Source organism: Agathobaculum sp. LCP25S3_E8, assembly GCF_052117165.1.
Lineage (GTDB): Bacteria > Bacillota > Clostridia > Oscillospirales > Butyricicoccaceae > Agathobaculum.
The window spans coordinates 56,163-113,460 of sequence record NZ_JBQKJR010000001.1; the positions used below are offsets into that span (position 1 = coordinate 56,163).

56 protein-coding genes, 3 pseudogenes and 1 riboswitch (2 of these 60 only partly in view) are annotated in these 57,298 nt (G+C 52.5%); of the genes and pseudogenes, 9 read left to right on the top strand and 50 right to left on the bottom strand.

All coding sequences use genetic code 11. The features are described from left to right. The 21 genes and pseudogenes from ACTQ34_RS00320 to ACTQ34_RS00420 form a co-directional block, all read right to left on the bottom strand. Positions 1-214 carry the beginning of an antirestriction protein ArdA gene (locus ACTQ34_RS00320; RefSeq protein ID WP_441361973.1) on the bottom strand. It extends 281 nt beyond the left edge of the window, so only the first 214 of its 495 coding nucleotides appear in the window; its start codon is at positions 212-214; its stop codon lies beyond the left edge, outside the window. A gap of 65 nt (positions 215-279) precedes the next feature. Further along, positions 280-501 carry a hypothetical protein gene (locus tag ACTQ34_RS00325; RefSeq protein ID WP_441361974.1) on the bottom strand — a complete coding sequence of 74 codons (222 nt, stop codon included), beginning with the start codon at positions 499-501 and terminating at the stop codon, positions 280-282. A gap of 44 nt (positions 502-545) precedes the next feature. Then, positions 546-1,736, bottom strand: a complete 1,191-nt coding sequence (locus ACTQ34_RS00330) for a replication initiation factor domain-containing protein (protein WP_441361975.1) — start codon at positions 1,734-1,736, stop codon at positions 546-548. A gap of 300 nt (positions 1,737-2,036) precedes the next feature. After that, on the bottom strand, positions 2,037-2,342 hold the full coding sequence (locus ACTQ34_RS00335; RefSeq protein WP_441361976.1) for a type II toxin-antitoxin system RelE/ParE family toxin: 306 nt from the start codon (positions 2,340-2,342) through the stop codon (positions 2,037-2,039). After that, positions 2,339-2,641 carry a type II toxin-antitoxin system RelB/DinJ family antitoxin gene (locus ACTQ34_RS00340; protein ID WP_441361977.1) on the bottom strand — a complete coding sequence of 101 codons (303 nt, stop codon included), beginning with the start codon at positions 2,639-2,641 and terminating at the stop codon, positions 2,339-2,341. Before ACTQ34_RS00340 ends, ACTQ34_RS00335 begins: the two co-directional genes overlap by 4 nt. 3 nt (positions 2,642-2,644) lie before the next feature. Next, positions 2,645-4,054, bottom strand: coding sequence for an FtsK/SpoIIIE domain-containing protein (locus tag ACTQ34_RS00345; protein ID WP_441361978.1), 1,410 nt, complete (start codon positions 4,052-4,054; stop codon positions 2,645-2,647). Between the two features lie 5 nt (positions 4,055-4,059). After that, a complete protein-coding gene (locus ACTQ34_RS00350) occupies positions 4,060-4,464 on the bottom strand; it encodes a YdcP family protein (protein ID WP_441361979.1) in 405 nt (134 codons plus the stop codon). An 18-nt stretch (positions 4,465-4,482) separates the two neighbouring features. After that, positions 4,483-4,806 (bottom strand): YdcP family protein, encoded by a 324-nt coding sequence (locus ACTQ34_RS00355; RefSeq protein WP_441361980.1) that lies wholly within the window; start codon positions 4,804-4,806, stop codon positions 4,483-4,485. A 33-nt stretch (positions 4,807-4,839) separates the two neighbouring features. Continuing rightward, complete coding sequence (locus tag ACTQ34_RS00360; protein WP_441361981.1) at positions 4,840-5,904, bottom strand: DNA cytosine methyltransferase; 1,065 nt, start codon at positions 5,902-5,904, stop codon at positions 4,840-4,842. After that, positions 5,891-6,046: a hypothetical protein gene (locus ACTQ34_RS00365; RefSeq protein WP_441361982.1), complete on the bottom strand. Its 156-nt coding sequence runs from the start codon at positions 6,044-6,046 to the stop codon at positions 5,891-5,893. Before ACTQ34_RS00365 ends, ACTQ34_RS00360 begins: the two co-directional genes overlap by 14 nt. 226 nt (positions 6,047-6,272) lie before the next feature. Next, positions 6,273-6,419 (bottom strand): annotated as a pseudogene (locus tag ACTQ34_RS00370) (manganese catalase family protein); the annotation flags it as partial. 60 nt (positions 6,420-6,479) lie between these two features. Then, positions 6,480-8,033, bottom strand: a complete 1,554-nt coding sequence (locus ACTQ34_RS00375) for a recombinase family protein (protein ID WP_441361983.1) — start codon at positions 8,031-8,033, stop codon at positions 6,480-6,482. A gap of 652 nt (positions 8,034-8,685) precedes the next feature. Next, positions 8,686-8,922, bottom strand: coding sequence for a helix-turn-helix domain-containing protein (locus tag ACTQ34_RS00380; protein WP_441361984.1), 237 nt, complete (start codon positions 8,920-8,922; stop codon positions 8,686-8,688). 6 nt (positions 8,923-8,928) lie between these two features. Next, the gene (locus ACTQ34_RS00385) at positions 8,929-9,360 is read right to left on the bottom strand and encodes a sigma-70 family RNA polymerase sigma factor (protein ID WP_441361985.1); all 432 of its coding nucleotides are present in this window, start codon (positions 9,358-9,360) and stop codon (positions 8,929-8,931) included. A 620-nt stretch (positions 9,361-9,980) separates the two neighbouring features. Beyond that, positions 9,981-10,835, bottom strand: a complete 855-nt coding sequence (locus ACTQ34_RS00390) for an ABC transporter permease subunit (protein WP_441361986.1) — start codon at positions 10,833-10,835, stop codon at positions 9,981-9,983. Continuing rightward, entirely contained in the window at positions 10,828-11,742 is a 915-nt protein-coding gene (locus tag ACTQ34_RS00395) for an ATP-binding cassette domain-containing protein (RefSeq protein WP_441361987.1), read from the bottom strand. The genes ACTQ34_RS00390 and ACTQ34_RS00395 overlap by 8 nt, the downstream gene beginning before the upstream one ends. 181 nt (positions 11,743-11,923) lie before the next feature. Further along, a complete protein-coding gene (locus tag ACTQ34_RS00400) occupies positions 11,924-14,440 on the bottom strand; it encodes an ABC transporter permease (RefSeq protein ID WP_441361988.1) in 2,517 nt (838 codons plus the stop codon). A gap of 13 nt (positions 14,441-14,453) precedes the next feature. After that, entirely contained in the window at positions 14,454-15,119 is a 666-nt protein-coding gene (locus ACTQ34_RS00405) for an ABC transporter ATP-binding protein (RefSeq protein ID WP_441361989.1), read from the bottom strand. Between the two features lie 120 nt (positions 15,120-15,239). Next, a complete protein-coding gene (locus tag ACTQ34_RS00410; RefSeq protein ID WP_441361990.1) occupies positions 15,240-16,271 on the bottom strand; it encodes a sensor histidine kinase in 1,032 nt (343 codons plus the stop codon). Then, a complete protein-coding gene (locus tag ACTQ34_RS00415) occupies positions 16,268-16,951 on the bottom strand; it encodes a response regulator transcription factor (protein ID WP_441361991.1) in 684 nt (227 codons plus the stop codon). The genes ACTQ34_RS00410 and ACTQ34_RS00415 overlap by 4 nt, the downstream gene beginning before the upstream one ends. A 51-nt stretch (positions 16,952-17,002) precedes the next feature. Next, positions 17,003-17,182 carry a DNA-binding protein gene (locus ACTQ34_RS00420; protein WP_441361992.1) on the bottom strand — a complete coding sequence of 60 codons (180 nt, stop codon included), beginning with the start codon at positions 17,180-17,182 and terminating at the stop codon, positions 17,003-17,005. A gap of 146 nt (positions 17,183-17,328) precedes the next feature. On the opposite strand from ACTQ34_RS00420, the gene ACTQ34_RS00425 reads away from it, so the two are divergent. The 4 genes from ACTQ34_RS00425 to ACTQ34_RS00440 all read left to right on the top strand — a co-directional run bounded on the left by ACTQ34_RS00425 (position 17,329) and on the right by ACTQ34_RS00440 (position 19,938). Beyond that, on the top strand, positions 17,329-17,697 hold the full coding sequence (locus ACTQ34_RS00425; RefSeq protein WP_441361993.1) for a helix-turn-helix transcriptional regulator: 369 nt from the start codon (positions 17,329-17,331) through the stop codon (positions 17,695-17,697). A gap of 254 nt (positions 17,698-17,951) precedes the next feature. Further along, entirely contained in the window at positions 17,952-18,281 is a 330-nt protein-coding gene (locus ACTQ34_RS00430; RefSeq protein WP_441361994.1) for a plasmid mobilization protein, read from the top strand. Next, positions 18,242-19,570: a relaxase/mobilization nuclease domain-containing protein gene (locus ACTQ34_RS00435; RefSeq protein ID WP_441361995.1), complete on the top strand. Its 1,329-nt coding sequence runs from the start codon at positions 18,242-18,244 to the stop codon at positions 19,568-19,570. The genes ACTQ34_RS00430 and ACTQ34_RS00435 overlap by 40 nt, the downstream gene beginning before the upstream one ends. Continuing rightward, positions 19,567-19,938: a cysteine-rich VLP domain-containing protein gene (locus ACTQ34_RS00440; protein WP_441361996.1), complete on the top strand. Its 372-nt coding sequence runs from the start codon at positions 19,567-19,569 to the stop codon at positions 19,936-19,938. The genes ACTQ34_RS00435 and ACTQ34_RS00440 overlap by 4 nt, the downstream gene beginning before the upstream one ends. A gap of 36 nt (positions 19,939-19,974) precedes the next feature. Here the strand turns inward: ACTQ34_RS00440 and ACTQ34_RS00445 are convergent, their stop codons facing one another. Both ACTQ34_RS00445 and ACTQ34_RS00450 read right to left on the bottom strand, forming a co-directional pair. Beyond that, complete coding sequence (locus ACTQ34_RS00445) at positions 19,975-20,667, bottom strand: riboflavin kinase (protein ID WP_441361997.1); 693 nt, start codon at positions 20,665-20,667, stop codon at positions 19,975-19,977. Positions 20,668-20,676: 9 nt separating this feature from the next. Further along, positions 20,677-21,318, bottom strand: coding sequence for an ECF transporter S component (locus ACTQ34_RS00450; RefSeq protein ID WP_441361998.1), 642 nt, complete (start codon positions 21,316-21,318; stop codon positions 20,677-20,679). Positions 21,319-21,418: 100 nt separating this feature from the next. Further along, a riboswitch (FMN riboswitch) is annotated at positions 21,419-21,534 on the bottom strand. A gap of 323 nt (positions 21,535-21,857) precedes the next feature. Between ACTQ34_RS00450 and ACTQ34_RS00455 the strand changes: the two genes are divergently transcribed. Beyond that, positions 21,858-22,052, top strand: a complete 195-nt coding sequence (locus ACTQ34_RS00455) for a helix-turn-helix domain-containing protein (RefSeq protein WP_441361999.1) — start codon at positions 21,858-21,860, stop codon at positions 22,050-22,052. A 386-nt stretch (positions 22,053-22,438) separates the two neighbouring features. Next, a complete protein-coding gene (locus ACTQ34_RS00460; RefSeq protein WP_069988603.1) occupies positions 22,439-22,963 on the top strand; it encodes a hypothetical protein in 525 nt (174 codons plus the stop codon). 99 nt (positions 22,964-23,062) lie between these two features. Here the strand turns inward: ACTQ34_RS00460 and ACTQ34_RS00465 are convergent, their stop codons facing one another. The 19 genes and pseudogenes from ACTQ34_RS00465 to ACTQ34_RS00555 all read right to left on the bottom strand — a co-directional run bounded on the left by ACTQ34_RS00465 (position 23,063) and on the right by ACTQ34_RS00555 (position 46,549). Further along, positions 23,063-23,950: an HNH endonuclease signature motif containing protein gene (locus ACTQ34_RS00465; RefSeq protein WP_069988604.1), complete on the bottom strand. Its 888-nt coding sequence runs from the start codon at positions 23,948-23,950 to the stop codon at positions 23,063-23,065. 236 nt (positions 23,951-24,186) lie between these two features. Then, positions 24,187-24,390 carry a transposon-transfer assisting family protein gene (locus ACTQ34_RS00470; RefSeq protein ID WP_069988605.1) on the bottom strand — a complete coding sequence of 68 codons (204 nt, stop codon included), beginning with the start codon at positions 24,388-24,390 and terminating at the stop codon, positions 24,187-24,189. A gap of 2 nt (positions 24,391-24,392) precedes the next feature. Continuing rightward, on the bottom strand, positions 24,393-25,337 hold the full coding sequence (locus ACTQ34_RS00475; RefSeq protein ID WP_441362000.1) for a hypothetical protein: 945 nt from the start codon (positions 25,335-25,337) through the stop codon (positions 24,393-24,395). 4 nt (positions 25,338-25,341) lie between these two features. Next, positions 25,342-31,560 (bottom strand): annotated as a pseudogene (locus ACTQ34_RS00480) (YodL domain-containing protein); the annotation flags it as partial. Positions 31,561-31,710: 150 nt separating this feature from the next. After that, entirely contained in the window at positions 31,711-33,792 is a 2,082-nt protein-coding gene (locus tag ACTQ34_RS00485) for a DNA topoisomerase 3 (RefSeq protein ID WP_441362001.1), read from the bottom strand. Next, the gene (locus ACTQ34_RS00490) at positions 33,789-35,006 is read right to left on the bottom strand and encodes a CD1107 family mobile element protein (RefSeq protein ID WP_441362002.1); all 1,218 of its coding nucleotides are present in this window, start codon (positions 35,004-35,006) and stop codon (positions 33,789-33,791) included. Before ACTQ34_RS00490 ends, ACTQ34_RS00485 begins: the two co-directional genes overlap by 4 nt. Then, positions 34,996-35,247, bottom strand: coding sequence for a DUF4315 family protein (locus tag ACTQ34_RS00495; protein ID WP_325208224.1), 252 nt, complete (start codon positions 35,245-35,247; stop codon positions 34,996-34,998). The genes ACTQ34_RS00490 and ACTQ34_RS00495 overlap by 11 nt, the downstream gene beginning before the upstream one ends. A gap of 21 nt (positions 35,248-35,268) precedes the next feature. Beyond that, complete coding sequence (locus ACTQ34_RS00500; protein ID WP_441362093.1) at positions 35,269-37,245, bottom strand: C40 family peptidase; 1,977 nt, start codon at positions 37,243-37,245, stop codon at positions 35,269-35,271. A 67-nt stretch (positions 37,246-37,312) separates the two neighbouring features. Further along, positions 37,313-39,697, bottom strand: a complete 2,385-nt coding sequence (locus ACTQ34_RS00505; RefSeq protein ID WP_441362094.1) for a VirB4-like conjugal transfer ATPase, CD1110 family — start codon at positions 39,695-39,697, stop codon at positions 37,313-37,315. Then, on the bottom strand, positions 39,642-40,064 hold the full coding sequence (locus ACTQ34_RS00510; protein WP_441362003.1) for a PrgI family protein: 423 nt from the start codon (positions 40,062-40,064) through the stop codon (positions 39,642-39,644). Before ACTQ34_RS00510 ends, ACTQ34_RS00505 begins: the two co-directional genes overlap by 56 nt. Before the next feature lie 13 nt (positions 40,065-40,077). Beyond that, a complete protein-coding gene (locus tag ACTQ34_RS00515; RefSeq protein ID WP_441362095.1) occupies positions 40,078-40,620 on the bottom strand; it encodes an MT-A70 family methyltransferase in 543 nt (180 codons plus the stop codon). 30 nt (positions 40,621-40,650) lie between these two features. Next, a complete protein-coding gene (locus ACTQ34_RS00520; protein ID WP_441362004.1) occupies positions 40,651-41,514 on the bottom strand; it encodes a VirB6/TrbL-like conjugal transfer protein, CD1112 family in 864 nt (287 codons plus the stop codon). Between the two features lie 89 nt (positions 41,515-41,603). Next, entirely contained in the window at positions 41,604-41,819 is a 216-nt protein-coding gene (locus tag ACTQ34_RS00525) for a Maff2 family mobile element protein (RefSeq protein ID WP_117440504.1), read from the bottom strand. An 81-nt stretch (positions 41,820-41,900) separates the two neighbouring features. Then, on the bottom strand, positions 41,901-43,709 hold the full coding sequence (locus tag ACTQ34_RS00530; protein WP_441362005.1) for a VirD4-like conjugal transfer protein, CD1115 family: 1,809 nt from the start codon (positions 43,707-43,709) through the stop codon (positions 41,901-41,903). Continuing rightward, the gene (locus tag ACTQ34_RS00535) at positions 43,706-44,182 is read right to left on the bottom strand and encodes a PcfB family protein (protein WP_441362006.1); all 477 of its coding nucleotides are present in this window, start codon (positions 44,180-44,182) and stop codon (positions 43,706-43,708) included. The genes ACTQ34_RS00530 and ACTQ34_RS00535 overlap by 4 nt, the downstream gene beginning before the upstream one ends. A 93-nt stretch (positions 44,183-44,275) precedes the next feature. After that, on the bottom strand, positions 44,276-45,475 hold the full coding sequence (locus ACTQ34_RS00540; RefSeq protein WP_441362007.1) for a DUF6017 domain-containing protein: 1,200 nt from the start codon (positions 45,473-45,475) through the stop codon (positions 44,276-44,278). Positions 45,476-45,690: 215 nt separating this feature from the next. Next, positions 45,691-46,098 (bottom strand): annotated as a pseudogene (locus ACTQ34_RS00545) (manganese catalase family protein); the annotation flags it as partial. Continuing rightward, entirely contained in the window at positions 46,098-46,355 is a 258-nt protein-coding gene (locus ACTQ34_RS00550) for a spore coat protein CotJB (protein ID WP_297274786.1), read from the bottom strand. The gene ACTQ34_RS00550 and the pseudogene ACTQ34_RS00545, both read right to left, overlap by 1 nt. Beyond that, positions 46,352-46,549: a spore coat associated protein CotJA gene (locus ACTQ34_RS00555; protein WP_125116521.1), complete on the bottom strand. Its 198-nt coding sequence runs from the start codon at positions 46,547-46,549 to the stop codon at positions 46,352-46,354. Before ACTQ34_RS00555 ends, ACTQ34_RS00550 begins: the two co-directional genes overlap by 4 nt. A 126-nt stretch (positions 46,550-46,675) precedes the next feature. Here ACTQ34_RS00555 and ACTQ34_RS00560 point away from each other — a divergent pair, with 126 nt between their 5' ends. The 3 genes from ACTQ34_RS00560 to ACTQ34_RS00570 are packed head-to-tail and all read left to right on the top strand — an operon-like array spanning position 46,676 to position 48,226. Then, the gene (locus ACTQ34_RS00560; RefSeq protein ID WP_441362008.1) at positions 46,676-47,236 is read left to right on the top strand and encodes a TIGR01440 family protein; all 561 of its coding nucleotides are present in this window, start codon (positions 46,676-46,678) and stop codon (positions 47,234-47,236) included. A gap of 7 nt (positions 47,237-47,243) precedes the next feature. Then, positions 47,244-47,948, top strand: coding sequence for an HAD family hydrolase (locus tag ACTQ34_RS00565; protein WP_441362009.1), 705 nt, complete (start codon positions 47,244-47,246; stop codon positions 47,946-47,948). A 17-nt stretch (positions 47,949-47,965) separates the two neighbouring features. Further along, a complete protein-coding gene (locus ACTQ34_RS00570; RefSeq protein WP_373164424.1) occupies positions 47,966-48,226 on the top strand; it encodes a TIGR03905 family TSCPD domain-containing protein in 261 nt (86 codons plus the stop codon). A 44-nt stretch (positions 48,227-48,270) separates the two neighbouring features. On the opposite strand, the gene ACTQ34_RS00575 is transcribed toward ACTQ34_RS00570, so the two are convergent. The 8 genes from ACTQ34_RS00575 to ACTQ34_RS00610 all read right to left on the bottom strand — a co-directional run. Beyond that, positions 48,271-48,927 carry a 4'-phosphopantetheinyl transferase family protein gene (locus ACTQ34_RS00575; RefSeq protein WP_441362010.1) on the bottom strand — a complete coding sequence of 219 codons (657 nt, stop codon included), beginning with the start codon at positions 48,925-48,927 and terminating at the stop codon, positions 48,271-48,273. Positions 48,928-49,059: 132 nt separating this feature from the next. After that, the gene (locus tag ACTQ34_RS00580; protein WP_441362011.1) at positions 49,060-49,929 is read right to left on the bottom strand and encodes a 4Fe-4S binding protein; all 870 of its coding nucleotides are present in this window, start codon (positions 49,927-49,929) and stop codon (positions 49,060-49,062) included. After that, a complete protein-coding gene (locus ACTQ34_RS00585) occupies positions 49,922-50,068 on the bottom strand; it encodes a CD1871A family CXXC motif-containing protein (protein ID WP_441362012.1) in 147 nt (48 codons plus the stop codon). Before ACTQ34_RS00585 ends, ACTQ34_RS00580 begins: the two co-directional genes overlap by 8 nt. Further along, a complete protein-coding gene (locus ACTQ34_RS00590; protein ID WP_441362013.1) occupies positions 50,065-50,676 on the bottom strand; it encodes a TlpA family protein disulfide reductase in 612 nt (203 codons plus the stop codon). The genes ACTQ34_RS00585 and ACTQ34_RS00590 overlap by 4 nt, the downstream gene beginning before the upstream one ends. A gap of 220 nt (positions 50,677-50,896) precedes the next feature. Then, positions 50,897-53,530, bottom strand: a complete 2,634-nt coding sequence (gene ppdK / locus ACTQ34_RS00595; protein WP_441362014.1) for a pyruvate, phosphate dikinase — start codon at positions 53,528-53,530, stop codon at positions 50,897-50,899. Between the two features lie 288 nt (positions 53,531-53,818). Beyond that, positions 53,819-55,462, bottom strand: coding sequence for a trypsin-like peptidase domain-containing protein (locus ACTQ34_RS00600; RefSeq protein ID WP_441362015.1), 1,644 nt, complete (start codon positions 55,460-55,462; stop codon positions 53,819-53,821). 116 nt (positions 55,463-55,578) lie between these two features. Further along, a complete protein-coding gene (locus ACTQ34_RS00605; RefSeq protein ID WP_441362016.1) occupies positions 55,579-56,088 on the bottom strand; it encodes a flavin reductase family protein in 510 nt (169 codons plus the stop codon). A gap of 20 nt (positions 56,089-56,108) precedes the next feature. Further along, a protein-coding gene (locus ACTQ34_RS00610) for a DNA translocase FtsK (protein ID WP_441362017.1) crosses the window boundary here: on the bottom strand, positions 56,109-57,298 show its 3' end. It continues 1,321 nt past the right edge of the window; the window shows 1,190 of its 2,511 coding nt (coding positions 1,322-2,511); its start codon lies beyond the right edge, outside the window; it ends in the stop codon at positions 56,109-56,111.

Genomic DNA, 57,298 nt, shown 5'->3' on the forward strand with positions numbered 1-57,298 from the left:
TTTCACACAGGCGGTTGACTTCCTCAATCGGTGTGTACTCGTCTATATCAAAGGGCAGCTCGTAGTCGTGTATCGCATATTCCTCATAAAAATCGTTTAAGCCGATACGCTCAGCCATTTCGTCATAGTCGATGGGCGGTTCAAACCACGCGCCAACAAGCTCACCCTCGTTGTACTTGCCGAGGTTCGCTACATAGACCCGCATTTCCTCCATAAGCAAAATTCACCTCCCATCATGCAGGCATAAAAAAGCGGCCAGTCTCTTTCCGAAACCAGCCGTTATGCACCGATAATCTGATTGAACAGGGTAAGCAGCACGTCCTTGACGCCCGCCGCGTTGAACACCAAGCCGACCGCGATCAGTGAGACGATCATAAAGCCGATCAGCTTAGTAAACTCACGCTTGAAGCCGAGATAAATACCGATCACCACGATTGCCATGAGTACAAGCGACTGAGCGTTCGTAAGAAACCAGTTATACAGGTTGACACCAAAATTCATAGGTTATATTCCTCCATTCTGACAATATTCTTTTATTCTGCAACTTATTCCGACACAATCACCTCCCCGACACTTAAAAGCTGCTGCTCGATGATCTTCCGATGCTTATCCGCAAGTTCTGTGACCGCAAGCATTTCTTCCATGACGTTTGTCCCGCATTTGCGGTCTAATTCCAGCAGCATCTTCCACGAGGGTGCTACCTGATGGGATAGCCAATTGAGCGTTTTTTGCACGGTATACGGTTCGGGCGCGGTCGTCAGCTTCAGCCTTTCCCGATGCGCCCCAATGAACACCGCCCACATTTGGTTCATCGGCCAATCCTCGCGCGGTTTGCTGTCATCCCGATCGACAAACCGCACATAGCGGTTGATGATGCCAAACGCAGTGTTTTCCGGACTTTCACCCGATACCAGATCGTATACCGCATGATAGGCACGGTCGTTTTTCAGCCGGATTTCAAATCGGTTCTTGATTTCCGCATCTTCAATGGGAACACCCTGTTTGACAAGCTGCTCATAGTCCTTTTCGTAGATACAGAAATATAAGTCCGACTGCATCGAGCCGATATACAGCGTCGCACCCATGCTTGCTTTGTTTTCTTCTCGGCTGCGAACCAATTCCCCAGACCGATATGCCTTGAAACTGCGGAAAACCGAAATGCACTCACCGCGATCACACTTATCACACAGAAACGGAATATTCAAAATGCCCGCGCGGTCATTGATGGCAAGGTCTATCCGTTTGAATAACGCATCTTCATCCAAGCACTGCCGGAAGAACTCGTACCAGCTTCGTTTCTGCCCGTTCAGATAGGCTTCAAACTGACGGCACCCTTTGCCTTTCAGTTCCAGCAGCACGCCTTTTTCCTCGTCCGGGGAGGTCATAACCGTTACATCCCCCAGCACATACATGCTGCTATACGAGTAAAAGCCGTGATCTTCCTGCACGAAATACTTCATTTTGAGCCGCAGCACATCTTCAATGATGTGCCGGACATCCATTGTAGAAAAGCGGATACGCACATAGTCGATCATCAGGTTCAGCGGTTCTGGATATAACGCTTTGAGAGCCGCCGCAAGACGTTTTTGCATCTGGTCTGTGAGCGGCATCTTGCCAGTTTCCACCCGGCACAGGTATTCCCGCGACACTCCGGCAACAGCGGCAACCGCCTTGCGAGATATCCCGTTCTGCTCCCGCTCCCGACGGAACTGCAAAATCCACCCGTCCTGCTCCATACGCAAACCACCTCCTTCCCGACTGTGACATAATCGCCCGATTTTTACATAGCCCCCAAATACCGAAAAAGCCAGACGCCATCAGGGTTTTGCTTTGAAAAAGGGCTGGCCATAGGCGATTTGTACCCCCCTGTTAGATACAGGGGGTAATGACGCGCGGGCGCGGCTGCGCCGCGCCCGCCATCCGCCCTCGCCGCGCTTGCGGCTTTCGCGCTGCACGCCGCGCGCGTCAGGGCGGGGCGTGCAAAACAAAAGCCCACAGGGTTTTCCTGTGAGCTTGTACCAACCATATTTTATTTTTCAGAACAGCAGCGCCAGATAATCCTGCCGTCCGTCCAGCACGCGCGTGACCTCGATATGGTCGTCCTCCACCACGCGGTAAAAGACGAGCTGCTTTGCCACCACCAGAAAACGCAGATCGGTTTCCACAGCAAATTTACGGCAGAGTTCCGTCCCCATATAGGGATTTTCCTCGAGCAGCATAATCGCATCAAACACGCGCCGGGTCAGCTTTTTCGCCGCCGTCCCATTGCCGAGCGTTTCCGAAATATAGCGTTCCGTCGCCTGCATATCGTCCAGCGCGGTTTTCTTGAATAACACCTTCATTCAGACAGCCCCAGCATCTTGCACGCATCGTCGGCATCGTACACTTCGGCGCACTCGTCGCCCTTTTGCAGCTCTTTCATCAACCGCGACAGCGCCTTTGCCTTGATGATCTCGGCATTGTCCTCGTTTACCGCGAACGGGAAGCCGCCCGCATTGATTGACTGCTGGAAAAACACGTTGACCGCGTCCGTCAGCGTCAGACCATTTTTCGCATAAATCCGTTCCAGCTCTTCCCGGATTTCCGGGTTCATGCGGATACGGAACATATCCGTTTTGGCAGAAGAAACTACATTGCCCATACGTCATTCCTCCTTTGGATTCAGTATAGCAGGTCGTTGTGCATCTGTCAAATTTGTAGCAACAATGTTGCTACTTTTATATTTGCCGATCTCCCGCAGGAAGTCATACCCCTTCGGCACAACCGGCGTGTAAAACTCGGTAATCACGCCTTTGCCTGTATCCGCATATCCGCGCCCCTTGACGTTCTTGAAGAAAAACTCCTTTTTCACTTCCCCGAACATCATACTATACCCCAGTTCGGACATCCGCCCCAGCGCAACGCGGAAGTTGAACTGGTCGCGGATGCCGTCGCCGAGATACTTTGCGTCCGGGCGCTGGCAGGCGAGGATCAGAAAGAACCCCGCCTGCCGCCCCAGCATGACGATCTGTTTGAGCCTGTTCAGTACATCTTCGCGCTCGCGCGTGTTCAGCATTTCCATAAACGCAACGTATTCATCGAATATCAGGAAGTGCGGTTCCAAGCCAAGATAGGCGTAGTTTTCGCCCGTCTTGTAGCCCGGCATGGACTTCATGCGTTCGCTGCGCTGCATCATGCCGTCACAAAACCGGCTGACACACGCGGCAATATCCTCCTTGCGGTAATACACCTCCGGCATCACAGCGGACAGGTCTGCGAGGTCTGCGTTTTTCGGGTCCAGGACATACAACGCCGCATTGGTCTGCAACAACGCCTGGATGATCGTCAGGATAAAATACGTCTTGCCGCCGCCCGTACCGCCTGCAAGCAGCATATGCGGCAGCGCGTCGTACTCCCACCAGATGTTCTTCATCAGACGCAGACGTCCGTTCTCCGCTTTGACCCCGGAGATTGGGATACGGTTTGCCACCATGTCATAGAGCAGGGTGTATTCTACATATCCATCCCGCAGTTCACGGCTGACGAGCTCGCAGTACAGACCACTTTCCAGCTTGGTTTCCAGATGCAGCAGCGGTTCCTGATACTTTCCCATGGTGATTTCCACCTGAAAATGCAAAAGCCCGTTTTCCATGCGGTAGTACATCCGTGGAAAACGGGCTATTTTCGTTTTTTTATTTGAACTGGGCAAATCCTTGAAAAAACTGTCCTGTCTCGTCTGTTCGGCCTGCTCGTACCATTGGTTTTCCAGCACCATGCGTGCCAGCTTTTGACGGTGGGATAACTGCCGGACAGTATCCGGAAACAGGCGGCGCAGCAATATGATTATCGTAACAGCGAAAGCAACTGCTACAAGAAGGGTAAACAGTCGATAGGGCATATTCACACCACAATCCGATGCAAGCAGGACGCGCCACCCGGATTGCAGCACCGTCCGCAGATTGAGCAGAACGAAAGATAGGCAAAACACTGCAAAACCGACACCGCACGCTGACTGGGACACCAAATCCTTGTCCGACGGGCGGATACGCTTACCGCGATACCGGAAATGCTTCATAACGGTTACGCCTTCTTATCCGGCTGGCCGTCCTTACGCGACTGGGCGGGCTGTCCGCCGCCCGTTGCACCAGCCTGTTCCGGCTTTACCAGCACAATGTCATCCGCCTTGACATACCAATCCACTTCCGCATTGTTGCCGAACGTAGCATTTGCCACAGTGTTCGCCACCGGGTTCACAATATCCACCTCAGCGTTATAGGCATAATCCCGCAGTGGCGTGCTGGCGGGGATACTTACCTGAATCATACGGCGCTGTGTCTTGCTTTTCAAATCGTAGGTGCGTTCCTTGACCACATCAGACGGCGTACCGTCCTCGTTCTGCTCAAACACCTCGCGGCGCAGCGCGGAAAACTGCAGCCGTCCAAACGTCGCCTGCTTGTCGATCACAATACCATTTGCCAGTCTCATATATGCACCTGTCCTTTCTTACGCTTTTACAATGTCGTCTGCATGGAGGATATAATCCGAGAAGCCGCGGCCATTGACCGCATAACCCTCCACAGTGATCTTGGGATTGACCAACTTAACCGCGTCCATATACTCAAAATGTTTTTCACCCGCCTTACCGGGCAAAATGACTTCGATGTCATCCGCGCGCTGCACGTCCGAAAACAGCTTGTACCGCCGGTTCTTCACCACAATACGGCCATTTTCCCGCTGGGTATCCCCGCGCCGCGGTTCCACCTTGCCGCCAAATTCCAGATTACCGAACGTCTTTTCCATGTTCGGGACTACAAATTTCAGTTCCATAAAATCTTCCTCGCTTTCAAATGTTAGTTGATCTTACTGCATGACTTCCGCGATACCCGCCATGATATACTCCGCACAAGGCAAAGCGATCGCATTACCGAGTGCGAAACAACGGGCGCGGTCTTTGATGGGTTCGTTCTTGCAGCCGTATGCTGTCCAGCCCTCTGGCAGCCCCATAAGACGTTCGCACTCCAAAGGCGTAAGGTCGCGGATAACCCCGTCCTGTTCCGCCCCCTCATACCAACACGCAAACGGCTGCCCTATACTGGCAAGCAAAGTTGGGAAGGGTTCTCCGTTTTTGCCGAAGCACGCCCGGAAGCCGGTTTGGTCGCCCTGCTTTGCCATTGCCCGCATACGCCGAAGCTGGAAGGGACGGACGACGGGTATCTGCCGCCCTGCTTCATCAGCAGGTATTCGATCTCCACCGGCGGCGGACAGCCCGCGTTCACCGCAAGGCGCAGGATGCGAGAGCATACCGCGGGGCTTAAATAATACTTCTGCGGCGCGTCTGCCTGCAAAATCCGCCACGACGAACACCCGCCGCCGACGCTGCGAAAGTGCGGGTTCTCCCCAATACTGGGCATCCAAGAGTCGCCAAGCGGTATCAGCCCGTCCCCCTCGCACCATTCCGGCGTGCGCCCACAGTCCGCTATCAGGCACTGAAACCTCGATACCTGTGAATGCGTGGAGCACGGCTGCAAAATCCAGCCGGTCATTTGAAGAAAACGCTCCCGCGACGTTTTCCCAGACAGCGAAAGCTGGATACCGGTTATTTGTTGCATACCTCATTTCCTCAATAATACGCATGGCCTGATAAAACAGGCCGGATTTACTTCCCGCCAAGCCCTCCCGCGCGCCGATCGTGGACAAGTTTTGACAGGGCGAACCGAACGTGACAATATCCACGGGCGGTATCTTGCCGCCGCCTATCTGCGTGATGTCTCCCAAATCGAGCATATCCGGGAAATGCAGCCGGGTAATGGACACCGGCGCTCTGGCAATCTCGCTTGCCCACACGGGAACTATGCCGCAGCGGGACGCGGCAAGAGGGAACACGCCGATACCATCAAACAGGCTGCCGAGCCTAAGTGCGGGCACGGGCAGACCTCTTGTGGCTGCGCACCCGCACGCCGTCCATCGCACTCCACTTCGGCGCTTTGCCCCGGATACGGGAAAGGCAATCACAGCGTTCGTCCGGGTCTAAATTCGCCCCGCAATAGGGGCAAGTGTGATAATACATGAGCTGTCCTCCTTTTGATAGTTGGTTGAATGCCTACATAGATACCGGCGGCGGCCGCGGATGGTGGGTGGCGATTTCGTGGCATAAAAATAACCGCCCGGGTAGGGCGGTTGGGTGAGTTATTCGGTTGTACATAACAATTTCCTCCTAAGAATAGTGAAAATCCGTCCTTTGACAAAAGAACGGATATGGATTATGTAATAATTTAAGCAGCCCGCATTTCGTTCTATGTTGTTTGTTTCCTGTCGCCGAAGCGCTGGAAGTGTACGATTTCACGTGCACGCAGGAACTTGAGCGGTTCGCGCACATCCGGGTTATCAATTAAGCGCAGCAGATTGTCATACGTTGTACGTGCCTTTTGCTCTGCTGCAATCATATAAGAACAACATTTTAGGTTGATTGGTTCGTGTCAGTCCCATTTTTAGGACAGTTATCAGAAATTCCAGTGAATTTCGATGGGAACATCCTTTGTTCCGGGAATCCGCTTTCCTATCACGATATAATCAATCAGAATTTCAACGATCTCCCGTGTCAGGTGTTCCAGATTGGTGTACTGTTCGATCAGTTCACGACGATTATCACCAACAGCAATCCGTTCTTCGATTTCTGCAAGCTGTTTCTGGCCGTCGATCATCACACGCTCTAAGCGTTCTTTTTCCGTGGTAAAGTCCTTCGACAATTCCACAAAATCGCTCTCGGATATGAGTCCCTTGACTTTATCCATATACAGCTCCCGGATGCCTTTGCTGTACTCGGCAATCTTCTTTTCATAGGCCGACATATTGGCAAGCAGCCGCTTTTTCTGTCCCTGTAAGTTGTCGCAAAACTCAATGTTCTGTTCCAGCTCGTCTTTGTCCAGATACTCCGCAGCCAGCCGGTTCAGTTCGGCAATCACCATCTGTTCCAGCTTATCCACGGAGATAAAGGAGCCAATGCAGGCGTCCTTGGCTACATGGCGGTTGGAGCATTGAAGATAGTGTTTGCCCCGGTTTTTGGAGGAACGCATTGTATAGCCGCAGTTGGCACAGCGGGCTTTTCTGGCAAACAGGCCAATGGTGCCGGTATCAAAGGGTTTCGCCCGTTCTGCAATCATCGCCTGCACCTTATCCCAAAGTTCACGATCAATAATCGGCTCATGGGTTCCCTCGACAACATACCATTCGCTTTTCGGGCGCGGTTTGTTCTGCTTTGTCTTATAGGAAACGCTGCCGTATTTGCCTTGCACCATGTTTCCGATATAGATTTCATTTATCAGCATATCGGAGATAGCAAAGTATTTCCAGAGCGTGCTGTTCTTCCTTTTGGGCTGCTGGTAACGCAGACCGTGAAGCCTTTTGTACTCCGTGGGATTTGGGATGCCTCTGTCGTTCAGCATCCGCGCAATGGCGGTTTTGCCATAGCCCTGCGAAAAGAGGGTGAACACTTCCCGGACGATTGCAGCGGCTTCTTCATCAATGATAAGATGCCCTTTTTGTTCAGGGTCTTTCTTGTACCCATAAAGAGCAAAAGCACCGATGTGAAAACCGTTCTGTCGGCGGTTGGTGAGAACACTTCGGATATTATCAGACATATCCTCTAAGTACCACTCGTTTACAAGGCCGTTGATCTGGCGGGACTTTTTGTTTCCCTTATTGGCAGTATCGGCATTGTCTACGATGCTGACAAATCGGATGCCCCAAATCGGAAAAAGGCCGTGTATGTATTTTTCAACCAATTCCAATTCACGGGTAAAACGGGATTGCGTTTTGCAGAGGACAATGTTAAATCGGCGGGCCTCCGCGTCTGCTAACAGACGGTTAAATTCCGGGCGTCTGCGGTCGGAACCTGTGTAATCATCGTCACTGTAAATGTTATATACTTCCCACCCCTGTTCCATAGCATATTGCAGCAGCATGGCTTTCTGGTTCTGGATGCTGTTGCTGTCGTCGGTTTCAAATTGCTTGTTCCGATCTTCTTCGGATAAGCGGCAATAAATAGCTACTTTCATATTCACATCTCCGTAGAGATAGAAACAAGCTATTCACATACATGAATTATACCATGTAAGTTAATAGCTTGTCATTACCGATTTTCGGCGGCTATCCTTTTATTTTTTTCAAGCTGGTTAATCAGTTCAATCCACTTGCGCGTGAATTGATTTTTTGTCGTTGTGCTTTCGCCGCTTTTGAAAACACTTTGACACGTCTGCTGAACCGGCTGTGTAGAATTTTGTTCTTGCATCGACATCGCCCCTTTCAAAACAGCGTATGCGATACTGCTTGTTCAATATTATTACAGAATAGGGGAGATGGGCATAAATCGGACGGCTGATGGCATCAGCTCCACAGGAATTTCACCTCGGCCCATGCTTGTGGGTGCGCCGCGCAATGCTGTGTGGGTGTTCAACGCGGGAGTATCGTTAGCGTATGTGCCGCTGCTTACGAGCTGCCAACTCTCGGTGTAGATGGTTCTCGCTCACTCAAAGGATACGAGGTCATGGCGCATCCACCGACGCGGAACATACAGAATGTGTCCGTCGCCCTATACTGCGCCGGTGGCCTCCCATCGGGCTTTCTTTTTCAAGGTGCTGCCAACAGCCCGCAGCAGAGGAAAGAAACAGGGAAAGGGTTAAGCTGTTTCAGCCTCCGGGGGCCGGTTCGTCACGGTATTGTGACGATGGAAGAAATGAGCTTGATTTCCAGACGGCGCTTCATGTACTCGTCTACGCACACATGAGGCTGGCCGTATTCGTCGTAAAGCGTCCGGGTACATAACTTGTTGATGTAACCCTCGTAGTACCGCAATACTCGTTCCACGGCCTCGGCATCACCGGCGCGGGCGGCCTTGATCACCGAAAGGGGCAAAAGCTCAATGCTTTTGTAGTTGGGATTTTTCATCCGCGTCTAACCTCCCTCCGGCATCAACGCCATCAATTTTGTTCGCAGCTCTTTCAGCGTTTTAGTCCTGTGCCGCTGGACGGCACTTCTGGACATTCCCATGAGTGCGCCGATCTCGCCGTCCGCCAGTTCCAAAACACAGTGCAAAATCAAAATGCTCTGCGCCTGCTGGGACAGCTTGGCAAATGCGGCGGCCACAAGCTCGTTGTCGATATGTAAATCATAGCCATGCGACGAAAACACAAAATCGTCGCTGGGGTAATGATCTACGGTGTAGAGCTTGTCCAATTCTGCCTGCGGGAGAACGCTGAACGACGTTTCACGGTCGCGCTGGCGTTTCATATCCCGGTGGTAGTTTCGGGCCTCATTTCGCAGTACGGTCTTGCAGAAAGCATCAAACCGGCACTGTTCGCCATAGTCGCGGGGGATAGCTTCCATCTTCTCACCCCCTTTCTGTGGGGGATGTGGTGGTTCTGTCCCTTTCCGCCAACATGACACCAGACAGGCCCTTTGCTACCCGCTAAACGTCTCCTTTTCGAAATGTTTTGAAAAAGTTTTTTCGGGTTTGTTCGGGCCGAAAAAAGCGACAAAAAACGCCCGGCAGGTCGCAAATGACCTGCTGGGCGCAGATATGTTTCAATACGATTATAGTTTACATTGTATAGTTCATATATATGGCCGGTCTGACCTAGAGGGGGAGCTATGCTTTTTTTAGCTGATGTAGATCATGCGAATTGTGCAAAAATAAAAGTGACACGGCGGTATCCTCCTATGGGCCGCCGTGCTTTTCAGAATGTCGGGGTCGTCTCAGAGTGTAACAGAAAAAAGAAACGGCGGCTCTGAAATTCAAAGCCGCCGATTGAGAATAATGTGCGTAACAATATGGTTGCTGTACGACGGCTTTTTTTCTTTTGCCGTCGTCCGGCAACAAGTTTCTTTTATTTTCTTAATTCTAATCGGAAATCCTCACCAAATTGTCACCGTTAAACGCTATTTCGACCAAATAACAAGCTGAAATGTCACAAACCCATGATATTTCAAAATTTGTTGTTTTTATGTCATCGGATTTCCTTTTTCTTAAACAGGACAATCCCCGTCCCGGACGTTAGGACGATTACCAGTAACGAATAGCCCAACCACTGATAAGGAACACTTTCTATGTCCTTGTTCGCTACTCCCTCTGAATCAAAAGCATCTGCAAGCTGCATGGCCTGTCCAGAGGGGAGCAGATCGTTGACGACTTCAAGAATAGCCCTCGGCGTTCCGTCAATATACAGGGGGTTCGGACTTTGTTCAACTTGTGTGGGAATACCCACCTCATTGACACTCACATAGTTATCGTACATTTCCGGCTCACCAAGTCTTTGATAGATATAAGAGCTGGACACAAGTAATACCAAGGCCAAGATCATGCTTACAACCACATTTCCCGCCTTGTTGGTATTTAACATAGCCAGCATCGTCATAATGCTTGCAAAGGCTACGGAAACGAAAAGGCTGCTTATCAGGCACATAGCAATGACATTCGTTTCGGCCAGCAGTTCACCGCCTTTGGAGTTATTCACCATAATGATACCCGCAATATAGGCCAGAGAGATCAATACGCAGGCAAACGCACATGCAATAAGGTTTGCCAAGTAAATCTGCATCCGGGAATGTCCGACCACCAGCTTATTCCGAATCGTTCCGTCACTGTATTCAGAACCGACAAACAGGCTTATAAAAATTGCTGCTACAAGGCCCATGAATGGAACAAAATCAAACACGCAGCCATCAATCGCAAAGCCCGCACTGGCCTCCGAAGCAAAATTTGATGCGCTATATACACCGTAGATAAACATACAGATCAGCAGAATCCAAAACACGATTTTTTTCAGCATACGAAAAAACGTCGATGTAAACAGTCTACTCATGGCCAATACCTCCGATTAAATCAACATAATAGTTTTCCAGATTTTCTTCCCGCTCCTGTATGGAAAGTACCTCGCACTGGTACTTTTCAAGGGCGGCGGTCAGGCGGGAAATATTTACCTTGTTAAAAACCTCTGCCACATTGGGAGAAAGCATTTTATAAGGCTGGCCCGCTTGTTCCAGTACAGCGGCAAGAGCTTTTCCGTCCGTCACTTCAATGCGGACAGATTTGCGGAACGAATTTTCCAAATCACTTGCACTGATTTCCTTTATCATTTTCCCGTTGTCGATAAAACCGTAGTGGGTAGCGAGCCGGGATAATTCATCAAGGATATGGCTGGACACCAGAATTGTCATACCATATTGCTGATTAAGGTTCAGAAGAAGCTGCCGCATTTCAATAATGCCCTGCGGGTCAAGTCCGTTGATCGGTTCATCCAGCACCAAAAAACGGGGATTCCCCACAAGGGCAATCGCAATTCCCAACCGCTGCCTCATTCCAAGGCTAAAATTCCTCGCCTTTTTCCTGCCGGTATTTTCCAAGCCGACCATCTTCAAGAGCTGCGGAATGGTATCAAAAGATCGTATCCCCAAAATACGGTACTGCTCCTTTAGGTTGCCAGTTGCCGACATATCAAGATAAATCGCCGGTGTTTCAATGACCGCACCCATTTCTTTTCTGGCATTGAGGATTTCATGTTTTCGACTGCTGATACCGCACAAAGTATAGTCCCCGGAGGTGGCCTCTTGCAGGCCGCAGATCAGCCGAAGCAAGGTCGTTTTGCCAGCCCCGTTTTTTCCTACCAGTCCATAGATTGAGCCTTTGGGAATGTGCATGGAAAAATTGTCTAATGCCTTATGGTGTCCATAAATCTTTGTCAAAGCCTCTGCTTTGAGAACATAGTCCAAAAGATTACCTCCTTTTTATAGCACTCGCTGTTTACGGAGTGTTTTTTCTAACAAAATCATCATAAAGAGGAAACCTCACAGAAATGTCACCACAGGGCACTTTTTACCGGCTGAAACCTCACAATTCTGTGACATTTGAAAACGGCCACCCTGTCGGATGGCCGTTTATGTCTGTATATTCTTATTCAGCGATGCGTAGCCGTTCCACCACCGTTTTCTGCGCCATTTTGTTGTAGCAAACAATCGGCACAAAAGCTGTAATGAGAATCAACGGGATAATGCAGAGGATAACGGGGAGCAGGGTAAAATGCCATGTAAAATAGCTTAATTCTGCCCCCATCATCCGAACCACAGTCAAGCTCCCGACAATGGAGAGGATCAGAGAGCAAAAAAGTCCCAAAGCGGAATAGCCGATTCCCTCATAGATCAACATTTGTTTGACCTGCTGGCCTGTCATGCCTACTGATTGCAGCATGGCAATTTCTTTATGCCGAGAAAGGATGGAAGTCGTCATGGAGTTAATGAAGTTCAGGATGCCGATAAGCGCCAGTATTGCACAAAGTACACCGCCCACAAGACGGTACATATTTATCATGCCGTCAAAAGACTGCCGCAGAACAACTTTAGAAAGATAGTCCAGTGCAGTGTCGGTGTTTGCGGTATAGTTTTTCAGCCAGTTTTCAGCGGCAAGCCGGTTTTCATCATCTACATTGAATATCGTTTTCATGGCTGGTTGATCGGCAGCTACCATATTCCCCAGCAATTCACTTGTTGGAAAAATGTAATCCAACCCCATATCCACTTTCAAAGGAGTTTCCAGTGCCTTTGGAATATTCACCACAGCAAGCACTTCATAAGCCTTGCTTGTTCCGTCAAGTTGGGGAACACTGATCTGATCTCCTGGCTGGTATAGATAGAGGGAACCGTCACCCATCATCTGCATAGGTGTAACATATACGCCTGCTCCTGATCTCCATTTTTCCGTGTTCAGTTCACCGTCCAAAACCTGTATATATCCTGCCGGAAAATCGTCCAGACCGTACACATTAACACCGTGTTCCTGCCGCACCATATAATTGCCCAGTTCTTTTGCAACGGCATCGGAAGAAACGGCAAGTTCCTGTAAACGGGCAAGGTCGTTTTCGGAGAGGGACTGTTTGGAAGTCCACAGGTAGACACTTCCTATATCTTCAAGACCATTCAGACTTTCCGCCTGACTGATGAAATCCCGACTTACATTCGCCGTATTAAACGGGGCGTAACTGTTGATAACCGTAGTATCAGCGACAGTAAAATCTGTCAAACTGAAATCGGCGACAAATTTGTCAAAGTCAAACGAGGTCACATAAGTGTAAACGCTGTTCAAAAGAACGATACTCAACGCAAACGACAAGGTGACGATGATTACCTTTTTCTTATTTCGTCCGAGATTGTTTTTTGCCATCATGGTCGTGCTGATATGTCTGCTACGCCGCTGTTTCCTTTTCGCTGGAGCCTGCTCTACATAGTGAAGCGCCTCCATTGGGGAAACTTTCGCCGCCAGCGCGGCCGGCTTTTTGCAGCTAATGAAAACAGTAATCAGCGAAAAGATGATTGCAATCAAAAAGATGATCGGGTTTACAGTAGTAACTACCCGCATATCGTCCGTCAGCATATTCACGATAAAGGGAAGTAGCAAACGACCGATGGGCCATCCCAGCAGCAAGCCCAAGGGAATCCCAACGAGGGACAGCTTAATTGCTTTTTTGTAAACGATTTTCCTGATCTGCCTTGCGGTTGTTCCCAGTGTTTTCAACATCCCATAAAACCGAATGTCCTGTGCGATTGAAATGTAAAACACATTGTAAATCAGGAGATAGCCTGCAATAAAAATAACCAAGATTCCAGCCACAAGGGGCAGTATAGTAGATGGGCTGACCGTCGCTGTCCCATAGGCGTCATTGATACTCACCCGTTCATCCAGACCATATTGTGAAGTCACTTCCAATGCCTGTTTCTCAATATCCCATTCCGAAGGCATCATCATAACAGTGTCAATATAGCCTGTTCCTACTGGGGGCGTGGCTCCGTCTGTTTCCCCTCGAATAATAGGAGCCACCTGCTCCGTGTATTCTTTGGACAGCAACATTGTTTGGCGGTAGGCCACTGTGTCACCATCCCAAATACCGCACAAGGTAAAGGTATCGGTAAAGGTGTCTGTATCGGTCACAAATGTAAGTTCCATTTGTGTGCCGATTTTGTCCGGCAGCCCCATTGCCGCCAGGACAATACGGCTTGTGGCAATCTCATTTTTCAGCTCTGGCAGCCGCCCAGTATCAGGAACATTGAATGTTATATCTGCATATGCAGCATCACCATAGCGCAGTTCCGTAGGTGTTTTATTAAAACTATCCCCCACAGCATTACCAATAATGACAGAATAGCCGATGTCTTTCACTCCTGCATCGGCTGACAGAAGTTCGTATTCATCCCACGATACCCGCTTAATACCTACATGAGCAGAAGTGCCGATTGTCCTCATGTTACTTTCCTGCATGGCAGTCTGCAAACTAATCGCAATCGTGGACAGACTGGTAAACAAAAGTGTGGCAAGCATGATTGCTAAGACAGCAATCGTATTCTTCTGTGCTTTCAGTGAACGCTTTGCCAGAAGTTTCAGGACAGGTCTGTTGTTGTTTCCAAATAAAATGTCAGTCATATTTTCGCCCCCTTTACTCGGAAATTCTGCCGTCCTCAATGCGGATAATGCGGTCGGCAAGCTGGGCGATCTCATTATTATGGGTTATCATTACAATGGTCTGATGGAATTTTTGGCTAGTGACTTTCAAAAGGCCCAACACGTCACTGCTTGTTCGGCTATCAAGATTGCCAGTGGGTTCATCCGCAAGAACAATGGCAGGTTTGGAAATAAGAGCGCGGGCAATCGCAACACGCTGCTGCTGACCGCCGGAAAGGTTGTTGGGCATACTGTTGAGCTTTTCATCAAGAGCCAGCAGTTTTACAACTTCTTTCATAAATCGCTTGTCCACGGTGTCACCGTCCAGCTCCACCGGCAGGACAATGTTTTCGTAGACATTCAGGACGGGGACAAGATTGTAATTCTGGAAGATAAAACCAATGTTGCGCCTGCGGAAGATCGTAAGTTGTTCGTCGTTGAATTTGGATAGTTCTTTTCCTTTCACTTTGATACTGCCGGAAGTTGGCGTGTCCAAACCACCCATCATATTCAGTAGTGTAGACTTGCCGCTTCCGGAAGTACCAACAATGGCAACAAATTCTCCATCCTCAATCGAAAGGGTCACGCCATCCAACGCTTTTGTGATGTTCGGCTCTGTGCCATAATATTTTTTCAAATCGGTTGTTTGTAATATGCTCATATAGAACACCATCCTTTCTTTGTGATGGCTCTATCTTAAAGACCAAACCTCACAGAAATGTCACCGCAGGATATTTTTTTCCCTTGAAATCTCACTATCCTGTGACATTTCACTGTTTTATCAATCACGGAGCAGAAATATCATGAAGCAGGAACCAATTCCCGGAGTAGAAATCACTTTGATATATCCCCCCTGCATGGTAATGATCTCACGAGCCAGATACAGCCCAATGCCGATTCCTTCTATATCGTGAACATCGTCCTCCCGATAAAACCGCTTGAAGATCGCGCCTTGATGTTTTTCCGGGATGCCCTTTCCAGTGTCGGCAATGCTGATTTTGAGATACAACTCCCAACACTCCACCGTCACAGTAATTTTTCCATTTTCCGGTGTGTATTTTACCGCATTATCCAAAATATTGAACAACGCTTCGCTCGTCCATTTTCTATCATGAGGAACTTCCAGATGCTCCGGGCAGTTTACCGAAACATCAATTTTCTTCTTTTCTGCGTTTAGCAAAATGCCACCCAATGCTGACGCGAGGGTATCATAGACTGTCTGCTTTTTCTTATCCAGAGAAATGACGCCGGTTTCCAGTCGGGAAGTCTTAATCATAGCCTGCATGAGAAAATCCAGCTTATCAAGCTGACTTGCGGAAGCTGATAAAAATTCTTTCTGCTTGTGTGGCGGAACTTCCTGATCCATGAGCGTGCTATTTATCATTTTTAGATTGGCAATCGGCGTTTTCACCTGATGGGAAATATCTGAAACCAACTCTTGCAGGTCGGCCCGTTCCTTAGCAACATTGCGGCGATTCTCATTCATTACTTCATAGAGCCGCCCCAGCCGGTAATTGATTTTATAGAACAGGCTTTCTTCTTCGGCCATTTGCAGAGGCTCTATATTCCCAGACAGCATATCGTCAAGCGTCCTGCAAAAGAGATCGGAAAATAAAGTCAGCTTGCGCCGAACCAGCGCAACAAAACAACCCACACAGAACAAAACAAATGCACAGAAGAACAGGCAGCATAATATTGCGGATATGCTATGCGTCAAATCATATAGAATGATGATAGTCGCTAAAACGGCAAGTAAAAGTATCAGCCCTAAGAACAAACAGGCTTTGTTGACAGACAGCTTCTTTGCGCTCATTTTTGAAGCCCTCCTATCCACATATAACCCATGCCATAAACAGTTTTAATGTACTGCTGACCGCCCGCCTCGATCTTATTTCGTACCCGGCTGACTGCGGCTGTCAGGGCGTGTTCATCTACAAAGTTTCCATCAATGTCCCACAGCTTTTCAAGAAGAACCTGCCTTGTTAAAACTATATTTGGATTTTTTACAAACACACGTAACAAACGGTATTCCATAGCGGTAAAAGTAACCGGCTCCCCGGCAAGAGTAGCGGTCGTTTCGGAAAAATTGATAAGCAAGTTTCCGTCCGAATAGCAATCCCCGCCTGTCTGCTTTTGAATACGAGTGATAAGGGCTGCCACTTTCTTTTGAAATACGCTCATAGGAAAAGGCTTTGTTACATAATCGTCAGCCCCAAGTTCAAACCCGCGGAGCATATCGCTTTCCATATCATTCGCAGTAAGAAAAATGATTGCTGTATCGAGACGGCGTTCTTTGACTTCTTTACAAAAATCAAAACCGTTTCCGTCTGGCAAGTTAATATCAAGAACAATCAAATCGTAGTCTTGCTTTTCGCATAAGTGGGTTGCCGCAACTTTTGTCATAGCTGAATCCACGGTATACCCCGCAGTAGACAGATTGTAACACAGAGTATTATTCAAAAGTCGGTCATCCTCAACCACTAATAACTTCATATAATCACATCCTTTCGCTGAATAGGGTATCATGAAAATGTCACAGAAATATCACCGTGATTTATTTTCTTTTCTCCGTCCATCTGCGGGTTTCTCCGTATCATTCGGGATTAACCAGATTGTTGCCACTTTCATAGCACCGGGGATGCGGCCCGCAGTGCAGTAATAGTTTATCCATCGTGGGGTCACACCCCATTTTTCACTTGCTTCTTTCAATGTCATATATTCCATACCACATACCTCCACAGGCTACATTATAATTCCTTTGCTCGAAGAATACAACAAACAAAATATGAATTATAAAGTTTAAGCTATCCGCATATAGCAACATTCCATGAGCAGACTATGAAATATACAATGTATGTGGGTGATGCAATATGGCAAAAGTTGAAGATTGCCCCGGTTTTGAAACTTTCGGCGCAGACGTAAAGGAAGCGCGGAAAGCAAAACATCTCACACGAAAAGACTTGGCGGAAAAGGTAAACATCGAATCCCGGTATCTCGCCAATATTGAGAATGAGGGGACGATTCCCAGCCTGCCCGTCGTGATACAGCTTATCAAGATTTGCGGCCTGCCCGTGGAACACTACTTCAATCCAGAAGTCATGCGGGAGGAAAGTGAAGATCGGAAACGTGTCAGCCACAAGCTGAAACTTTGCCCGGAGCAGTATCTACCAATCGTGGAGGGTGCCATTGACGGGGCCTTGAAAATCAAACAGCCAAACGAAGAAACGGAGGGTGAGTAAAAACATCCTCTGTTTTCTTTTTATGGGGACGCGCAAGCGCCCTCTTTTTTTGCACTTTTTTCTGTCCAGAGGTCTATTTTGCGGGTAGTTTTGGCGTTTGGGAACGTCTTGTTAGCGGAGAAACAGTAACGTAGCAAGCATAGGGAGTGTAGCCACACTCCCGAAAAACGGCCTGTCCCCGCCCCCGTCGGGCCTCGTCCGTTTTGCTTGTTGGGGAAGTCCCCAAACCCCTTGAATGGAAAGGACGGTGAAGCATGGTAAACAGAACCAGAAAGATTGTGCTGCGCGTTCCCGTGACGCCGGAGGAACGGGAGCTGATTGAACAGAAAATGTCGCTGCTGCACACGAAAAACTTTTCAGCTTATGCCCGGAAGATGCTCATTGACGGCTATATCGTCAACTTGGACACCACCAACATCCGGGCGCAGACCGCCGAGATACAGAAAATCGGCGTCAACGTCAATCAGATTGCAAAGCGGCTGAACAGCATGGGGCCGGTGTACGCGCAGGACATCGAAGATATAAAGGGGGCGTTGGCGCAGATATGGCAGTTACAAAGATACATCCTATCAAGTCAACGCTGAAAAAAGCCCTGGACTACATCGAAAACCCTGACAAGACCGACGACAAGCTGCTGGTGTCCTCCTTTGCCTGTTCCTATGAAACAGCAGACATTGAATTTGAAATGCTGCTGGCGCAGGCGTACCAAAAGGGCAACAATCTGGCCCACCATCTGATACAGTCCTTTGCTCCCGGCGAGGCCACGCCGGAACAGGCCCATGAGATCGGGAGGCAGCTTGCCGATGAAGTGCTGCAAGGGAAATATCCCTATGTGCTGACTACTCATATTGATAAGGGCCATGTCCATAATCACATCATTTTCTGTGCGGTGGATATGGTGAATCAGCGCAAGTACATTTCCAATAAACAGAGCTATGCCTATATCCGGCGTACCAGCGACAGGCTGTGTAAGGAAAACGGATTGTCCGTGGTAAAGCCCGGACTGAGTAAGGGCAAAAGCTACGCCGAGTGGGACGCCCAGCGGAAAGGGACGAGCTGGAAAGCGAAACTCAAAGTTACCATTGATGCTGCCATCCCGCAGGCCAAAGGCTTTGACGATTTCCTGCGGCTCATGCAGGCGCAGGGCTATGAGCTCAAACCGGGCAAATTTATTTCGTTCCGCGCTCCCGGACAGGAACGCTTTACCCGCTGTAAGACGCTGGGGGAAGCCTACACCGAGGAAGCTATTAAAGAGCGTATCAAAGGCTGCGTTATCACCAGAGTGCCCAAAGAGCGTAAGGGAATTTCTCTGCGGATTGATCTGGAAAACAGCATCAAGGCCCAGCAATCGGCGGGTTATGAGAAGTGGGCGAAGCTCCACAACTTGAAGCAGGCCGCAATGACACTGAACTTCCTGACAGAACATGGGATAGACACTTACCCGGATTTGGAAAGCAAGGTGGCCGAGATCACCGCCGCCAGCGACGAGGCCGCCGCTGCCCTGAAAGCTGCGGAACATCGGCTTGCAGATATGGCGGTGCTGATAAAGAACGTCACCACCTACAAGCAGCTCCGGCCCGTGGCGCTGGAATATCGCAAGGCAGCGGACAAGGGCAAATTCCGGCGTGAGCATGAAAGCACGTTGATTTTATATGAAGCTGCGGCAAAGACCCTAAAGGAACAGGGCGTGAAAAAACTCCCTGATCTTTATGCCCTGAAAGCTGGTTACAAGCGGCTGGCCGAGGAAAAAGAACGGCTGTATGAACGGTACGGCGAAGCGAAAAAGCAGATGCAGGAATACGGCATCATCAAGCAGAATGTGGACGGCATTTTGCGGGTGACGCTGGGAAAGGAGTGGACACAAGAGCTATGAGCATACCGAGAATGAATTACCCTCAATATCGCAAGGCCCGGAAGCTGACGCATGAGTGCTGCAACTACTGTGACGGAAACTGCCTCTTGCTGGACGACGGCGAGGAATGTGTGTGCGTCCAGAGCATTTCCTATTCGCTGCTGTGCCGGTGGTTTCGTGCCGCTGTTCTCCCGCTGGATGCGACCCTGTGTGCCGAGATCACCAAAGACCGGGACGAGGTGAAACCCTGCTCCGAGTGCGGCGCTGCATTTATGCCGAAGTCCAACCGGGCCAAATACTGTCCATCCTGTGCCAAACGGATGCGCCGCCGCAAAGAGGCAGAACGACAGCGGAAAAGATATTGGAAATCCATAAGAATTGATGCCTAATAGCGATATTGAAAATACAATCCGGCAAAGGCGACTTTACTTCGTCCCTACCGGATTGTATTTGTAGCCATACCCGGCTACGGTTTTTATGAATGTCAGTCCCTTTACAATGGTGGCAGTCTTTTTCCTGATTTGAAATACTGTGTTTTCTACCGCATGGCAGTATCCATTTGACGGTTCATGCCACACGGCCTGATATATTTCTTCTTTTGTAAATGTAACTTCTGGATTGGAGTATAACATATACAAAACATCAAACTCTTTTGTAGACAAAAATACTTCTTTCCCATCTACCTTAACAAGATGCTTTTTGATGTCTATGGTAAGCCGGGAGGAAGAATAGTCTATTCCCCAAAATTCCTGCACAGAGAGGCAGTCTAATCTGATCTGCTCCAATAGCAGTGATAAATTGTCAAATTTCATGGGGTTACGAAGTTTTTCAAATAATTGTATTTCAATTTTACTACCATACAAATCACGGCTAAAATTCAAAATATGAGTTTCTACCGATATATCTGTATCGTTATCCACCGTGGGGCGTGTTCCAATATGTGTAATTCCATAATAAATTTGATTGTCCAGAAAAATGCGTGTGATATACACACCGTTCTCTGGCAGTTGCTTTTCATTTTCAACTTTCAAATTGGCTGTTGGGGTTCCAACCAGCTTACCAATTCCTCGGCCATGAATGACTATACCAAAAGATGTGTAGATAGGTTTTCTGTTCATAGAAGTTCCTCAAATTATTTCGTTCATAGATAAAATCAACAAAACACAGGTAACAATAATTGCGATTGCCAACAGGATAAGCCCCGATGGCCTCCCTTTAGTCTTATTTGATGTAGTAACGATATATCCGCTTTTTCTTAATGATGTTATTACAGGCTTATAAAGCAAAAATGTAAACCCTGCATTAAGCCCCGCCTTTAATGCGTTGAAAGGCAGAAAGGCTGGAAGCAATAATTGAACAACCGCTTCACGCGGATAACCCATATAAAGAGGTGTGATAAGATAATTCCATAACAGCATAACACAAATCATTGTCAGACTACCAACCACTAAACCCATTACTGCGCCGGAAAGAGTGTGTTTTTTCTTATAAATGATTGCTGCTGTGCAAGCAAAAGAACAGGTGGAAATAATATTCATAATACACCCCAAAATGCCTGTCTCACTAACTGACAACATTTCAATTACAGACACAATAACGGAAACAATACAAGATGTCAGCGGCCCCCATATCAAACCGCCTAATGTGATGATAACATCTTTGGGGTCATACTTTAAGAACAGGACAACCGGGACACGGCCCACCACCATAGCGACATAAGCGATTGCGCTCAACATTGCAAGCGTTGTGATATTTTTTACTTTATTCATTTCGTTTCCTCCGAAAAAAATTGGCACCTGAAAGGTGATGCCTTTCAAGCGCCTATTTTGATAAAGTAAAAGAACCAGCGATAAAAATATCGAACAATTTCTTTATCTTCTCCTATCCAGACTATACTGTTGGTTTTGGAATTGCACCAAATCATGCGTCAAACGCTTGCGGACTTTACCGCCAATCGGGAATTACACCCTGCCCCGAAGACATCTTTATTCAGTTGTCAAAGTGATTTTACATCTCACATTCTAATCTGACAATATGTTTAAACGATTTCGGAATTTTTTCGGAAATCTTGCGGCATACGCAAAACGAATACGTCAGCGGAAAAGATACTGGCAGTCTACGCATTTAGGGCCTTAAAACGCCCGGTATTCCGGGGCTTTTCCGGCATGGTCGGTGAGGTGGTGGGAGGATTTATCATATACCCGCCGAAACGCTGTTCTAAATGCGTAGGAAAATCTTTCCGCCGCTGGTTTTCCTGCCGGTTCTGTGGTATGCTGGAATAAGACAAAAAACGACAGGAGTTGACACGATGGCCGAACAGGAAATGTTGCTGGACATTGATACCATCAAGGCCGCCGTCGCCGGTGAGAAGTGGGCCAAAGAAAAGGTGATCCAACACTACACCCCTATGATCGACGTGCTGGCCGTTGACGAAGATATGAAGCAGCACCTTATTCTGAAACTGCTGGAAGAACTGCCACACTTCCCGATGGGGCAGGCATAAAGAAAAAGAACGCCGGACGCAGAGGCACACAGCCCCCGCGCCCGGCGCTTTGCGATGCTTAGATCACTCTTACACTTTATATTTCATATTGTATTGCTCTAAAACCACATTGATGATATACTAAGAAAAGAATATCAAGTGTGTATCTACAAGTTAAAAGAAAGGGAAAAATATACTATGCTCAAATCAATTATAACATTGATAGTTACCCTTATTGTAGGAGTTGTATTCATGGCAATAGGAAATGATTTCCTTAATGGATCTACTGATCTCGGTGTGATTGTAGCCGTTGCCGTAGCGGGGGCCTTGGTTGTGTTTTTTAATGGACAGAAAGGAAAATGAAAGGTACGATTACAAAATAGGATTTTTGATGTGGAGAGCTGATTATGGAGAATATATTTGATAAGTTCAAGAAATTAAATTTAGACACCTCGCCCATAGGTCTATCAATCGAATTGAGAGAACCATTTTTTTGTACGCCGATTGGAGCCCAAATTATTGGGTGGGATAATGGAATACATTATTGCTTTATCAAGGGATTTAAGGAGATTGTTTTTTGCGTAAATCCAGAAACGTGCTGTAATTATTATGTTTATCCACTTGCTAAAGATTTTACAGATTTTTTAAGGTTGCTTCTTTCTCTGAAAACAACAAATGCAATTCAACAAGTAGTGTGGATGGATAAAGATGCTTTTGAAAACTTTATGAATGATCCTGATGAAGTTAGATATACAAGTAGTGAGCCAGTGCAAAGCATACTTCAAAATATTTCCTCTAATTTAGAGGTTGAACCGATAGAAAATCCATTTGATTATATCAAAAAACTCCAAAAGGATTTTCCGTATAAAGAGATAAAGTTTACAGATGAATTTTATAATATAACTGGTTTAACACGGCAAGAGAATATCTAAAAAAGTTGCAGAGGACACTTTCAACAGTGTTCTTCTGCAACTTTTTTGTTGACTAATTAAACTTTTGATTTTTGTGAGATTTCTTTGAAAAGGATGCCGTTAATAACCAGCCCACCAACTTGTTACCTGTGTATGTGTTGCTTTTGGAAGATGAATCAGATTGCTATACGCATTACTTCCGCCGTATGCAAGCGGGCGAATATGGTGAACATCGTATAAACTGCGATTTAAGGTAACGCCCGTATTGGCGGTGTAAGTATTATAGTAGGTATCAGCTAAATTAGACGGACGAGTAGTTGTTGCACCTTTGGCATAGTTAGCAGGCGGCATGGGTAGGCTTTTCCCGCTTACAGAATCAGAAAAATTAAAATTCCAAGCGTGTCCTGTTCTATTAGAAAGTGCAGTTGTTGTTACGCCACTTCCAGAAGTAGCATTATCATAGTCCGTAATAGTGTAGGCAACATAATAATACCCTGTTTTTGCAGGAACTGTCCATGTGTAATCTACGCCATACTCACTGTTGGATGTATATGTATGGTAAACAGAACCCCCAACATTTGAGTAAGAGCCGGATAATGTTGTAAAACTCCCCTTTAATTGAGCTGTCAATTTAATATTTGGTTTCACAAAAGGAGAGGTTGGGCAATCAACATTAAAATACCAAGTAAATTCGCCACCACTGGTTTTTTTAATTCCAGCACGGACAAGATAAATTTCAATTCCTCGCTCACTGGGAGTATCAGCAGATCCTTTAGGAACAGGGATGGCAACTTCGTCGAAAGTAAGAAGTTCACCATCCTCAACAAGCATTTCACCCGTGGTCGTATCGTAATGAGTGACTTGCCCGGAATCAGCGGGAGAGGTATCCATGACGGCTTCCAACTCATTCTGGTAGGGTTCAGCCGCAATAGCAGTAATCGACATTCCTATGGCCATCATGGTGACAAGCACCAAACTCACAATTTTCTTTAAGTGTTTTTTCAACATACAGTCATTCCTCCTTATTAGGTATCGTAAATAGAAAATGCCATCAAACTATCATCCCAATGGAATCACCTCTTTCATTCATTTCAATCGCGCAATCCCCTTATGCTTTATGGTAAAATTATACAAATTATGAAGTATAAAGTCAATATTATATGAACAATACAGTGTAATATACTAAAAAGCGCCGGACGCAGAGGCCATACAGCCACCGCGCCCGGCGCTTTGCTATACTTGGATCACTCGTCCGTGAAATGGAACTGCCGCGCCTCAAAGTCGGCGTCGTGCATGGCGTCCAGCTTGTCGGCGGTCTGGCGGGCCAGCGCCGCCATGTCCTCGTCCATGTCCGGCAGGGCGGCCCGAATGTTGGCCGCCGTTCTGCGCCGGTCGCTCTTGTGATACATACAGATCAGGTTTTCTTCCTCTACGGTAAACGGTACCATTGTCATACCTCCAATTCGTTTTTCTTGGTTCTGGCCGGGGCCTTTTTCGGGGCTTGGGCCTGTTTGGTTTCGGATAGCTGCCTGCGGATGGAAGCGCGGGGCCTCCGCACTTCCTTGTCCCGGTTCTCGTCCTTGCCGATCACCGCATACAGGCCGTGCCGGTCTTTCATGCCGGTAAAGCACAGGGATTTATAGGGCAGCATAGAAAACAGCCGGTCGGTGTCCTTGCTGGACGCAATCTGGACGAAGTACGGGGACAGCTCCACCATGAAATGCGTTTTGTTGGGGCTGTTGGGGGCGGACAGATCTTTCAGCCCGGCCACGATCCGCTGCGCCTCGGCCAAAATCATGCCGTCATGCAGCGCCGTGATGTGGGCCTTAAAGTCGCCGGGCGCAAGCTGCGCCCGGCCTTTCTGTTCCTGCCGCAACAGCTCTCGCAGGTGTTCCGGCTCATTGGGCTTGGCCTCATACCGCAGGAACGCCCCCAGCTTGGGATCGGGCCGCCCGTCGAAGTACAGACCGGCGGGCTGCTCTCGATCGCCCTTTTCATAGTGCAGGATGATGTTGTCGGCCTCTACCGCCTCGGCTGCAACGTGCCGGAAGTGCTGGGGATAGTCCAGCTCATAGAGATTGCCGCGAATGACGCCCCGCACATTGCCGGTCAGCTCCACGGCGTATGCCAGCACCCGGTCACGGGTCTGCTCTCCGTAAAACTTCCATGTGTTGTGCTGCCGGGTGCCTTGCAGGTACACATCACTTTCCCGAAAACAATGTGTCCCGGACGGGCGGGACATCCACAAAAGCGTCTTGTCCTCGGCCTTGTCGCTGGTAGCGGCCCGCCCGATGATCTCCTTGTCGATCTCAAAATCGCTTTGATAAAAGGCGGTGTTCTGCCGCATGAGCTGATCCAGCGCGGCCAGAACATCCACATTCTCAAACCTGTTCATGGCGTCACACCTCCAATTCCTGTGCTTTTTCCCGCTGCGGCGGTTTCTTCTGCTGTTCCTCCTTGGCGGCTTTGAGCTGCGCCCGGATGGACGGTTTTTTCTGTTTCTGCGCCGGGCGCTGGGGCTGCTTGGGCTTTTGGGCCTTCGCCTTGGCTGCCTCGGCCACGTCGAACAAGGAAATCTGTTCCCCGGCTTTGGCCTTGGCTTCCAGCTCACTCATGGTCGGGGCGTTATTCAGAACGCCGTCGATCATGTTGTAGTTCTGCTCGGTTGTCATTTCAGCGGCCTTGATGGGGCTTTCCTGCTGGGCGGGGATGGCAAAGGCGTCCGTGCCGTTGCCCATGATAAGATACTTGCCGTCCTCGGATTGGTGGTGGAAACCATAGCCTGCGGCTTCCAACTGCTCCCGGCTCATGTCGGTTACAAGGAAGCTGCCCCGTGGGGTCTGGATGCTCTCGCCGGTGAGCAATTCCCGTGGCGTAAGCTGTTTTTCCCGCTGCAAGAAGAACTCCGGCACCGGCGTAAAGCCGAAGCTGTCACAGTAATGGGCTTCCTCCTTGCCGCTGCGGGTCAGCACCACAACATCGGAAACGGAAAGACTGTGGCCGGTGAAGTTGGCGGGATGGTCAATGTTGAATGTACGGTAAATGTCCTCCAGCGTGGTTTTGCCGTCCAGCGGGGCCGTGTAAACCAGATCGTAATTCTGCCGGTCAACGGCCAGCCCTGCCGCCTGCAAACGCTCGTAAGGCTCAAAGCGATAGTCCCGTGTTTCCGGCCCGCCTTTGAGCTGGTAGATGGTAAAGGTGTCGCCCTGCTCTGGGGAATCGACGGTGAAATACGGGTTTTCCCATTGGGTGAAAGGCATATCCGGCATGGCCTTATAGCTGCCGTTCTCCATCACATAGGGCCGCACCCGGTCAAAGCCGATTTCCTGTGCCACACGGGAGAGGCTTTCCAGTACCACGGGATCACTCCGCAGCCGTTCCATGCGGGTGAAGTCCTCCACAAGATAATTCTGGCCCGCCCGCACATGGAGAATATCGACGGCGCTCATGCCGTCCTTGCTTTCCATGCCCAGCGTCAGATGGGCGCAGGGGCGGCCATCGGTGTTCAAATCCTTGGCCTCGCTGTTATAGGGCTGGCTCCGCAGCTCGTCGAACCGGGCCTTGGCTTCCTCAAAGGTGGCGAAATGCTCTATCGGGGTCTGCTGCTCGGCATTGGTGGCCCATGTTTTCAGGTCGGGGATCACATAAAAGCCCCATTCCCGGCCAGCCTCCGGCGCGGCGGCGCTGCGCTCGGCCAGTGTCTTTTCGGCCCGTTCCCGCACATCGTCCCGCAGCGGCACCGTATAGAGGCTGGAATCAGAAGAAAAGCCCACATTATTGAAAACGTAGTCTACATCGGCCTCTTTCAAGGCTCCTGCCGGATAGTAGTCAGCCCGTGTTGGGGTGTCGCTCACCTTGCCGCTGGCAATGTCATGGTTCAATCCCGTTTCCAGATGGGTACAGATTTTGCCGTCCACGGCCAGCGTCACATAGTACCAGCCAATATAACCGCCGGTCTTTTCGTCGGCTCCCTCGTTGAACTCCACATTGAGCAGCGTGTAGGGCTTCAAGCCCTTTTGGGCCGCGATCTCGTTGTCCTTGGCCTCCCGCTGCAACAGCGCAGGCAGGGCCGCTTCCTTGGTGGCCTTGACGATCTCCGGGTTGTACTGCACCAAAGTACGGTTGACACATTCCGTCTGCACCTTGACCGTCTTGGCTTTCGGCGTCAGGTGGTTGCCGATAAACAGGGACGCGCCGTTGTCGAAACGGATTGTCATGTCGCTGGTGCCGCGCCATTTGCCGGTACAGGGGGACGTATGGATTTCGCCGGTCTTGCAGCCAAACGTCTGCGCGATCACATTAATCTTGGCCTGCAAGGGCAGGTCTTTGTAGCGGTCAGCGATTTCCAGCGCCTTTTCCTGCAACTCCGTCAGGGTTTTTGCGGGGGCCGCCTGCGGCTCGGCGTCGGAAGTAACTTCCTGCGCCGGGGCGGTTTCCGGCTCCTGCACGGGTTCTTGTTTCAGCTCTGGTGCCGGTTCCTGTTCCGGGGTGGGTTCCTGTTCCGGCTGTTCCTGCTCCTTGGCATACAGCTCCTTGACGGCCTCCTGCGTCAGCTCCCCGGTATTGAGCTGATCCATCAGCTCCCGGCACCGTTCCGGCGTCCCGACGTAGAGAATATCCCCGATCTTGGCCCTGCCGTTGTCCTGCGGAACGTAGGCTTGCAGCATATACAGGTTTTCCCGGCTGTCGCTGCTGGGGGTGGCGTGTACCCGGTAGAAGTAGTCCGGCTCGGTCTGATCCTGTGCCATCTGCGCCCGCTGCTCCCGGCTGCTGTTGCGTTGCAGCTCCGTGGGCTTGATGCCGGAAAGGGGCTGAATACAAGCAATCCTGTCCGACGCACGGTAGGCATTGTCGTTCAAAAGCCGCTGCCATGCACCCACACTCGGCGCCCAGCGGAAACCGTTCTCTTTCAACTGCTGGCGGGCGTCCGCTTCCGGCTTGCCGTCAAAGAACACCTGCAAGCGGCCCTGATCTCGGTTGGCCTCCACATGGCCGCCGTCAAATTCCCAGCCCACATAGGCCACTTCGTTTGCGCGGGTCAGGCTTTCGATCCTCTGCCGGACGCGGCGGATTTCCGCATTGTTGTTGGACAGCTCCCAGCTCTGAAACGGCTTCTTTTCATAGTGCCAGCCGGACGCCATATCCGCTTTCAGATTTTCGAGGCTTTCAGGAGAGAGGTGCGGGCAGCCGTCCAGCGTACCGTGTTTGCGGTAATAGGCGTTGACCGCTTTCATGGTTTCCTGCGCCTTTTCCAGACCGGCTAGCTTCTTTTGCAGCTTGGGAATGGCCTGCGGGTCGTCCTGCCGGATGCCGCCCATGCCGGTGCTGCGGATTTTATCAAGCAGCCCTTGGATGTACTGCCATTCCTGCATATTGCTGTCGCGGGCCGCGTTCTGTTTCTCTTTCTTCCGTACCGGGAAATTGGAACCACCGGCAATCAAAATGGACGGAACACGGGCGTCAATCTCATAGCCGTGGTTCATGTTGGCGGCCAGTTTCCGGGCATAGGTGTCAAGCAGGCTGTCGATCTTCTCATGGTACATGGGATCAACGCGCTTTTTCTGTTCCTGTGCCAGCGCAAAGGCTTTATCCACATAATGCCGGTACTCGGCTGTGGCGCTGCCGGGCTGGTAGTCGGAAAAGCTGTTCATTTCCTTGGCACGGCGGGCCGCGCCCTCATTGATGGAATAGTAATAGTCGGACGCCGCAGGCTCTTTCGTCGGCTGTTCCGGGGCTTCCTGCTGGGGCGGCTCTTGGGCCTCCTGCGGCTGGGCCGGGGCCTCATAGCCAGCCGCCGCATATTCCTCCACGGTCATACCGGCTGCGGCGGCCTCCTGCGCGATCTCGGCCTGCACCTGCGCTTTGTAGTCCTGCAAGGTCTGATCAAAATCGGACAGCTTCGGCGGCTCCGGCAACCGATACTGCCCCTGATTGAGAAGTGGGCGGCACTCCTGTACATAGTCAAGAACGGCATGGAAATAGGCGGCCTGCTCCGGCGTCAATTCCTCCCCGAAAAGCAGGGGTCGTCTGGCTTCCTGTTCCATGTGGGAGAGATTGCAATGCAGCTTCATATAAGGAACAAGCTCACCCAGCAGCATATCCCGTTCTGCTTTGTCCTGCTCCCAGCCCTCTAAGCCGGTTTCCGCAATCACATGATTTTTCCAGCTTTCATCCTGGGCATAGTATTCATGGTAGCTCTGGATGTGCTGTATCAGGGAACCGTCCCCGTCGCCAAAATCCTGCCGCCCCTCGTAATTGTCCGGCTGGCCCCGGAAAGTAAAATCAATGCGGAACTTTGTCTTGTCATAGCCCGGCTCCTGAAACTCCGCGTCCAGACGGGCAAACAGGGCGTCGGCCTCATGCAGCGGCATGGTCTGGCCCTCTTTCAGATGGGGGCTTTCACTCCAAAGCACCGTAACAACCGGCTCCGCTGCCGGGTCAAGAGCCGGGGCCTCGGTCTGGTCTGGTGTTTGCTGTTCCAGCGGCTGTTCGGCTTCCTGTTTTGCTTCGCGCTCCTGCTGAAGCTGGGCCAGATGGCCGTCAATGTCGGTTATCAGCTCATTGGCTGCTTTACGGATGGTTTCAAGGGAGGCTTTCAGCTCGGACAGCTCTCGCCCGGAACTCCAACCGGCCACATAGCCAAAGGAATAGTCCGATGTGTCCAGCCCGTAATGCTGGCAGACGGCATACGCCACGCTTTCAGCCTGCACCTCACGGGTGCGGCGGTCGGGCCGGTCAGCCTGCTCAGTGGTTGGGGCGTCCTTGTCGATGGCGTGGAGCTTGGCATGGGCGATCTCATGGATGGCCGTTTTCAGGGTTTGCAATTCACTCATGCCCTCGTCAATGGCAATCCGCTTTTCTTCCAGATGATAGTAGCCGTGTGCGCCGCCCTCGATGTTCTCAAAGGCTATCGGCACCGGCGACACCTTTTCCAGCGCGGCGAAAAAATCCTGATACTGTTCTACGCTGCCGGTCAGCTCGGACACGGTAATGTCGGGGATTTCCTTGCCCTCGGTCTGGCTCACGTCAAAGACTGTGACGACGCGAAAGGCCGGGATTTCAATTTCCCGTTCCTCGGTAACGGGCTTGCCGTCTGCGCCGATTACCGGCTTTTGGGTAGCCGGGTCAATTTTCTCCATCTGCTTTTTCACTTTGTAGGGGGACGGGGCCAGTATCTTGATGCCTTTTTCACCTTTTTTCACATGGCGTTCAAAGTCGTCCCGCCACTTACCAAAACCGGCAACCAGAGAGGCGTCCGGCTTCTGCATGGCGATCAGCAGCGTATTGTTGACGCTGTAATTATGGAATTTGGACATTGCCGTGAGATAGGCTTTGTACTGTTCACTTTCAAAAAGGGCCTGTATTCCGGCTTCCAGACGGTCAGTGATCTCTTTCATGCGCTCGGCATTGTTCTTTCCGTTTAAGTCGATGGGGATAACCGGCTGGGGCTGCGGGGCCTCGGTAGTCAATACCGCCGCCTGCCGGGTCTTGATCTCGTCCCGCATAACCTCCGGCTGGGGAAAGGCCATTACCCGGTATTCCTCCGGCACCGGCTGGCCCTCATGGACGCTCTGCCACTCGTCGCCGCTTTTTACGATATAACCATACTCGGTAAAAGCTCCCTGTTCCTGCTGGGAAATGTGGCGGCCAAACTGCGCCGTATCAATCCCGGCTTTCCATTCCTGCGGCATATCCACCATGCCGGAACGGTTCAGGTAGTAGTCTCCCAAAGCGGCGGCGGTATGCACATCCGGCAGATGCACATAGTAGTCCACGTTTTCGGTAAAGTCGATGATCTGGCCGATACTCTCAAAGCCGCCCTTGGGGGTTTGCAGGGCGGCGTTCAGCTCTGCGATCTCGGAGGCGTCAAGCTGGCCCAGCCGGGCGGCAAGGAAATTCAGCTCGTCCACGTCGGCGGCCAGCACCATATCGTAAGGCAGCGCAAGACGCTGGCCCTCCGGGTAGGAATACCCGTGGATAAAAAAGTCCTGCGGATTGTCGGCGGAAATGCCGATCTGCCGCAGGGCTGCTTGCAGTTGTTCCGTTGTAGTAGGCATATCCAGCCAGACGCCATCCTTGCCCTGTTCGTAGAGCTGACGGTTATGGAGCTGGATAGAAAACACTTCGTTCACGCGCTCACTCCTTTCATTGTCCTGTTCCATCAGACGGTGCATCAGCTCGTAGTCCTCAACGCTCATGTTGCCGTCATATACATACGGGTCGATGTCCTCGCCATTATAGGGGCGCTCATAAAAAGGCAGCCCCGCTTCATGGGCCTTGGCCCGCGCTTCCTCTAATACCTCCGGGGGCAGCACATCGTCGTGGGCCTCCATAAACGGGGCGATATTACTTAGGCCGTTTTCGTAGTGGTGGCGCACTCCGGCGGCCAGCTCGTCCACGCTCATTTTCTCGTCCAGATAGCCGGAATAATAACCATTCACCACAACGGCCTTGGGGTCTGCGGCCTGTATCTCGGCAAGCCGCATTTTGTCCTCCGGGTACAAATAGTCGCTCATATCCAGATGAAACGCTTCCCCGTGCCATGAACGGCCCTCCCGCCAGAACGCCAGCCATATAATGCCGCTTCGTAAATCATCCTGATATTCTCTTACAGTGTCCCGTAAACTTGCCATCGGCAGCCTCCTTTCTCTGAAATATAAGGGTTTGGGAAACTCCCAACAAGCAAAATCCCCGGCCCGGTCAGGTACGCCAGGTCAGGGATTTACCGGGAGTGTAGCCACACTCCCTATGCTTGCTCTGTTAGTGTCTTAGCTCCTGTGTTCCACACGGTAATTGACGTATTTCCCGCCGGTATCGGCCAAAAGCACCGTCCCGTCATAGGTTTTTCCGGTTTTCATAGAATAGAGGCCCTTTACCTTTGCTTTTCCGTCTTTGAGCAGCGCGGCGGCGATCTTCGGGGTGAACACTTTCCTGCGTTCCTCAAAAAATCGGTCATTCTTCCACATGACAAACTGGCAGGCCCGGTTTCCGCAGTAGTAGTTTTTCCTGCCCTCGTAGACGGCCTCGCCGCAGCGGGGGCACGTCCCGATTGCCACACGCTCGGCCTGAAACAATTTCTGCTTATCTTCGCTGATGCAGGAATAGGTTTTCACCAGCTCCCGCGTCATGGCCTCAATACCTGCCATAAACTCGTCCGGGTCAGCCTGCCCCTTGGCGATCTCGGTCAGACGGCTTTCCCATTCAGCGGTAAGCTGGGGAGAGGTCAAAGCCTCCGGCAGTACCACGGCCAGATTGATGCCGTCCTTGGTGGGAATGAGCTGCTTACCCTTTCTCTGGACAAAGCCCATCTGAACCAGCTTTTCCAAAATAGCGGCGCGGGTGGCCGGGGTTCCCAGCCCCTTGCGCTCGGCGTCCTCCGGCATATCCTCGGCCCCGGCCCGTTCCATAGCAGACAGCAGCGTATCTTCCGTGTAGGGTTTGGGCGGCGTGGTAAAATGCTCCGTGACGGATGCAGCCACATCCGCAAAGGTCTGGCCCTCTTTAAGCTCCGGCAGCTCCCGCACCGCATCGGCTTCCTCGTCGGCGTCGGTTTTCAGGGAGGAACGGAAACGGCGGTCAATCTCTTTCCAGCCGGGGGAAAGAACAGTCTTGCCCTTGGCGGTAAACTCTTTTCCGGCACAGGTGAATGTGGCGGTGACAGCCTCATACACATAAGGCCCAGCCACGGCGCACAGCACCTTGCAGCAGATCATAGACAGCAGCTTTCGTTCACTCTCGGCCAGTCCGTCAAAGCCCTGCTTCACAAATTCAGCGGTGGGGATGATGGCGTGGTGGTCGGACACCTTTTTGCTGTTCAGGATGCGGTCATACTGTGGGGAAATGTTCAGGCCCTTGGCGAAAGGCACCAGCTCCCAAAGGGCGGGCACAAGGCTTTCGGCCACTGGCAGCATACCATCGGTGAGATATTGGCTGTCCGTTCTCGGATAGGTCAGCAGTTTCTTTTCGTACAGTGTTTGTGCGTAATCAAGGGTCTGTTTGGCGGTAAATCCAAAGAGCCGGTTGGCCTCCCGCTGCAAGGTGGTCAGGTCATAGAGCTTGGGCAGTTGCTCCGTCTTTTTCTCCCGCGTCACGGAAACACAAACGGCCTGCGCTCCGGCACAGGCCGCCTTGACGGTGTTTGCTTCGGCAGCATCAGAAATCCGGTTGCTTACTGCGTCCGCGTCGCCTACACCGATATGGACGATGTGATATTTCTCTTTCTTGAAATTCGTGATCTTGGCGTCGCGCTCCACCAGCAGATTCAGGATCGGGGTCTGGACACGGCCCACGGTCAGGGTCTTGTGGTACAGCACGGAGAAAAGCCGGGTGGCGTTGATGCCCACCAGCCAATCGGCTTTCGCCCGGCACAGGGCCGATTGATACAGCGGGTCATAGTCCGTTCCCGGTTTCAGGTGGGCAAAGCCGTCTTTAATGGCGCTGTCCTCCATGCTGGAAATCCAAAGGCGCTTGAACGGCTTTTCACAGCCTGCCATCTGATAGACAAAACGGAAAATGAGTTCTCCCTCGCGCCCGGCATCAGTGGCGCACACAAGGCCGGTCACGTCGGGGCGCTCCATCAGGGAGCGCAGAATGTCAAACTGCTGTTTTTTCTCGTCGGGGATGATGTACTGCCACGTTTCCGGGAGGATGGGCAAATCCTCATAGCGCCATTTCTTGAAATGCTCGTCATACCGGCCCGCATCGGCAAAGGACACCAGATGCCCGATGCACCAGCTCACCAGATAGCCGTTTCCCTGCAAATATCCGTCGTGCTTCTCCGTGGCCCCAATCACGCCCGCAATACTGCGGGCGACACTCGGTTTTTCTGCAATTACCAACTGATAACTCATTCCTCGTCCTCCTGTTCAGTTTCGGTTTCCGGCGCTTCGTCCTCCAAATCCTCGTCGTCGCCAAAATCATACTCGTCTAAATCGTCGCTGCCCTTGGTATCTGCCCTGGGCTTTTTGAACTTGAAGTAATACAGGGCTGCGCCGCCGCCAGCCATTGCTACCACAAGGAACATGATCAGGCCGCCAGCGCCGGAACCGCTGTTTTTCGGTTCCTCCTGCGGGGCCTCGGTTTCCTGCGGCTGGGCCTCCTGCGGTTTCGGCCCGGTACATTCGCTCATGTTATTTTTACAAACCGGGCAATTCGTATTGACGGCCCCGGCCTTACATTTGGTGGTACAGGTGCAGACAGAAGCGGTGCTTCCTTTCTGGCCGTCCTCCATCAGCGCCAGCAGGTCGGCTTCATCCACCTGATTTAAGAAATGGACGGTTTCTTTTCCCTCGTCGTCCCGGTCAATAATCAGGTAAAAGATGTTGCCAGTCTTGGTTTCCGCGGTGATAAACTGCTTGCCGCTTTGGGTGGTGCTGCCGATGTCGTCAATCAGCGTCAGGTTCCCGTCCGGGGTCAGGGCAGCGCTACCGCCGGTCTGGCTGCCAGTGAACAACCCCAGCAGGGCGGCAAGTTCTTCTTCATCAAGGGAGAGGGAGAAGCTACCCTCGGCGGTGCTTTCTGTTATGGTATCGCTGACGGTCAGATAGTCGGAATGGACATAGCCGATGCGCTCCGGCAGAAGAATTTTCACCCAATCGCCGTCTGTGCCGATCACTTCCACCTGCGTTCCGTTGGGAAGCTGGGTGAACGCGGTCTTATCAAGCCCCGCGCCGGTGCGGACATTCAGCTTTCCACCGTTTGTAGTCACAGTGCCGGTCTGTGTGGTTTCCTCCGTGCCGCTGGTAGTGATCTGGATGCCATCGTCCGTAGCGGTGATGCTTACTTTGGAGCCAAACAGGGAGGAAAGCAGGTCGGCGGCCTCCTTGCCGGTCAAGCTCTTTGTTTTATCGGCCTCCGTTTTGTCTGCGGCTGCGGTTTCAGTCTTGGAGTGATTGTCTGTGTCAGGCTCCACGCCGCCTGTTGCTTCGGCGGCAGCTTCCGGCAAAGGCTCCGGGGCCGGGTCGATGCCGCCTGCAAAGGCGGTAACAGGAAAGACCGTGACGCAGAGCATCACGGCCAGAATTGCGGGCAGCATACGGGAAATTCGTCTGGTTTTATTCTTCATGGGCATTGTCCTCCTGTTCATGGTACGCTGTGACAGCAGGGGCGGCCTGCATTGCGCCGGAACGCAGAAATGCGGCAAATTCCTCCGGCTTCATGTTCATGCCGCGCACAAGCTGGATGATCTGCAAATTCTCCTGTTCGGTTTTCTGCGCTTCCAGCTCCCGAAGCTGCTTCTGATATTCCGCGATCTTGGACTTGGTTTTCTGGATGTCCTTTTCGATGCGGTCAAGTTTACTTGCCATAGTCAAAACTCCTTTCTGGCGTCAGGGCAGACGCCCGAAACTGTAAAAATGGGATTGCCAATAGTTTGAATTGAGATTTGTGTAGGAAATGGGGTCGCCGCAATGCAGCATAACCGAATTGCCCACATACAGGCCGACGTGGGACACGCCGGGGGTGTCATAAGTGCCAACAAAAAACACAAGGTCGCCGGGCTTGGCCTGCGAACTGGAAACAGGGGTGCAGATGTTGTATAGGCCTTGCGCTCCCAGCCGTCCCACGTTCCAGCCGGAATGATTGATGACCCATGAGATAAAGCCGCTGCAATCAAAACTGGTGCTGGGGGAGCTGCCGCCCCACACATAGGGATAGCCGATATACTTTTCGGCCTCTTTCAGCATGGCGGCAAACTGTTCATCCTCCAAAGCCTCCGGGGGAACGTCATAATAGGTCGGTTCTTTCAGGGTGGAGGCGTGGGGGTACTGGCTGCCGGAAAACAGGTCGGGCCGGTTGCCCAGCGTGGACATATACAGGGAATAGGCACTTAGCGTTTCCTCGTCCATGATGTAGACCGGCACATGGGACAGGTTGAAATTTTCCAGCGTCACAGTGCAGATGTAATAGTCATACGGTACTTCTACTTCATACTCGTATTCCTCGGTTGAGGTTTCGCCGGTGTCCGGGTCTGTGACCGTCCGCGTCCCTGTCCGGGTTTCCGTGCGGTAACGCACTTCTTTCACAACGGTTTCCGTCAGGATGTATTGCTTGTCGAACAGCATTTGCAGATCGCTTCGCACCTCTCCAATAGTAAATTGCCCGTCATGGAGTGCCGACAGAATGGAGATCAGCACATAGGGGTCATGCTCGATGCTGTCAAGGTCAAAGTGGTACTCGTCATAGTCATGGGTAGCCTCGTAGTTGTCCAGATACGCTTGCAGCTCGGCTTCCATCTGTGTGTAGGCATCCTCGGCGGCCAGCATATCGCTGTCCTCGGAAAAGTAGGAGGACGCCGCAATGCCGCTTCCGGCGCTGCCAAACATGGCGGTGCAGGATTGCAGGCCGGTCAGAACCATCAGCAGCAAAAGCCCCAGCACCAGAACGGCCAGTGAACCTTTCCAGTGACGGGCCACAAAAGAGGCAGCCCGTTTGCTTTCCTCGGCGGCTGCCTTGGCCGCTCTGGTGGAGGATGCGGCTGTCTTAGCTGCGCCCTGTGCCGCCGTCCCTGCGGTCTGGCCCGCTGTCCGGGCGGCTTTGGCATACTGGCGCTTGATTTGCTGCTTTTGCCAGAACCGGGAAACGGGATTGGTGGCCGCCTGCGCGATCTCCGGGTTATCCCGCAAGGACTTCTGGTAAAAATACTCTGCGTTTGCGGCAAGGGCCTGACGCTCGGCTTTTTCTGCGTCCCGGTAAGGTTTCAGCTTGTGGTGCCGGATGCTGCTGCGGATGGCCCGGCCAGCCTGACGCTCGGCAAGTTCTTCTCCCTTATGGCCGCCCTCCACACCCACGTTTTCATGCTCAACTTCGTGGATTTTTCCGTGGGCGAATAGCAGCGCCTCCGAAACGGGCCGGCTTGCCGGATTGGGCTTTAACTTGGGAGGCCCTTTTTCCTGCTGTTCAAAGCGCAGGGCGCTCTTGGCCTTGCCGGTGGCCTCGTCATAGACTGTTTCTTTCACGACAACACGCTTTTTCGGGATGGCGTCACGGGCTGCATCCAGCTTGTCAGCTTTCTTATCTGCTTTGCGGATATAGGGCTGTAAGTCCGGGTCGGCCCGTTCTTCCTCGGTCAGTTGGAGCCGGGAGGATGGCCGGTGCAGGGCGGCGTCCCCCTCGGCAGCGGTGGCCGCTGCCTGCTTTGCGGACTTTTTGGCCTTATGCCTGTCATGGGCATCGTCGGCCCGTTCCAGCAGCTTTTCCGCTGTGCCGCCCGCCTCCGGGGTATAGTCCTGTTCAGCCTCCCGGCTGGAAATGTTCTCTACTTCGCCGGTGGCCTGATTTTCCAGCGTCAGGCCATCGCGGGTCATGGCCTGTGTCACCTTGGGCTTTGCTCTCAGCTCTTTCAATGACCGTCACCTCCTTTGCTATTTGGGGTCATTGGCTTACCACCTCGCTTAACCGGGTCGTCATAATCTTGTAGAGCTGGGTGTTGCGGGGGATCGGGTTGGTAAAGGGCAGCACCACATTTTCAAAGATCAAAAGGCCCTCGCCGGGTTCGGAATTGTCGATGTACTTCTGCTGGTCTGCCGACAGGTTGAGCCGTTCCGCAAGGATTTTTCTATCCCCGGACGCCTGATTGAGCAGCGTAATAAAATCGCTGTTTTCCAGAATATTTTCGATCTCCGGGGAGGAAAGCAGGTCTTTCACGTTCTGCGTCGCGCCGGTTGGGATGCCTCCCCATTTCCTGAACCGCTTCCAGATTTCAGCGGAATAGGCTGCCGTCTGTTCCTCTTTCAGAAGCAAGTGGAACTCGTCGGCAAAGTACCATGTGGCCTTGCCCTGGCTGCGGTTGGCGGTGACGCGGCCCCAAATCTGGTCTTGGACAATGAGCATCCCCAGCTTTTTGAGCTGTTTGCCCAGCTCCTTGATGTCAAAGGCCACAAGCCGGTTCCCGATGTCCACGTTGGTGCGGTGATTAAATACATTCAGGGAGCCGGACACATACAGGTCAAGGGCCTGCGCCACACGGTCAGCCTCCGGGACGTGCTGATCTAACAGGGCTTTGTGGAGGTCGGACAGAATCGGCATATTTTCCGGGCGGGGGTCTGCCAGATAGGGCCGGTAGATCACCCGCACGGCCCGGTCAATGACCGTCTTTTCAATGGGTTCCAGCCCGTTCTTGCCGCCCATGACCAACTCGCAGAACGACAGCACGAAGTCGGATTTCAGGGCCAGCGGGTTATCGTCCTCGGAATAGTTCAGGTTGATGTCCAGCGGGTTCACATAGTCCCGGCTGGTGGGCGACAGCCGGATCACCTGACCGTGGAGCCGCTTCACCAGCGGATAGTATTCAGCCTCCGGGTCGGAGATAAAAATATCGTCAGGCGTCGTTAAGAACACACTGACGATCTCGGATTTACAGCTCATGGATTTGCCGCTGCCGGGGGTGCCTAATTTCAGGCCGTTGGGACACCGGGCCTGTTTTCTGTCCAGCATAATCATGTTGTGGGACTTGGCGTTGACGCCGTAATACATGGCTGCGCCGCCCTGAAAAAGCTCCTGCGTCACAAAGGGGACGAACACGGCCACGCTGGAAGTGGTAAGGCCCCGCTGGATTTTGATCTGGTTGACGCCCAGCGGCAGGCTGCTCACAAGGCCCTGTTCCTGCTGGTAGTCCAGACGGACAAGGGAACAGTTGTATTTCTGCGCCACACCGGCGGCCTGAAACACATCGTTGCTCAACTTCTGTTTGGTGTCGGCCACGTTCAGCACAAGAAACGTCAGCATGAAAAGGCGCTCATTTCTGGTTTGCAGCTTGGTAAGAAGTTTCTTTGCGTCCTCCCCGTAGGTGGCAAGGTCGGAGGGAAGTATGTCCATATCATAGCCGCTGCGGACGGCCTTTTTCTGCTCCTGTATCTTCATGGCGTCAAGGTCGGTGATCTTGCGCTTGATGGTCTTGATGGCCTCGGTCTGGTCGATGGCCTGCACATGGAGGTTCACTAAAATACTGCTGTCTGTATTGAGAAAATCGGCCAGCATTTCATCCGAAAGCTCCGGGGCGAGGATTTGCAGGAAGCTCACCGCGCCGTATTTGCCGCCCATGCCAAAGGTCTTTGCAGTGCCGAAGCACAGGGAGGATGGAGCGATAAAGTCCTTGGTGGAAAGGCCGGAGGGGGTCATCCACTTCCAGTCAAAATTGAACAGTTCCCCGTCCGGGTGGAACACGCCATGCAGCACCGCAAGCCGTTCTTTGCCGTTCATCACATGGGCCACAGCTCCCATCGTCTTGAAGTAACCTAAGAGGTCAAGGCCGATGCGGTTCAGTCTGGCCCTTGCAGATTTCGGGCTGTCGGCCTCAATGGTGAACGTCAGGTACTTGGTCTTAACGATGCCGTTGTTGCCGTTTGCAAGCTGCTTTTGCAGGATGCCGGTGTACTCGGCCCAGATGTCGTCGAAGTCGTCCCCCTGCGGTGCGATCTCAAAGCTCTTGGCGTACTGCACCGGGTCAACCCTGCGGTTCAGGAACGAAAACTGGACGTGGATAGAGGCGTCCACATAGTTGTACAGGTCGCAAAGATGTTCAAAAATGGCTGTCTTGGTGTCCGGCTGGGCGAGCTGATAGCTGATGTCCTCAAAGGCAATGCACTTGGAAAAGGTGTTTTTCGTCAGGCGGCACACACCGTCCGGGTACATGGCCTCATAGGGGATGGTGGCCTGCGCCGTATGGGGCTTGCCGTCGCCCTTGTACTTGCGGATTACCGCATCAATTTCTTTTCGCTGGGCGCGGGTCAGCTTTGTTTTTTCGGGTTCTTTTGGAATTTCTTTTTTGGACAATGGCCTTTACCTCCTGTTCCATTTGATGCTGCCGCATAAGTGCGGCGTAGGCGTTGTTGGTCTGGTAGGGGCGCTTCTTGGGACGGAGGAAGCAGCACTGAATCATCTGCATTACCACCACTTCAAGGGGCTGGCCGTGACGCTCATACATGGCAAGCAAAAAGCCCGGCAGCATGATAAACACCATGAGCAGGGCCGCCGCACTGGTGGAGAGATAGTCACGGGTGAGAAAGTATAACGGGACGCCTACCAGCAGCGCACCGCCAAAACAGATCAGTTGCCGTTTGGTAAGGCCAAACACAACCTTGGATTTCACATGGGTTAAGTCCTTGGGGACAGTTACATAAGCCATCTGGCACCTCCTTTCACGACGGGTTCAGGGTAAGATCACATTCCACTTCGTTGCCCCACGCATCCCAGCCGGGGCATTTCTGTCTGGCAAACAGCTCCACGCGAGGCAAGTCGCCCGCCAGCTCCACGATCTTGTCACGGGTCACATCCGGCTTTTTGCTGTGCTGTTCAATCGGGCTGATAATGAACTGATGGACAGCGGCAGAATGACGTTTCGGTTTGCCGCGCTTTGCCAGCAGGCAGATTTCCGCGTTCCCCCTTGTCCAGTAACCCAGCCCGTAAAACCATGTAGGGCTTTTGCGGTTCTGTTTCAGCCAGACAAAGGCCACCGTCTTGAACGTAAAGCCCCATGCCCGGATAAGCTGCAACGCCTCCGGCAGCATGGGAAATGTGGCCCATAAAAACAGCAGACTGTCCTTGGCGGCCAGTGTTTCCACCGGCAGGGCGCACAGCTTGTCTATGCTCATGGTGGGATAGTGATTTTCCGCTGCACCCGATTTGTTTTTGCACTCATACCGCCACGGCGGGTCGGCGTAAATGATGTTGTATGTTGAAATAAATGATTTCCTCCTGTGTGTAGTTGATTTTTAATGCGCCGAGAATACGGATTTACTGATGCTGCCGGTCTTGAACAGGCAGAAGCACAGAAGCACCGTATAGCCCATGCAGCCCCAGATTGCGCCGGATATGTCAGAAGCGGAAGCAATGTTCTGTATCAGCACCGCATAGATACCGACAACAACCATGATTAAAAAGGCTTGGAAGCCCAGCGCCAGCAGGGATTTCAAGTAGTTCTGGCCCATGCCGCGCCACTCGCTGTTTCCCATTGTGGCAAGAGGGATAGGCCCTAACGAGGTCACGACGTATATTTCAATCATGCGCCCATAGGTCACAAGGAAAATGCAGATGGCGAGAATGTTCATGGTAAGGCCCACCACAAGGGTCTGGAACCACAGGCCCAGAAGCCCGCCCACACTCATAGCCTCCAACTGGCTTTCAAGGTCAGGTATCAGGCTGTTAAAGTCCACAGACGTTTCCCCGATAATCACACCGGTGCTTTGATTGACGACGCTCTGGGTGGCGTCGAAGATGCCCATGACGATGTTCCATGTGTTGCTGACAATGAGGATGGCAAACGCAGACTTGAAAATCCAGCGGAAGAACATGGAGCTGTCAAAGTCGTGCATATTGTTTTTCTCTGTTATCATCTGTATCAGCTCCATGCACATGACACAGGCAAGGATGGCCGCTGCGATAGGCAGCACCACCGTTTCAGACAGGTTTTGCAGCATATTGAAAATGCCGCTGTTCCACGCCTGCGGGGTGGCCCCTACATCGGCGGCGATTTCTCCGACTTTGGCATTTACATTGTCAAACAGCCCGGACAGGTTGCCCGTGATGCCGTCGATTAGAATACCTTTTATCCATTCTTCAATGATTTCACTAATCACGGGTAAACACCTCCTTTCCCGCGCCCTCCCACTCAGGCCGGGAGAGCGCGGAGGGGATTAGTGCGGATGGTTACGGACAAACGCCGGGCTTATCCCAGCAGACCGGACAGCAGGGGAATGAGGGTCACACCGATCAGGGCCACACCGCCGCCAGCGACAAGCTGCTTTACGCCCTGGCTCTTAGCACCGGGGTTGTCCTGGCCGTAGCCCTCCAGAAGATTAACGCCGCCCCAGACGCACAGGCCGCCGCCCAGTCCGATCACGATAGTCTGCAAAGTGTTCACTGCGCTGTTGAAAAATTCCATAAATGTTTCCTCACTTTCTGCCGCGTTTTGCGGCTCACAAAATTGTTTGATTTGGATTTGGGGTATGAAAATAGCCGCTGCTTATTCAGCGGCGGCATTCTCATCCGACAGGTCAATTTCGTACAGGTCGAAAACCTCGTCCTGCGTCACCACTTGCTGCCGTTTCCGGCGCGTAGCAGTCAAAAACCTGTCCACATCAAAGGTGTTTTTCTTGTCGGCGTCAGCAAGATACTTGTAGCGGGGGTGCTTGGTAATATCGAATTTCTCCGACAAAAACGGACGCACACCCCGTAGCTGCAAGATGCACTTGCCGCCGTCCATCACAGCGATTTCGTCTTGGCTCATCAGCTCCTTTCCTAACTTTTGGTAGTTCAGTCCGTGGGATGTCTGGCTTCCCCGATTCTCGCTGGTGTTGAAACTGTCAATGGTTTCCTTGCCCAGCGCGTCGGAGATTTCCTTGGCATTTTTGCCGCGCCCACTAAGGAAAAGCACAGAATCGCAGTTGTCCGATATGATTTCGGCAGCGTCCTTGTAGATGGCTTTTAACTGCGACTGGCTCTGCAAAATGATTGAAGCCGAGATTTCCCGGCTTCGGATGGTGGCGATCAATTTATCAAAATTTGGTATCTGACCGATGTTGGCAAACTCGTCTAAGATCAGCCGCACATGGACAGGCAGGCGTCCGCCGTACTTATCATCGGCCCGGTCACAAAGTAAGTTGATAAGCTGGCTTTGGAGCATAGCCAGAATGAAATTGAAAGTGGTGTCCGTGTCGCTCATAATGAGAAACAGCACCGTCTTTTCGTCTCCGATGGTGTCCAGCTCCATTTCGTCGTCCTCCATCAGCTCGCGCACTTCCCGGATGTCAAAGGGGGCCAAACGTGCGCCGCAGCTTATCAGGATAGAGGAACGGGTTTTGCCAGCGGAAAGCAGAAATTTCTTATACTGCCGCACAGCAAAATGGTCGGGGTCTTTCTGCTCCAATCGTTCAAACATCAGGTCTACGGGGCTTTGAAACTCCGGGTCGTCCTCGCGGGCTTCACTGGCATTTATCATTTCCAGCAGCGTTGTGAAATTCATTTCCTCTGCCGGGGCCTCATACCAGATGTAACCGATCAGGGCCGTGTAAAACAACCGTTCCGACTTGACCCAAAAATCCTCCGCTGATTTTTCGCCCTCGCCCTTGGTGTTGGCAATCAGGGTATTTACCAGCTTTAGCACGTCCTTTTCCGAGTGGATGTAGACGAAAGGATTGTATTTCATGGATTTGGAAAAGTTGATGGTGTTCAGAATTTTTATGCGGTAGCCCGCCTGCTGAAACATCTTTCCCGTTTCGAGAACAAGGGTGCCTTTGGGGTCAGTGACGACGAATGAGGTCGGGTAGTCCGTGGTCGGAAAGCATTGCATCAGGTTGGGCTTCACGAAAAAGCGGGTCTTACCTGAACCGCTGCCGCCGATCACCAGCACGTTTTTGTTCCGCGCTGTTTTGGGGTCTTTGGGCCTCCCGGTCATAGTCAGCCGTTCCGTTTGGGTCAGCAGGATATTGTTTTCAAACTTGGGGTCAATGTAGGGCGCAATATCCTTGACCGTTCCCCAACGGGCGCTGCCGTACTCCACGCCTTTACGGTACTTCTTGGCGTTCTTGCCCTTGCAGTACACCACCAGCCGCACGATCAAAGCACCGGCGATGCCGACGCAGAAATCAAACAGATGCAGGCTGGGGAGGGGATTTGCAAAGGCCGCCGTAAAACCGTCCGCAAGATGCAGGAGCTTTCCCGACAGGTCGGCACCGGCGGCCAGCCGGTACGCCTGCCCGCATTTTCCGAACAGGTACACAAAAATCAGATACGGGAGATTGAGGATCACCAGCTTTTTCACATCAGGCTTCACCGTTCCAGCCCCCTTTCTCTGATTTTCTCCTTAGCCCGCTGCTTGGTCTGCTCCGCTGTCTTTTGCTTCATGGCAGACAGCACCTTGCGGATGGAGGGCCGCTGCTCCTTGGAGAGTGTCTTTGCCGTAAACTCCCGAAACGCCTGTTCCAGATTGTCCGCATCCTTGGATTTGAAGATCACGACGTAGTGGGGCGGCTGGGTGGTCTTATCCTTTCGCAAGGCAAAATCCACACCGTATTTCTTGGCACAGGGCTTGAATGCGCCAATGTTGGCCTCGGTGATCTCAATGTTGGAGAGGGCCGCCCCATGCTTTTTGAGCTGCTTTAGGCTCTGCTGGCCGAGGTGCAGCGTGGTCTTGCCTTTGGCCCGGTGCTGCAAATACTTTTTCAGCGCCGCTTGCAGCACTTGGGCCGTGAGCTTGCCCGTTTTCATGGACAGGGCAATGGTTTTCTGATCGACTTCTTCCTGCAATAAGCATCCCTCCTTGTCAAAAAGTCAAAATGGCGTCTAAGGTGGAACCACCAGACGCCGCAGGTAACAACGGTTCAAAGCGCCTCCTTTTCCTCACAGGCTTTCATCCGGCGAACAGGAATAGTCCGGCAGGCCGGATTTTGGTTTGCCCCAATTCGGCTGCGCCATATCGTGCGCCACAAGAGACGTGTAGTAGTTACTAATGGTGCTGGGGGCATTGAACAACATAGCCCGTAAATACTGCTTGATGTTGCGGACTTTCGTGGTGTTCTCCCGCAGGCAGTCAAAGACAAAGCGGATATGTTCACTGTTCAGCTTCATAAACTTGGACTTCACCAGCTCGGCGGGGTAATCATCCCCGGCAATACGGATGGTCTTGCGGGAGGTACAGACGGTTTCCAGCATCAGGTCAACGATCTCGTCAAGCTGCTCCCGGTCAATGGAACTGTCCTGAATGAGATAGTCATATTCGATATTCTCCAAAAGGATTTCCCGATAAATCTGTACTGCCGCATCCTTTCCTGTTCCTTTCCGTTCCGGCGGTGCAGCCGCCGCTTCGTCCTCCACAGGGGCAGGGGTCAGGGATGGGAAAGGAATGGAATCGGTACTTTGTCCATCTGTATTTAATTTTTCTTTTCTTGGTAAGTTAGTTCTTTGTATCTCTTTATTTAATTGCGTTGGATTTCCCGACGCCGGATTATCCGATGTCGGGTTATCCGATGTTGGATTTTCCAACACCGGGTTTTCCAATACCGGCTTATCCAACACCGGCTGCTCGTAAATGGTATAGACCATATCGGCCATTTTGCCCTTTGCGTCGCGGCCCTGCTCCCGCCTGATATATCCGGCCCGTTCCAGCTCCCACACCGCCGTCCTGATGGCGTCAATGCTTTCCCGGTTGATAAGGGACAGGCCCTTTAGGGTGTAGTCCCAATCCTCCGGCAAGGACAGCATTTGTGACAGCAGGCCCTTGGCTTTCAGGGACAGGGCTTTGTTCCGCAGGTGGTGATTGGACATCACCGTATAGCCTTTGTTCTTCTCCACGCGGAATACTGCCATATCGTTGTCAGCTCCTTTCACTGTGAATTTGACCGCAGCAAAAGCGGTCAGCTTGCCCGGCTGATAGGGACACTCTGCATACACGCAGTATTGATATTTCCAATCCGGGCGATAGAAGCGGCAACTGCCGCAATCCTCCGGCGCGTTCGCCCCGCCGCCGTCGTAGTGATCGAAACCGGGCTTTTCCTGCATCAGCCGTTCAAAGGCCCGGTCTTGGCCGGAAGTAAAGTACATAGCGTCGCCTCCTTTCTGAATTTGAGCATGAAAAATGGGCGTCCATTTCTGAACGCCCATAGGTACGATATGGAATTTTGGTATGTGAAATAGCTTGTCCTATCTGTAATTTAGGTAGGTTGTCCTTTTACAAACGTAGCATGAAAAAACTCGTACAACAAAAAATCCTGTATTTTCAAGGGTTTTCAGCCACGTTGTTCTTGCACAGTCGTACCATCGGCCGCCAGATCCTCGAACAGGTCGGTAATCGGGTCGCCCTTGCTTTGCAGCGCAGAGGCCGAAAACGGGATGCCCGCCGCGGACTGCGGATAAATTCCGGTCGTATGATCGACGAAGTAGGCGTCAAATCCACCCTCTTTGATCTGTTCAGGGGTCAGATTGCGCGTCAGCTGGTAGACGATAGCCGCGATCATTTCCTGATGCGCAAGTTCCTCTGTGCCAATGTCCGTTAGAATTGCCTTGCCCTCTTTGTATGGCATGGCGTATCGCTGGTTGAGGTAGCGCATTGCTGCACCGATCTCTCCATCCGGTCCGCCAAGTTGTGTAATGACAATCTTTGCGGTTTGCGGATCGGGATTTTTGATGTTAACGGGATATTGTAAGCGTTTATCGTATGACCACATTAGTTATCCTCTCCTTCCCACGGCCACGGATCGTCAATCCAGCGCCAGTTGCCGACACGGGTATCCACCTCGCGCGCGGTCAACGGGCCGAAGGCATCCTCGTATTCGGCTGCGGCCTTATCAAAGGCAGTGCGCATTTTGCTGTAATAAGCCAATGCCGCAGCGTTTTTCGGGTGGCCGTCAAGGTATTGGATGACATCCACCAGCGCAAAATCATACATGCGCACACGACTGAGCAGTTTTTCACGTTCGGTCATTGCGGAACGGCCTCCTCTCCGAGGAAGGGTTTATCGAGCGCCGGAAAAATCGTACCGCGGCTGAAGGCCAGCGCGGGTTCATACGGCGTATCAAAGCTTTGCGCCGGCACGAATGCCATGGCAAGCGAAAGCAGACGGGGATCAATGCTGTCCGCAGGCAGCGCCTGATCGCCCGAAGGATTGGTCGTATTCATATGCAGGTTGCTCCTTGTTTGTCGGTTTGAGGCCTTGCCTCAATTTCAGTGTATGCCGCAGGAAAAAAGACGGTGAAAGCATGAATAAACTGTGGTATACTGTAAATATCAAAGGAGGCATAAAATATGGAGCTTTCTGAAATCAGAGAACAGAGCGCCAAGGCAGCAGCTTTGGTATGCGACGCGGCAAAGCTGCGCGCAGGAGATTTGTTTGTGGTCGGCTGCTCGTCGAGCGAGGTGTGCGGAGAAAAAATTGGCACGCATTCCAGCGTAGAGGTGGCCGAAGCGGTGTTTGAGGGCATTTATGGCGTACTGCATGAGCGCGACATCTATCTTGCCGCGCAGTGCTGTGAACACCTTAACCGCGCGCTCATCGTTGAACGGTCGGCGTGCGAGCGGTTCAACCTTGATGAAGTCAACGTCATTCCGCAGCCCAAGGCGGGTGGTTCGTTCGGAACTACCGCCTACAAGCGGTTTGCTGACCCGGTCGCAGTCGAAAGCCTCAAACAGTCCGCATCCGCGGGCATGGACATCGGCGGAACGCTGATTGGCATGCACATCAAGCCGGTGGTCGTGCCGCTGCGCATTGAAGTGAAGCATATTGGCGAGGCCATTCTGCTTTGCGCACGCCGTCGCGCCAAATTTGTCGGCGGCAGCCGCGCGGTGTATAACGAAAAACTGTTGTGAGGGATTTATGGGACTAAAAGCGGTACTTTTTGATTTGGACGATACGCTGTACGGCAGTTTCGGCGCGTGTGACGCCTATGCGTATGAGCAACTCGCCATCTGGGCGGAACAAGAACTCGGCATCTCCGGCGAGGCCTTTGCACAGGCATTTTATGAAAACCGGCAGCGGCTTTCCCGGCAGCAGCCCGGCATGCCGCCGATACACGACCGCGTGCTGTTCGCACAAGGCGCGCTCGAGCGGCTGGGCTGCAACGCAATTCGCCATGCGCGCAGAGCGCATCGGGTTTACTGGGACGCGGTGCTGGAAAAAATGGAGCTGCGTCCAGGTGTAACCGAGCTACTGGACGATCTGCGGCAAGCCGGCGTAAAGACTGCCGTCTGCACGGATATGCTGGCGGATATCCAGATGGAAAAGCTGGAATATCTCGGTCTTGCGGACCGGATCGACTATCTGGTTTCGAGCGAAGAGGCGGGCATGGATAAACCGGGCGCGCCGATTTTCTGGCTGGCGTTACAAAAATGCGGCTGCCTGCCGCACGAGGCTGTGATGGTGGGAGACAACTTCCGACATGATATCCAAGGCGCAATGGATGTCGGCGTGGCAGGAATCTGGCTCAACTGGACCGGTCTGCCGCAGCCGCAGGAAACACGCGCATACCATCAGGCGGATACATTCATGCAGGCGGCGGACCATATCCGCACGCTGCTGTAAGGAGGACGAAAGCAAACATGCAACATTTCGATTACAAGCCGCGTGGCGTCTGTCCGATGCAGATTTCATTCGATTTGGACGGGGATAAGGTGCATAACGTCTCCTTTCAAGGCGGCTGCAACGGCAATTTACAGGCCATCAGCCGTGTCGTGGAGGGGATGACCGTCGACCAAATCGAGGGATATTTCAAAGGCATTTCGTGCAGCGGCAAAGGAACCAGCTGCTCGGATCAGCTTGCAACCGCAGTACGCGCTGCATACGAACAGAAAAAAGCATGAAAAAAGGACGATGCAAAAAGCATCGTCCTTTTTCTTTGAATATGTCAGTTCATGATGTGCAAAACCGGCTGCTCTGCGTTCGCCTTCTCCACACATACCGCAAGACGGTAATCCCGGTCGGCAAACTCGGGCAGGAAAAGCGAATAGCTGCCGGTGACCTCGTCACAGTCCAGTCTCGGCGGCATGCGATGAATGTCAATCCAGAAGCTGCGCAGCGGCAGGTCGAGTCCGCGTCCGGTGGATTTGACAAAACTCTCCTTGAGCGTCCACAGCTTATAAAATGCATCATCCCGTGCAGAAGGCAAAACCGTGTTGAGGTAACGTACCTCCTCACGATGGAAAAAGCGGGAGGCAACATCCCGCCGTCCCGGCTCGCAGCGCTCAATGTCCACGCCGACCGGATGATCGCTAAGTGCGCACACCGCCCAGTTGCCCGAATGAGACAGGCTGAAATGGATGCCGGGTTCGGATACCAGATACGGTTTCCCACCCTCGGCAATCGAGATGGCAAGCGGGTGAACCACCCATGGATACTGCTGCGAGACCGCATATTCCAGCAAAAGCGATGCCGCAAAGCCTTGCGCTCTGGCCGTTCCGTGGCGTCGGTCCATCTGTTCCAGACGGCCGCGGGATAAACGGGCACGAGATGCGCTGTCGTCCGGATTCACGGCGGATACCGGAATGGCATATACAGCAGTCAAGAAAATTCCCCCTAAAGATTTGCGTGTTGATGTAATGCGTTGCAGTAAATGGTATTCCTATTATACCACGAGAAAACAGAGGTTGACAATTATCTTTATCCTACTCCGCGGAAAAAATACATGCATCCTGCTTCAGGCATCCTTTCGCCGCCGTCCTTGGCAAGGATTGGCCGTGTCGATGGCACCATGCGGACAGGCGCGCCGGCAATCGCCGCAGCGGATGCATTCCATGCTGTTTGGTGTTTGCCACACAGATATATCCAGCTTGCAGGCCTGCCGGCAAGCGCCGCACTGCGTGCATTTTTCCGCGTCAATCCGGAACCGGTACAGTGCAATTGGATTAAAAAACCCGTAAATCGCGCCAAGCGGACACAAATAGCGGCAAAACGGACGATATACCGCCACGCTCAGCACCAGCAGCACGACGAGAATAGCTGCCTTCCAGGTAAACAGCCATCCAAGTGCTGCACGCAGCGGCGGGTTGGATGCAATCAGCGGAATTCCGGCAAACAACGTACCGGATGGGCAGATATATTTGCAGAACCACGGCTGCCCCTGTCCGACGATATCCAGCACGGTCAGCGGCAAAACAATCACAAACCCGACGAGAATCACGTATTTGAGATACTTGAGCACACGATCGCCCGGCAGGCGGCGCAGCTTTTTGGGAAAGGGTATCTTATGCAGCAGATCCTGCACCAGTCCGAACGGGCAGAGCCAGCCGCAGACCAGTCTGCCGAACAATGCGCCGAACAACAGCAGAAAGCCTATCACATAAAAAGTGAATTTGTTGGTGCGGCTGGTGATAACGGCTTGAAAGGAGCCAATCGGACAGGAGCCGAGCGCGCCCGGACAGGAATAGCAGTTGAGGCCCGGCACGCAAATCAGCTTGCTCTGACCCTTATAAATGCTGCCTTTGGCAAAACCGGCGGCGTAACCGTTTGTCAGAGCGGCGAAAAGCAGCTGTACCAGCGTGCGGGCATGGTCGCGCAATTTACCCAAGGCCGATACACTCCATACAGATATTGACCGCCTTGCGGAATACGATTTGCGTTTCTTCACGCAGTACGCCCAGCGCAAGAAACAGTACGGCAACCGCCAATGTAATTACAGCGGCGCGGTTACGACGAAGAAAGCTCATCCCTGCACCTCAGCCAGCATTGCATCTATGGTCTGCACCCAGTTGTCCTTGCTCTGCGCGCTGACAATGGCTGAACCGACCTGTGCGCCTTCACTATCGACAAAGAACGTGGTCGGCACGGCGGAAATCTGCCCCAGAACGCCGTACAAGTCCTCCGAAGGCAGCAGATGCAGATAGTTTGCGCCGGTCTGCTCCACGATATCACGCGCAGTTTGCACCTGCTCCTGGCTGATCGTTCCATCCGTATTCAGCACATCGGACACCAGACCGATGATCTGCACCTTTTTATCGGCATATTCCTGCGCAAGTTCGCCCAAATCGGGCATTTCGTTGATGCAGGGACCGCAGAAGGTTGCCCATACATTGACCATGGTCAAATCATAATCGGCTAAAATCGACTGATCAACGGTATTTCCATCCAAATCGGTAGCAGAAAAGCTGCTGAGCACACCGGCTTGCTCGGTGGTTTGCCCGCTGCCGCTTTGCGAATCGGTGATGTCTTGTCCGGTCGTGTTCGTACCCGCCGTTTGATTGGCTGAGGAACACGCGCTGAGCGCCAGCATACCGGCCAGCGAGATGCCCAGCAACGCAAATGGGATTCGTTTCATAGCACGTCCTCCGCAATTCTGATTTGTCTTATTATACGAGGTGAAAAACCGTTCTGTCAACACAAAAACCGTCTACTTTACTTACTTGTAATCATTTTAACAGACATATCCAATTCCCCGAGAAACACCCCGCATACAAAAAATGTCCTGCTCCCATTTGCACAAACCGTACAAACGGAAGCAGGACAATATCTTTATCGTTCTCCTACTGAACAGGCAATTACGCCATGCCAAGCTCCTTCACACGGGCCTGTGCTGCCGCCAGACGGGCAATCGGCACACGGAAGGGCGAGCAGGATACATAGTTCAGGCCAACATTGTGGCAGAACTCGACGGAGGACAGATCGCCGCCGTGCTCGCCGCAGATGCCCAGCTTGATGTCCGGACGGGTGCGGCGGCCTTCTGCTACTGCGTAGCGGATCAGCTTGCCAACGCCGTTCTGGTCGAGACGGGCAAACGGGTCGGACTCGAGAATCTTCTTCTCAAAGTAGGTTTCCAGAATGCGGCCTACGTCGTCACGCGAGAAGCCGTAAGTCATCTGGGTCAGGTCGTTGGTACCGAAGGAGAAGAACTCAGCCTCCTGCGCAATCTCATTGGCAGTTACGGCTGCACGCGGCGTCTCGATCATCGTACCAATCATATACTTCATCTTGAGGCCGGATGCTTCAATCAGCTCATCTGCCTTGGCCTTGATGACCTTCTTGACAAAGCGCAGCTCGTTGATTTCGCTGACCAGCGGCACCATAATTTCGGGTGTGATCTTCAGGCCGTCTTCCTTCCAGACGTTGATCGCAGCGGAAATGATGGCCTCGGTCTGCATCTCGGCGATTTCTGGATACAGCACGTCCAGACGGCAGCCGCGGGTGCCGAGCATCGGGTTGAATTCGTGCAAATCGGCAACCTTGCCCTTGAGCTTGTCAAACGGAATGCCCATCTCGTTCGCCAGCTCCTGAATATCCTCATCCTCCTGCGGCAGGAACTCATGCAGCGGCGGATCGAGCAGACGAATGGTTACCGGCAGACCGCCCATTGCGCGGTAAATCGCTTCAAAGTCGCCGCGCTGCATCGGCAGAATCTTGGCAAGCGCGGTCTTACGCTGCTCCACCGTATCGGAAATGATCATCTCACGCACTGCCTTGATGCGCTCGGGTTCAAAGAACATATGCTCGGTACGGCACAGGCCGATGCCTTCCGCGCCGAACTTGCGCGCCTGCGTTGCATCGCGCGGAGTATCGCCGTTGGTGCGGACCATCAGCGTGCGGATTTCGTCCGCCCAGCCCATGAAACGGCCGAAGTCGCCGGTCAGCTCGGCGTCCTGCGTATCAATCTTGCCGAGATATACGTTACCGGTCGATCCGTCGAGCGAGATAAACTCGCCTTCCTTGACGACAGTGCCGTCGGCAAAGGTCAGGGTCTTGTTTTCCTCGGATACCTTGATGCCGTTGACGCCGGCCACGCAGCAGGTGCCCATGCCGCGCGCAACAACCGCTGCGTGCGAGGTCATGCCGCCGCGGGCGGTCATGATGCCTTCGGAAACCGCCATGCCGTCGATATCCTCCGGCGAGGTCTCCTGACGGACCAGAACAACCTTGAGGCCGGTCTTATGAGCCGCCGCCGCTTCTTCCGCGGTGAAATATACCGCACCGCAGGCAGCGCCGGGAGATGCCGGCAGGCCGGTGGTGATCGGCTTGGCTGCCTCGAGGGCTGCCGGAACAAACGTCGGGTGCAGCAGCGCGTCGAGCTGCTTGGGTTCCACCTTCATGATAGCCTGCTCCTTGGTGCAGACGCCTTCGTCCACGAGATCCACCGCAACCTTGAGCGCGGCCTGCGCGGTGCGCTTGCCGTTACGGGTCTGGAGCATATAGAGCTTGCCGTTTTCAATGGTGAACTCCATATCCTGCATATCGCCGTAGTGCTGCTCCAAACGAGAGGAAATATCCACAAACTGCTGATACACTTCGGGCATGGTGTCCGCGAGTGCGGAAATCGGCTGCGGGGTACGGATACCGGCCACAACGTCCTCGCCCTGTGCGTTCATCAGGAATTCGCCGTACAGCTTCTTTTCACCGGTTGCCGGGTTGCGGGTGAACGCAACGCCCGTGCCGGAGGTATCGCCCATGTTGCCGAATACCATGGACTGTACGTTAACTGCGGTACCCCAGGAATGCGGGATATCGTTCATGCGGCGGTAAGTGTTGGCACGCGGGTTGTCCCACGAACGGAATACCGCGCGAACCGCTTCCATCAGCTGCTTCTTGGGATCCTGCGGGAAATCCTCGCCGAGAGACTTCTTGTAATGGTCCTTGAACAGAACGATAAGTTCGCTCATATCGTCCGCGTCCAGCTCGTTGTCCATCTTGACGCCCTTCTTCTCCTTAACCTGATCGATGAAGGTCTCAAAGGTGGACTTGGGCAGCTCCATCACGACGTCCGAGAACATCTGAATGAAGCGGCGGTAAGAGTCGCGCGCAAAGCGCGGATTATTCGTCAGTTTTGCGACTGCATCACAGATTTCGTCGTTCATGCCGAGGTTCAGGATGGTATCCATCATGCCGGGCATGGAAGCGCGCGCACCCGAACGAACCGAAACCAGAAGCGGCTTCTCCGGATCGCCCAGTGTTTTACCGGTGACCTTTTCCAATTTATCGAGGTACTCGAGAATCTGATCCTGAATGTCCGGATAGATCGTCTTTCCGTCCTCATAATACCGGGTGCAGGCCTCGGTGGTGATGGTAAAGCCCTGCGGTACGGGCATGCCGAGTCCGGTCATTTCGGCCAGATTCGCGCCCTTGCCGCCAAGCAGCTCACGCATTTTTCCGTTGCCTTCCGGGAACATGTAAACGTACTTCTTCATTTGGGTCTTTCCTCCATTTCGTTTGGTGCTCTCTTAAACACACTTCAATCGCGCAAGAATATTATAGCATGCCGGATGCTTCGTGTTCCATTGTAGAAATTCACCGATTTGCTCTTCCCTTCTTGTGCAAAATGATGGATTTTATTGCTATTTCCGCAAAAATCAGGAGATTACACTTGTATATAATATCATTTCTTTCGCATTTTTAAACAAAAAAATTAACGTTTTTATCATAATCGGCACTTTCAGCGCACTTTTTGTGAAATCAAACGAAATGCCGGGAGAACTTCACAAAAAGCCGCAAGATGCACAAATACCTGCAAAAGAAAAATCGGCGGCCTGTACAAGGCCGCCGATCGGTTGCGAGGAGATACCGGACACACAGATGCCCAGTGCCTGCACCCCGTGATAATTTGTTTCCACCATTTTAACGGACAGCAAATACCCCGCCGAGGAGGTGAATACACCGTCCGAGAACTGATAAAAGGTATTGCCGTTGAGCGCGGCAAAATATTGCAGCATCTGCTGCGTGCCGTCCCCGCTCAGGTCGGATAAGCGGTAATAGAAATACGTTGTGCCGCGATCCTTAACGCTGCCGAGCAGCGGCACGCCGGTAATCGCTCCAAAATCCGGCACAGGATACAGCTTGGCATAGCAGTTGGATGCATCCGGCTGGTGCGTGCTGGTATAAACCGCCGGGCTGACTGCTGCACTCCCCTCCAGCGTCTCCAAAACAGAAATCGGGACCGAATAGGAGGGAGTACCGCTGCCGCGGCTGCTGACCGTGACGCCAACCAGACGGCCTTGTCCATCTACAAGCGCGCCGCCCGAATTGCCGCTGATGACCGAAGCAGTGCTTTCAATCAGCGTGGTAAGATAGTCCTGATTGCGCGGGTTGGTCACCACGCCGGTGGTCACCTTGGCGCTGCCGCCGCCGGGATACCCGAGCGCATACACAGTATCCCCTGCCTGCACATCGGTCGAGGTTTCCAGATAGGGCAGACCGCTGCCCACCACGCGAATATGTGAGATATCCGCGGTCGTGTCAATATCGTATATGCTGACCTCCCGCTTGGTGCCGTCCTGCATTTCTGCGACCAGACGCTGTACCCCGTTGGCGATATGTCCACAGGTGACCGCATCACCGTTCGCGCTGATGATTACGCCGCTGCCCATGCTGAGCACATTGCCGCGCGCATCATAGGAATACAGCTTGAATACCGCGGGCATACACCGCTCAAAAATTTCGCTTGCCGTCAGTTCGGTCGAAACCTCCAGCGAGAAGGTGCGCCGCAGGCTGGGGTCCGCCATACGAGTGACGATAGCTGCGGCCTCGCTGCGCTTGATTGTGCTGGACGGCATAAACCGGCCTGCACTGTCCGAGCCGGTCAGCACGCCCGCGCGATACAGCAGGTAAACCGCATCCGCATAGGATGCGGAGCTGGACACGTCCGGAATTGCGCCGTCCTCAATCGTATTGATAGCACCCAGCGCATCGGCCGGCAGCGCCGCCGCCAACACGGAGGCAAACACCGCACGCGACGCCGGCTGCGTATAGTCCGAACGCTCAGCTTTTAGGATTCCGTTTTGCAGCGCATAGTCCACATAGGTCCGGTACCACGGGGACGAGGACGCAAATTCCGCGCTGCCGGTATTGTAAATGCTATACAGGCCGGCCGCCAGCTTGATGGCCTCCGCCACGGTCAGTGAGCTGTCCGGTGCAAAACGGGTGGCCGACTGGCCGTTAATCAGACCGTATTCGTAGGCCGCGCGCACATTATCCGCATACCACGCGCTGTCTGCCACGTCGGTAAACTGTCCCGGTGTGTACGTCGCCTGCGCGACAAAGTTTTCATAGCCTGCAAACGCGCTCGGCAGTAGCCCTAACATGAGCGCCGCCGTCAGCAGCAGGCTGCATATTCTTTTTTTCACTTCTATTCCCTCCGGTTTCGGGCTAAATGCAGACAGCGGAGACATGCTCCGCTGCTGTCCTTCTTCCAGTATAGGCCCGAAGGCTTGTCGGTTTGGTGAACAATCTGTGACTTTTTTTATTTTTCCGCTCGATATGCCGCGACAATTTCCCCGATATACATGGTATGGTAATCCTTGTCGCCGTACCACCTATCCAGCGTCTCCTGCTGGAGAATATCCTCGGGTTCAATTTCGCTCTTGCAGCGCTTACGGCAAACCAGAACCAGCTCTGCCTCGGCAAATGCCGGCTGGCCTTCCACCATGACTGGCGTCAGACCGCTGTCATGCATCTTATCCATGTCGCGGCCCGACTTGCTGCCCAGCAGATTGAGGGCCTCGCGGTGGCCATCCTGTAAAAAAGACAGCGTATAATACTCCGAGTTATCAACAAACTCCTTGGTATAGCGGCTATGGCGGATATAGCAGGTTGCCGAGGGCTTGCCCCAGATGACGCCCACGCCACCCCAGCTGGCGGTCATGGTGTTCCACTTCTGCTCCGTACCGGCGGAAATCAGCATCCACTGCTTGCTGATGAGGTCAAACGGGTTAAATGACTGTTCCGCAATGTTGATTTTTGTAAAAGACATATGGTTTCCTCCTTGCATGGTTATGGGATATCATGTCGCCGCATCTTCATTTCCTGCCACTCATCTCTGGTAATCAGGATTTGCCGCGGCTTAGAGCCTTCCGAAGGCCCGATGATGCCGCGTTCCTCAATCTGGTCGATGATGCGTGCGGCACGCGCATAGCCCAGCTTGAGCCGACGCTGCAGCATGGACGTGGACGCCTGCCGGCAGTCCATGATAACGTCGATCGCTTCCTCAATCATCCCATCCTCATCGCCGCTCGCATCGCCGGACGCGCCGCCGCCCTTGCTGTCCACCTGCTCGGCTTGACGCTCGATATGCTCGAGGATCTCCTCATTATATTCGGCGGTGCTTGTCTGCTTGATATGCGCGATGACCGCTTCAATTTCGTCGGACGAAATAAAGCAGCCCTGCACGCGGGTAGGCTTGCCCTCGCCCAACGGCGCATACAGCATATCGCCCTTGCCGATGAGCTTTTCCGCGCCGGTCGTATCCAGAATGATACGCGACTCAATCTGGCTGGCTACGGCAAACGCGATACGGGACGGAATGTTGGCCTTCATGATGCCGGTGATAACATCCGCCGAGGGTCGCTGGGTTGCGACCACCAGGTGCATGCCTGCGGCACGGGCCTTTTGTGCGATGCGGCAGATCGAGGTTTCAACCTCCTTGGCGGCGACCATCATCAGGTCGGCCAGCTCGTCGATGACAATGACAATCTGCGGCAGTACCTGATACTGCTCAGGTGTGCCGCCCTCCTCTTGCTCGGCCTTGGCGCGCTCGGCGCGCATCAGGTCGTTATAACCGACCAGATTGCGCACCTGATGGTCGGCGAACAGCTTGTAGCGGCGTTCCATCTCGCCGACCGCCCAGTTGAGCGCACCCGCCGCCTTTTTCGGGTCGGTCACGACCGGAATCAGCAAATGCGGGATGCCGTTATAGTTGCCCAGCTCGACCATCTTGGGGTCGACCATAATCAGGCGCACCTCTTCGGGCGTGGACTTGTACAAAAGCGAAATCAGCATCGAGTTGATGCATACGGATTTACCCGAACCGGTGGTACCGGCAATCAGCATATGCGGCATCTTGGCAATATCCCCGATGACCGGCTTGCCGGTGATGTCCTTACCAACAGCAAAGGACAGCCGGCTGCGCGCGTTGGTGAACGCAGGAGATGAGATACACTCGCGGATGAACACGGTGTTGACCG

What these genes read in the sequence shown, in the direction of transcription:
- ACTQ34_RS00325 (WP_441361974.1), bottom strand. Translation starts at nt 501, where the DNA reads ATGAATTTTGGTGTCAACCTGTATAACTGGTTTCTTACGAACGCTCAG.
- ACTQ34_RS00330 (WP_441361975.1), bottom strand. Translation starts at nt 1,736, where the DNA reads ATGGAGCAGGACGGGTGGATTTTGCAGTTCCGTCGGGAGCGGGAGCAG.
- ACTQ34_RS00335 (WP_441361976.1), bottom strand. Translation starts at nt 2,342, where the DNA reads ATGAAGGTGTTATTCAAGAAAACCGCGCTGGACGATATGCAGGCGACG.
- ACTQ34_RS00340 (WP_441361977.1), bottom strand. Translation starts at nt 2,641, where the DNA reads ATGGGCAATGTAGTTTCTTCTGCCAAAACGGATATGTTCCGTATCCGC.
- ACTQ34_RS00345 (WP_441361978.1), bottom strand. Translation starts at nt 4,054, where the DNA reads ATGAAGCATTTCCGGTATCGCGGTAAGCGTATCCGCCCGTCGGACAAG.
- ACTQ34_RS00350 (WP_441361979.1), bottom strand. Translation starts at nt 4,464, where the DNA reads ATGAGACTGGCAAATGGTATTGTGATCGACAAGCAGGCGACGTTTGGA.
- ACTQ34_RS00355 (WP_441361980.1), bottom strand. Translation starts at nt 4,806, where the DNA reads ATGGAACTGAAATTTGTAGTCCCGAACATGGAAAAGACGTTCGGTAAT.
- ACTQ34_RS00365 (WP_441361982.1), bottom strand. Translation starts at nt 6,046, where the DNA reads ATGTATTATCACACTTGCCCCTATTGCGGGGCGAATTTAGACCCGGAC.
- ACTQ34_RS00375 (WP_441361983.1), bottom strand. Translation starts at nt 8,033, where the DNA reads ATGAAAGTAGCTATTTATTGCCGCTTATCCGAAGAAGATCGGAACAAG.
- ACTQ34_RS00380 (WP_441361984.1), bottom strand. Translation starts at nt 8,922, where the DNA reads ATGAAAAATCCCAACTACAAAAGCATTGAGCTTTTGCCCCTTTCGGTG.
- ACTQ34_RS00385 (WP_441361985.1), bottom strand. Translation starts at nt 9,360, where the DNA reads ATGGAAGCTATCCCCCGCGACTATGGCGAACAGTGCCGGTTTGATGCT.
- ACTQ34_RS00390 (WP_441361986.1), bottom strand. Translation starts at nt 10,835, where the DNA reads ATGAGTAGACTGTTTACATCGACGTTTTTTCGTATGCTGAAAAAAATC.
- ACTQ34_RS00400 (WP_441361988.1), bottom strand. Translation starts at nt 14,440, where the DNA reads ATGACTGACATTTTATTTGGAAACAACAACAGACCTGTCCTGAAACTT.
- ACTQ34_RS00405 (WP_441361989.1), bottom strand. Translation starts at nt 15,119, where the DNA reads ATGAGCATATTACAAACAACCGATTTGAAAAAATATTATGGCACAGAG.
- ACTQ34_RS00410 (WP_441361990.1), bottom strand. Translation starts at nt 16,271, where the DNA reads ATGAGCGCAAAGAAGCTGTCTGTCAACAAAGCCTGTTTGTTCTTAGGG.
- ACTQ34_RS00415 (WP_441361991.1), bottom strand. Translation starts at nt 16,951, where the DNA reads ATGAAGTTATTAGTGGTTGAGGATGACCGACTTTTGAATAATACTCTG.
- ACTQ34_RS00420 (WP_441361992.1), bottom strand. Translation starts at nt 17,182, where the DNA reads ATGGAATATATGACATTGAAAGAAGCAAGTGAAAAATGGGGTGTGACC.
- ACTQ34_RS00425 (WP_441361993.1), top strand. Translation starts at nt 17,329, where the DNA reads ATGGCAAAAGTTGAAGATTGCCCCGGTTTTGAAACTTTCGGCGCAGAC.
- ACTQ34_RS00430 (WP_441361994.1), top strand. Translation starts at nt 17,952, where the DNA reads ATGGTAAACAGAACCAGAAAGATTGTGCTGCGCGTTCCCGTGACGCCG.
- ACTQ34_RS00435 (WP_441361995.1), top strand. Translation starts at nt 18,242, where the DNA reads ATGGCAGTTACAAAGATACATCCTATCAAGTCAACGCTGAAAAAAGCC.
- ACTQ34_RS00440 (WP_441361996.1), top strand. Translation starts at nt 19,567, where the DNA reads ATGAGCATACCGAGAATGAATTACCCTCAATATCGCAAGGCCCGGAAG.
- ACTQ34_RS00445 (WP_441361997.1), bottom strand. Translation starts at nt 20,667, where the DNA reads ATGAACAGAAAACCTATCTACACATCTTTTGGTATAGTCATTCATGGC.
- ACTQ34_RS00450 (WP_441361998.1), bottom strand. Translation starts at nt 21,318, where the DNA reads ATGAATAAAGTAAAAAATATCACAACGCTTGCAATGTTGAGCGCAATC.
- ACTQ34_RS00455 (WP_441361999.1), top strand. Translation starts at nt 21,858, where the DNA reads ATGGCCGAACAGGAAATGTTGCTGGACATTGATACCATCAAGGCCGCC.
- ACTQ34_RS00460 (WP_069988603.1), top strand. Translation starts at nt 22,439, where the DNA reads ATGGAGAATATATTTGATAAGTTCAAGAAATTAAATTTAGACACCTCG.
- ACTQ34_RS00465 (WP_069988604.1), bottom strand. Translation starts at nt 23,950, where the DNA reads ATGTTGAAAAAACACTTAAAGAAAATTGTGAGTTTGGTGCTTGTCACC.
- ACTQ34_RS00470 (WP_069988605.1), bottom strand. Translation starts at nt 24,390, where the DNA reads ATGGTACCGTTTACCGTAGAGGAAGAAAACCTGATCTGTATGTATCAC.
- ACTQ34_RS00475 (WP_441362000.1), bottom strand. Translation starts at nt 25,337, where the DNA reads ATGAACAGGTTTGAGAATGTGGATGTTCTGGCCGCGCTGGATCAGCTC.
- ACTQ34_RS00485 (WP_441362001.1), bottom strand. Translation starts at nt 33,792, where the DNA reads ATGAGTTATCAGTTGGTAATTGCAGAAAAACCGAGTGTCGCCCGCAGT.
- ACTQ34_RS00490 (WP_441362002.1), bottom strand. Translation starts at nt 35,006, where the DNA reads ATGAAGAATAAAACCAGACGAATTTCCCGTATGCTGCCCGCAATTCTG.
- ACTQ34_RS00495 (WP_325208224.1), bottom strand. Translation starts at nt 35,247, where the DNA reads ATGGCAAGTAAACTTGACCGCATCGAAAAGGACATCCAGAAAACCAAG.
- ACTQ34_RS00500 (WP_441362093.1), bottom strand. Translation starts at nt 37,245, where the DNA reads ATGACCCGCGATGGCCTGACGCTGGAAAATCAGGCCACCGGCGAAGTA.
- ACTQ34_RS00510 (WP_441362003.1), bottom strand. Translation starts at nt 40,064, where the DNA reads ATGGCTTATGTAACTGTCCCCAAGGACTTAACCCATGTGAAATCCAAG.
- ACTQ34_RS00525 (WP_117440504.1), bottom strand. Translation starts at nt 41,819, where the DNA reads ATGGAATTTTTCAACAGCGCAGTGAACACTTTGCAGACTATCGTGATC.
- ACTQ34_RS00540 (WP_441362007.1), bottom strand. Translation starts at nt 45,475, where the DNA reads ATGTACTTTACTTCCGGCCAAGACCGGGCCTTTGAACGGCTGATGCAG.
- ACTQ34_RS00550 (WP_297274786.1), bottom strand. Translation starts at nt 46,355, where the DNA reads ATGACCGAACGTGAAAAACTGCTCAGTCGTGTGCGCATGTATGATTTT.
- ACTQ34_RS00555 (WP_125116521.1), bottom strand. Translation starts at nt 46,549, where the DNA reads ATGAATACGACCAATCCTTCGGGCGATCAGGCGCTGCCTGCGGACAGC.
- ACTQ34_RS00560 (WP_441362008.1), top strand. Translation starts at nt 46,676, where the DNA reads ATGGAGCTTTCTGAAATCAGAGAACAGAGCGCCAAGGCAGCAGCTTTG.
- ACTQ34_RS00565 (WP_441362009.1), top strand. Translation starts at nt 47,244, where the DNA reads ATGGGACTAAAAGCGGTACTTTTTGATTTGGACGATACGCTGTACGGC.
- ACTQ34_RS00570 (WP_373164424.1), top strand. Translation starts at nt 47,966, where the DNA reads ATGCAACATTTCGATTACAAGCCGCGTGGCGTCTGTCCGATGCAGATT.
- ACTQ34_RS00585 (WP_441362012.1), bottom strand. Translation starts at nt 50,068, where the DNA reads ATGAGCTTTCTTCGTCGTAACCGCGCCGCTGTAATTACATTGGCGGTT.
- ACTQ34_RS00590 (WP_441362013.1), bottom strand. Translation starts at nt 50,676, where the DNA reads ATGAAACGAATCCCATTTGCGTTGCTGGGCATCTCGCTGGCCGGTATG.
- ppdK (WP_441362014.1), bottom strand. Translation starts at nt 53,530, where the DNA reads ATGAAGAAGTACGTTTACATGTTCCCGGAAGGCAACGGAAAAATGCGT.
- ACTQ34_RS00605 (WP_441362016.1), bottom strand. Translation starts at nt 56,088, where the DNA reads ATGTCTTTTACAAAAATCAACATTGCGGAACAGTCATTTAACCCGTTT.